This is a genomic window from Apilactobacillus kunkeei (assembly GCF_001308195.1).
GTDB classification, from domain to species: Bacteria; Bacillota; Bacilli; order Lactobacillales; family Lactobacillaceae; genus Apilactobacillus; species Apilactobacillus kunkeei_C.
The window spans coordinates 1-57,671 of the sequence record NZ_JXDF01000014.1; the positions used below are offsets into that span (position 1 = coordinate 1).

Below are 57,671 nucleotides of genomic sequence, written 5' to 3' on the forward strand. Positions count from 1 at the left end.
AATAATCTTTAATGGCAGCTAATTTTAATTCTTTAGAAAACATAAAAGAACCCCTTAAGTTAGATTTCTCCAACTCAAGGGGTTCAGTTCAATCCGTCTTTTTGTTTATTAATATGATTCTGAAACGTCAATCTTTTCTTGAGCAGAGAAGTCATCGTTAGGGTAACGACGTTTCAACGCCTTGATTAAGATGTGTTTTGCGATGATGTTGTTTCTAGCTAGGATAGGACCGTGGAAGTAAGTGCAGTATACGTTTTTGAAGATTGCACCTTCAGCTTGATCGGTACCGTTATTACCGTAACCTTGTTCAACGTCACCCAATGGACGTTCGCCATTTCCAGTGTAAGTAACACCTTGATGGTTTTCGAAACCGTGGTAAACTTCACCGGTTTCCTTGTTCTTAATCTTGATGTCACCGATGAAACGGTTGTCATGTTGTTGTTCGGTGTAGTGATCTAATACGCCGATACCAGGAATCTTGTTTCCTTCAGCATCGATGTAGTACTTACCTAGAAGTTGGTAACCACCACAGATAGCTAACAAGCAACCATCTGAATCTATGAACTTTTTGATTTCGTCTTTTTTGGTTTGGAAGTCTTTTGAAACAATGCTTTGTTCAAAATCTTGGCCACCACCGAATACGGCGATGTCATAGTCATCAGACTTGAAGTCTTCGTCTAAACTAACGACTTGTGATTCAACGTTGATGCCCATTTTCTTTCCATAGTATTTAAGAACTAAGATATTTCCTAAATCACCGTAGGTATTCATCAAATCACCGTATAGATGGGCAATGTGTAATGTATATTCTTTGGTCATTATTCCATACCTCCCTTAATGTAACCTTTTTCTGCAAAGTCTTTTCTTAATTGAAGCATTGCAGTGTAGGTAGCTAGGATGTAAACCTTCTTAGTTGGTAGAGTAGGGATTTCTTCGACAACCTTTTCTAGGTTAGGTTGCACTTCATGGATGTTTTCATCCACACCAGCAACCTTAAATCTAAAGGTAATGTCTTTGTATCTTTCACCACCGGTGATGAACTTCTTGATTGGCATCTTAGTGAAACGTTCGAATTCACCATCCCAAATCCAACTAGTGTCAATTCCGTCAGCGTAGTTGGCGTTTAGTAGGCAGATTAGTGAGAAGTCATCTTTTTCCTTTGAGATGGTATCGATAACTTGGTTTAGACCAACAGGGTTCTTAACCAATACTAATGTAGTTTCCTTACCATCAATGTCGATTAATTCTTGGCGACCAAAGACACGTTCGTTGGCAGTGAATGCTTGAGCGATATCCTTTGAATCAACGTCTAAGAAACGACCAACTGAATAAGCAGCTAGGGCGTTGTAGATGTTGTATACTCCACCAATACCAATTGATAGGTCTTGGCCATCGACAGTGAAGTCAGATGAGTTAGGAGTTAGTGCACCTAGTTTAGTTAATTCATGAGTTAGTTCTGGACGTTTGAAACCACAGTGTTCACAGAAGTAGTTACCTAGGTTGGCGTAACTGATGTAGTGGTAGTGCAAGATGTTTTGACATACTGGACATAAGACGCCATCAGTATTTGGTTCAGCCTTGAAGTTATCTTCATCATCGTGATTTTTGAATCCGTAGTAAATCTTTGGATTTGGTAAATCAACGGAGTTAAAGATTGGTGCATCACCGTTAGCGATGATAGTAGCTTCTGGAGCTAGTTTGACACCATCAATAATCTTCTTGTAGGTAGTGTAGATTTCACCATATCTATCCATTTGATCACGGAAGATGTTAGTGAAGACAAAGGCGATTGGTTTAACATACTTAGTTAGTTTAATAACGTTTGCTTCATCGACTTCCAAGACAGCAAGTGGACGGTTGGTCTTAGGATTTTTAGCTTTTAGGAATGTAGTTACTAGACCTTGTTCCATGTTTGAACCAGATGGGTTAGTAACAACGTTTTGGTATTTTTGTTTTAGCACTTGAACAGTAAGTGCAGTGGTTAGGGTTTTTCCGTTAGTACCAGTAACCACAATAATGTCATAGTTTTGACCTAGATGTTTTAAAATCGCTGGATCAATTGCGGTGGTAATCTTTCCAGGAAGAGAACTTCCTCCGTTCATAAAGGTATGTAAAAACCAGTATGAAGACTTACCAGCAAAAGTCGCAAATTCGCTTCTTATAGACATTGCTTGTACTCCTTAATTAATTAATACACAAAATTTTATCATACTTTACTATTATAGACCGAATAATTGCATTATTTCAGTAAAATGATGTAAATTCTTTGGAACTGTCGAAATTAATTCGTAAATCAGCTATAATAATAAATGAAAAAATACAGAAAGCGAGTTTAATCATGGCACAACTATATTATCGCTACGGGGCAATGAACAGTGGAAAGTCCATTGAAATCATCAAAGTTGCTCATAATTATGAAGAACAAGGTAAATCAGTCGTAATCATGACAAGTGCATTGGACACAAGGGAAGAAAGAGGTACTGTTGCATCCCGAGTAGGATTAAGCAGAGGTGCACATGTGATTGAAGCGGATTCTGATTGCTTTGAAATGGTCAAAGAAATTGACCCAGATGCTAGTTGTATCTTAATTGACGAAGCCCAATTTTTAACTAAGGCTCACGTCTTACAATTAGCAAAAATTGTCGATGAACTATCGATTCCAGTAATCGCATTTGGTCTAAAGAATGACTTCCAAAACAAGTTATTTGAAGGATCTGAAGCGTTATTGTTATATGCTGACAAGATTGAAGAAATGAAGACAATTTGTTGGTTCTGTGGTCGCAAGGCTACAATGAACCTTCGTTTCCATGACAATCAACCAGTATATGAAGGTGAACAAATTCAAGTAGGTGGAAACGAATCATACTACCCAGTATGTCGTAAGCATTATTTCAACCCACCTTTGGACGAAATGGGAAAGTGAGGAATAATTAATGGATGAAATATTTGAAAAGCTGCAATCAGTAGTTGATCGATACGATGAACTAAACGAATTGATCAGTGACCCAGAAGTTATCGCAGATACAAAACGTTTCATGGAACTATCTAAAGAAGAAGGTAGTCTAAGAGAAGTTGTTGCTGCTTACAACAAGTACAAGGACGTTGTCTCACAACTAGAAGACGACAAGGCTATGCTTGCTGAAAAGCTAGACGATGACATGAATGAAATGGTTAAGAGTGAAATTAGTGAACTAGAACCACAAAAGGCTGAACTTGAAGAACAAATCAAGATTATGCTATTACCTAAGGACCCTAATGATGACAAGAACATCATCATGGAAATCCACGGTGCTGCTGGTGGGGATGAAGGTAGTCTATTTGCTGCTGACCTATACAACATGTACATCCGTTACGCTGAAAGCCAAGGCTGGAAGACGTCAATCATTGATGAAAGTGACACTGAAGTTGGTGGATTTAAGGAAATCGCCATCATGATTCAAGGTGATAACGTATATTCTAAGTTGAAGTTTGAAAACGGTGCTCACCGTGTTCAACGTGTTCCTTCAACTGAATCAGCTGGTCGTATTCACACTTCAACTGCTACTGTTGGTGTTATGCCAGAAGCAGAAGACGTGGACTTAGAAATCGATCCAAAAGACATCAAGACTGATGTTTACCGTGCATCTGGTGCCGGTGGACAACACGTTAACAAGACTTCTTCAGCGGTTAGAATGACCCACTTGCCTACAGGTATCGTTGTTGCTATGCAAGATGAACGTTCACAACAACAAAACCGTGCTAAGGCTATGCAAGTGTTGAAGTCACGTGTATACGATTATTACCAACAACAAGAAGAAGATAAGTATGACGCTGAAAGAAAATCAGCCGTGGGTACTGGTGATCGTTCAGAAAGAATTAGAACTTACAACTATCCTCAAAACCGTGTTACTGACCACCGTATTGGTTTGACAGTTAACAAGTTGGATAAGGTTATGAATGGTGACTTAGAAGATATAATTGATGCATTGATTCTATCTGACCAAACCGAAAAGTTGGAGCAACTAAAGAATGAATAATATGACTTATTTTGAAGCCCAGAAGAGGGCTTCTTTTCTTATCTCCGAAAAAAATCTAGATGAACAGACTGCCAAACTATTCTTAATGGAAATGTTTGGTTTCGATAATACCCACTTACTGTTGCATTATCGAGATGAAATGAAACAAGAAGACGTTAAAAGATACTTTGATTGGATTGATCAATATCTTAATGGCCAACCGGCTCAATATATCATCGGTGAGACTGAGTTTTATGGTAATCGTTTTAAAGTCGATGATAGAGTCCTAATTCCACGCCCCGAAACAGAGGAATTAGTAGAGTGGTTATTAACTGATTTTGCCGATCAAAAAGACCTTAAAGTGCTTGACATGGGAACCGGAAGTGGTGCAATTGCCATTTCAATTAGTAAGGAACATCCAGACTGGCAGGTAGATGCTGCTGACATCTCCGCAAAAGCCTTACAGGTAGCGGGTTTGAACAATGAAATGAACGAAACGAACGTTAGGTTCATCGAGAGTGACCTGTTTGGCGCAATAACCGAAGATTATGACGTTATTATTAGTAATCCTCCTTATATTTCCGAAGATGAAATTGAGTATATGGATGAAAGTGTCATAGAACACGAACCAAAAGAAGCATTATTTGCAAAAAATAATGGCTTATTTATGTATCAAAAAATCGCAGAATATATTAAAATAAAGAAGGACACTGTTCACGGCAGTTTATATCTAGAAATTGGGTTTAAACAAACGGATGCAGTAACCGAGATTTTTACCGAGTTAATTCCTGGATGCGAAGTCACTAGTCGTAAAGACTTCTTTGGTAATCCGAGAATGATTCGAGTTAAGTATTAGGGGGGATGTATTTATATATGGACACAAAGATATACACTGCAGATGATTTAGCTGCAGCCGCTAAAGATATCGTCGATGGAAAGTTAGTTTCTTTCCCAACTGAAACGGTATACGGTTTAGGGGCAGATGCAACTAATGAAGATGCGGTTAAGCAAGTTTACGCGGCTAAAGGACGTCCAAGTGACAATCCTTTAATCGTCCATGTTGACGGCCCAGAAATGGTTGAAAGATACGCACAACCATTGTCTGATGAGGCAAAGAAGCTAATTAATACATTTTGGCCTGGACCATTAACCATCATTTTTAATTTGAAAGACAATGTATTATCTAAAACCGTAACCGGTGGATTAGATACTGCAGCATTTAGAAATCCTAACAATGATGTAACGTTATCATTGATTAGGAAAGCAGGGGTGCCAATTGTGGGACCATCTGCTAACACATCTGGAAAACCCAGTCCTACCTTGGCCAAGCATGTTTACCATGATTTAAAAGGTAAGATTGCTGGAATTCTAGATGACGGTGAATGCCAATATGGTGTTGAATCCACTGTCTTAGATATGTCGACTGACCAACCTGCAATTTTAAGACCAGGTGCTATTTCAGCCGAACAAATCGAAGAAATTATCAATAAACCCGTGCTAGATGAACGAGTACATCTATCCGCTAGCCAAATTCCAAAGGCTCCTGGAATGAAGTACAAGCACTATGCACCATCAGCTCAAGTCTATATTGTCGATTCCACAAGCGACTTCAAGAAAGCAGCTAAGTGGGCATCACAACAAGATCATACTGTCGGAGTCATGGCAACTGATACTGTTTTAAACGATATTGATTGGCCTGATAATGTCGAAACATTTTCATTAGGAGATACCGTCTTATCAGCAAGTCATGCTTTATTTGCAGGACTAAGACATTTTGACAATGAAGAAGAAGTAAAATCAATCTTGACCCAAGGTTTTGCAAATCAAGGCATTGGTGAAGCATACATGAACAGATTGAACAAATCTGCTGGACAAAAACATTTTAATAAATAGTTACGTAAATTTTGAGGGGGCACTTCTATCATGAAATACGATTACCAAAATGAAGACAAAGAATTATGGGATGTAATTAAGAATGAACAAACTCGTCAAGAAAACACAATTGAGCTAATTGCGTCAGAAAACATTGCATCTAACGCTGTAATGGCTGCGCAAGGTTCTGTTTTAACTAACAAATACGCCGAAGGATATCCTGGTAAGAGATACTACGGTGGTTGTGAATTTGTAGATAAATCAGAAACATTAGCGATTGAACGTGCTAAGAAGTTATTTGGGGCTGAATATGTTAATGTTCAACCACACTCAGGTTCACAAGCTAACCAAGCTGTGTACTCAGCATTTTTGAAGCCTGGAGATAAGATTTTAGGGATGGACCTAAACGCCGGTGGTCACTTAACCCACGGTGCTAAGGTAAACTTCTCAGGTAAGATTTACCAATCATTCTCATACGGCTTAGATCCAAAGACTGAACGTCTTAACTACGATGATATCTTAGCAATTGCTAAAGAAGTTCAACCACAAATTATTGTTGCTGGGGCTTCTGCATACAGCCGTATCATCGACTGGAACAAGTTCAGAGAAATTGCCGACGAAGTTGGCGCATACTTAATGGTAGATATGGCCCACATCGCTGGACTAGTTGCTACCGGATTACATCCAAGTCCCATCGGAATTGCCGATGTCGTAACTACTACCACTCACAAGACTCTAAGAGGACCTCGTGGTGGAATGATTTTGTCTAACGAAAAATATGCTAAGAAGATCAATTCTGCAATGTTCCCAGGATCACAAGGTGGACCATTGGAACACGTGATTGCTGGTAAGGCTGCTTGTTTCTTTGAAGACTTGCAACCAGCATTTACAGAATACTCAAAACAAGTTATTAAAAATGCAGCTGCTATGGCTGATGAATTTAACAACAGCGATACTATCAAGGTGGTATCTGGTGGTACCGATAACCATTTGATGGTCTTAGACTTAACCAACACTGAATTAAATGGGAAAGAAGCACAAATCCTATTAGATTCACTTAAGATTACAACTAATAAGGAAGCAATTCCTGATGAGAAACTAAGTCCATTTGTTACAAGTGGATTAAGATTAGGAACTCCTGCGATTACTTCTAGAGGGTTCGATGAAAAAGATTCACGTAAAGTTGCAAAAATGATAACACGTGCAATTGAAAATCATGACGATGAAAATGTTCTAAACGAAGTAAGAGAAGAAGTATCCCAATTAACCCAATCACATCCAATTTTTGATTAAAGGAGATTAATCATGGGAAAATTTCAAGTAATGAATCATCCATTGATTCAACACAAGTTAACTATTATTAGAAATGAAAATTGTGGAACTAGAGAATTTCGTGAAGTTGTAAATGAAATTGCTTCATTGTTAGCTTTCGAAGTTTCTAGAGATATGCCACTAGAAGACGTTGATGTAAAAACTCCACAAGGTATCGCACATGCAAAGCAACTATCAGGTAAGAAGGTGGCTGTTGTGCCAATTCTTCGTGCTGGTATCGGGATGGTAGACGGTATTTTAGACCTAATCCCAGCCGCTAAGGTTGGACACATCGGTATGTATCGTGATGAAGAAACCCTAGAACCACACGAATACTTTGTGAAATTGCCAAGTGATATTGACAAACGTCAAATTTTTGTTGTTGATCCAATGCTTGCTACTGGTGGTTCTGCCATCATGGCAATCGATGCTTTAATTAAGCGTGGTGTCGACGAAAGTAATATTAAATTTGTGTGCTTGGTAGCTGCTCCCGAAGGTGTGGAAGCGCTTCAAAAAGCCCATGGTGACGTAGATATTTACACTGCTGCGTTAGATGATCATCTAGAAAACGGTTACATTGTACCTGGACTAGGTGATGCCGGAGATCGTCTATTCGGAACTAAATAAAATAAAAATCCGTCGTTTTTTTTGCGATGGATTTTTTATTTATGTATAACTTTATACTAAAAGTCTAAGATACATTTTTTACAATTTGTAAAGCACAAATTGTAATTTTGGTAAAAAAACTGTTAAATAGTTATTTTATTTTGAAATGAAGCCTGAATGGTGGTACTATCTTATTGTATTTTGAAAGAGAAATACATCATCTTAAGAGTTAAAACTATCGTTAATGTGAATTAATGTAACATTAATGTTTAGTATGCTTAGGTTGCGAAAAGGGGTGATAATCTGTGAATGATCCAATATCCACATTTAAGCTATTTGGGCTTACATTCAATATTGGAAACATGGTTTCCGTTACGGTTGCTGCAGTTTTCGTATTCTTATTTGTATTCATTTGTTCTAGAAAGCTACAAGTGATTCCATCAGGAAAACAAAACTTGCTTGAAATGATTGTTGATTTCACCAACGGAATTGTTAACACTTCTGTTGAAGGTGCTAAAGCCAAGGCTTACGGTCTATTTGCTTTTGTACTATTCGTATTCATCTTCATTTCTAACCAAATGGGACTACTTTTCCAAATTGATTACAATGGGGTTGCCTATGTTAAAAGTCCAACGTCAGATCCAATTGTCACTTTGACATTGGCCGCTATCACGTTGGCATGGGCTCATTTCGCAGGAGTTTCAAAGCTTGGATTCAAGGGTTACTTCTCAAGTACATACTTGAAGCCATTTAAGTTATGGTTGCCATTGAATGTCTTCGAAGAGTTAGCTAACTTCCTAACTCTTGGTTTGCGTCTATATGGTAATATTTTCGCAGGTGAACTACTTCTAGGATTGCTATCTAAATTAGCACTAGGTTACGGTGTATTGGGATACATCCCATCCGTACTTGTTGCAATGATTTGGGAAGCATTCTCAATCTTTATCGGAAGTGTTCAAGCATTCGTATTTGTAACCTTAACATTCGTATACATTTCTCAAAAGATTCAACCTGAGGAATAATTTTATTTATTATAAGGAGGATTTACCATGGGTGTATTAGCTGCTGGTATTGCTATGGCTGGTGCCGCTATTGGTGCGGGTATCGGTGATGGTATCGTTATTTCTAAATTTATTGAAGGAATGGCTAGACAACCAGAAATGACTGGTCAATTAAGAACTAACATGTTTATCGGTGTTGGTTTGGTCGAAGCTCTACCTATTATTTCTTTAGTTCTATCATTCGTATACATGGCTAAATAATAATATAAAGGTAAAGTAATTCTTCTATTCTCAATTAAGGAGGTGTCAATAGATGCTTTCACATTCATTATTGCCAACTGTCGCTGTGACTGATGGTGGTGGATTGTACTACGGTAACATGATTTTTACAGCTCTTGTTTTCATCATCTTGATGATTCTTATCATGAAATTTGCATGGAAGCCATTATCAGAAATGATGGAAAAACGTGCTAACAAGATTGCCGATGACATCAATTCTGCAGAAAAGTCACGTAAGGACGCTGAAGATTTAGCAAAGCAACGTGAAGACGCCTTAGCAAAATCTAGAGAAGATGCAACTGGCATTATTAACAACGCCAAGCAATCTGCTCAAGTACAAAGTGACCAAATTATCACAACTGCTAGAAACGATGCTCAAAGTATCAAGACTTCTGCTCAAAAAGATATTGAACAAGAACGTAAAGATGCTTTAGCAAACACCAAAAATGATGTGGCCAATTTATCTATTGAAATTGCTTCTAAGATCATTCAAAAAGAATTAAAAGCTGACGATCAAAAGGCATTGATTGATTCTTATATTGAAGGGTTGGGGAAGCAAGATGCTAGATAAAATCACATTCGCAAAACGCTATTCAAAAGCACTTTATGAAGTGCTTGAAGAACAAAATCAAGTTGAAGCCGGTTTGAGTGAATTATTATCTATCAAACAAGTTTTTGATGATAATTCATCATTAAGTCGAGTTTTAACTGATGTAAGCTTTCCAGAAGACAAAAAAGAAAGTTTAATCAAACCTTTGATTGACAATTCTGACGTCGAATTTGTTAAGAACCTTTTAAAAGTTTTATTAGGTGCTAACAAAATGGATGAATTTACTTTGATTGTGGAAGAATTTGAACGTTCTTACAATGAAAAGAATAAGATTGTTCATGCTGATGCACTATCTGTAGTTCCTCTATCCGACGAACAAAAGCAAAAACTTGCAGACGTCTTTAAGGCGCGTGTAGGTGCCAACGAAGTTATCCTAGATAACAAAGTTGATCAAAGTCTAATCGGTGGTGTAATTCTAAAATCATCGAACGTTATTTTTGATGGAAGTGTTAAGACAAAAATTAACAACATTAAAAAACTTCTATTGAGTTAATAACAATATCTATCAAAGAGGTGAAACTTTTATGAGCATTAATGCTGAAGAAATCAGTGCTCTAATCAAGCAACAATTATCCGGTTACAAGGATGACCTAGCTGTTGAAGAAACAGGGGTTGTTACCTACGTTGGTGACGGTGTTGCTCGTGCTCATGGTTTAGATAATGCGTTGTCTGGTGAGTTACTTGAATTCGAAAACGGAATCTATGGTATGGCTCAAAACCTTGAAAGTAACGATGTAGGTATTGTTGTTTTAGGTGACTGTACACATATTCGTGAAGGTGCAACTATTAAACGTACCGGTAAAATCATGGAAGTTCCTGTTGGAGAAGAAATGGTGGGTAGAACCATCAACTCATTAGGTCAACCAATTGATGGTAAGGGTGATATCAAGACTGAATCATCTCGTCCTATTGAAAAGAAAGCTCCAGGTATCATGGACAGACAAAGTGTTTCTGAACCATTACAAACTGGTATTAAATCAATCGATGCGTTAGTTCCAATTGGCCGTGGTCAACGTGAATTAATCATCGGTGATAGAAAAACAGGTAAGACTTCAATCGCTGTTGATACTATCTTGAACCAAAAGGATCAAGATATGATTTGTATCTACGTTGCGATTGGACAAAAGGACTCAACTGTCCGTTCACAAGTTGCTACTCTAGAAAAGTTTGGCGCAATGGATTACACAATCGTATTGTCAGCCGGTCCTTCTGAACCAGCTCCATTACTATACATTGCTCCTTACGCTGGTGCAGCTATTGGTGAATACTTTATGAACCAAGGTAAGCATGTTTTGATTGTCTACGATGATTTAACAAAACAAGCCAACGCTTACCGTGAACTATCACTTATTCTTCGTAGACCTCCTGGTCGTGAAGCATATCCTGGTGATATCTTCTATACCCACTCACGTTTACTAGAACGTGCTGCTAAGTTATCAGACAAGTTAGGTGGCGGTTCAATGACTGCTCTACCAATTGTTGAAACTCAAGCAGGGGACGTTTCAGCTTACATTCCAACCAACGTTATTTCAATTACTGATGGTCAAATCTTCTTGAACTCAGACATGTTCTATTCAGGAACTCGTCCAGCCATTGATGCTGGTACTTCAGTTTCTCGTGTTGGTGGGGACGCTCAAATTAAAGCAATGAAACAAGTAGCAGGTACTTTGAGACTTGACCTAGCTTCATATCATGAACTACAAGCCTTTGCTCAATTCGGTTCAGACTTGGATGATGCAACTCAAGCTAAGTTGAACCGTGGTGCTCGTACAGAAGAAGTTCTAAAACAACCTCTTCACGCTCCACTACCTGTCGAAAAACAAGTACTTATTCTATTTAGTTTGACACATGGTTACCTAGACAGCATTGCTGTTGACGATATCCATCGTTACCAAACTGAATTATTCAACTTCTTCGACGCTTCACACCGTGACTTATTAGATACAATTGTAAACACTGGTAAGTTACCAGAAGGTGATGCTTTAGCAAATGCAGTTGATGAATTTACTAAATCATTCACACCAAGTAAGCAAGAAGAAACACAAAATAACTAGCTTGAAGGATGGTGAGAACTAATGGCTGAATCTATTAATGATGTTAAACATCGTATTGCATCAACCAGAAATACACGTCAAATTACTACTGCTATGCAAATGGTTTCAACTGCAAAGTTAAATCGTATTCAAAAGCATACCAGTAATTATGAGGAATATGTTTCTCGTGTTAAGGCTGTTGTAATGCATTTAGCTCAGTCTCATTTGTTAGACAAAATTAATTCCTCAAGTAATGCGTCTGACCACAAATCTGGTAAGACAGCATACCTAGTTATTACATCTGATCGTGGAATGGTAGGAAGTTACAACAGTAATGTGATTAGAGAAACTAATAACTTTATTGAAGAACACACTCCAAATCCTGATGATTACATGATTTTAGCTGTAGGTGGAAATGGTGCTGACTTTTATAAGAACCGTAATGTAAACGTGGCTTATGAATATCGTGGCGTTTCTGACATTCCTACTTTCGCTGAAGTTAGAGAAATCGTTAAGACTGCAAACTCAATGTTTGAAGATGGTGTGTTTGACAAGTTATACGTTTGCTACACACACTTTGTTAACCGTATTTCTTCAACTTTTAGAGCTGAAAAAATGCTACCAATGGATAGCGAAGCATTTGAAGAAGAATCAAGCAAAGATATTAAGGCACATGATTTTAGTGCTGAATACGAAATTGAACCAGATGAATCAGCTGTGTTGAAGGTTGTATTACCCCAATACGCACAAAGCTTAGTATTTGGAGCAATCCTTGATGCTAAGACTTCAGAACATTCATCAAGTTCAACTGCTATGCAATCTGCTTCAGACAATGCATCAGATCTTATTTCTAGATTAGAACTACAATATAACCGTGCAAGACAAGCTGCTATTACTACCGAAATTACTGAAATTGTCGGTGGTCAAGAAGCTTTGAAGCACTAATATGACGGGAGGAATTAACGAAAATGAGTACTGGTAAGATTATTCAAGTTATTGGACCAGTCGTTGACGTTGAATTCCCAACGGACGTTGAATTACCTGACATCAACACCGCTCTTCGTGTACACAAAGACGATAACGAAACTTTAGTTACAGAAGTTACCCTTGAATTAGGTGACGGTGTTGTTAGAACTATCGCCATGGACGGAACTGACGGTTTACGCCGTGGAATGGAAGTTGAAAATACTAAAGCTCCTATTTCAGTTCCTGTTGGTGAAAACACTCTAGGTCGTGTATTTAACGTTCTTGGTGAACCAATTGATGGTGGTCCTGAATTTGGCGACGATACAGAACGTTGGCCAATTCACAGACAAGCTCCAAGTTACGATCAATTAAATCCATCTGCAGAAATTCTAGAAACCGGTATCAAAGTTATCGATTTACTAGCACCATACATTCGTGGTGGTAAGGTTGGATTGTTCGGTGGTGCCGGAGTTGGTAAAACTGTTTTAATTCAAGAATTAATTCATAATATTGCTCAAGGACATAACGGTATCTCAGTATTCACCGGTGTTGGTGAACGTACTCGTGAAGGTAACGATATGTACTTTGAAATGAAAGGTTCAGGTGTCTTGGACAAGACAGCCATGGTATATGGTCAAATGAACGAGCCACCTGGAGCACGTATGCGTGTTGCTTTAACTGGTTTGACTATTGCGGAATACTTCCGTGATGAAGTTGGTACCGATGTTCTATTATTCATCGATAACATCTTTAGATTTACTCAAGCTGGTACTGAAGTTTCCGCATTATTAGGTCGTATTCCATCAGCCGTAGGTTACCAACCTACATTGGCTACTGAAATGGGTCAATTGCAAGAACGTATCACTTCAACTAAGAATGGTGCGATTACTTCAATTCAAGCCGTTTACGTTCCTGCCGATGATTACACCGACCCTGCTCCTGCAACTACTTTTGCTCACTTGGATGCAACAACTAACTTGGAACGTTCATTAACTCAACAAGGTATCTATCCAGCCGTTGATCCATTGGCATCAACATCTGCTGCACTAGATCCATCAATTGTTGGTGAAGAACACTACAAAGTTGCAACTGAAGTGCAACAAGTATTGCAAAGATACCATGAACTTCAAGATATCATTTCTATCTTAGGTATGGATGAATTATCTGACGAAGAAAAGACTATTGTTGGTCGTGCACGTCGTATTCAATTCTTCCTATCACAAAGCTTTAGTGTTGCTGAAACATTTACTGGTTTACCAGGTAGATATGTTCCAGTTGCCAAGACTGTTGAAAGTTTCAAAGCTATCCTAGATGGTAAATATGATGATCTTCCTGAAGACGCATTTAGAAACTGTGGACCTATTGAAGACGTAGTTGAAAATGCTAAAAAAATGAAGCAAAACAACTAAGGAGGGTTCTAATTGGCTGATAACAACTCAGTATTAACCGTTAGTATCGTTACTCCTGATGGTAAGGTATATGAACGTGAAGATGCTCGCTTGGTTATTGTTAGAACCAAGAGTGGTCAATTAGGAATTATGCCTAATCATGTTCCCGTAATAGCTTCATTGGAAGTTGACGAAGTAAAAGTAAAATCCGGTTCAGATGTAGATGAAATTGCTGTTAACGGTGGTTTCGTTGAATTCTCAAACAATAACTTAACTGTTATTGCTGATAGTGCCGAAAAGCAAGGGGATATCGACGTTGATCGTGCCGCTGCTGCGAGAGACCGTGCTCAAAAGGCATTGGAAATCGCTAGACAAAAGCATGATAACCAAGAAATCCTAAGAAACCAAGTTGCTTTGAGAAGAGCTATTAACCGAATTCATGTTGCTAAACATTAAGAAAGAGGTCTGCATTTTTTATGCAGACTTTTTTTATACATAAATAAAAAACAAATTAATAAATACTTAGTAAAGATTAGAAAGACAAAAAGCTTTTTTTATGTTATAGTTGCTATAAAGAATGGAGATATTATGGAATCATCAAATATTAATTCTTTCTTAGATTTAGCTGTCCAATTATTTTTTATTGGATTAGCTTTTTGGAGTTTAAATGATATTCATCTAGAAAGATATGTCAAAATGCACATTAATCAGTACCGAATTTTAATAATTCTATTATCTATCTGTATTGGATATGTGTCGGGATCTTTCTTTATATGGATAATAAACATTACAATAAATCATTAAAATTGAAATTACTGGAGGGTTACCAGTGGATAAAATCGTGATTAAGGGAGGCCAACGCCTTACCGGTAACGTCCACATTGAAGGTGCAAAAAATGCTGTCCTACCAATAATGGCTGCTACTATTTTAGCCAGTGAAGGAAAAGCAGTTTTAAACAACGTACCACTATTATCAGACGTATATACAATGGAAGAAGTTTTACGCTTCTTGAACTTAAAAGTTGACTTTAATACTAATGAGAATCAAATGAGTTTTGATGCTACCAACCAAATCTCATACGAAGCTCCATTAGAATATGTTTCAAAGATGAGAGCATCAATCGTAGTAATGGGACCACTATTGGCCAGATTAGGTCATGCTAAGGTTGCATTGCCAGGTGGATGTGCAATTGGTTCTCGTCCAATTGATATTCACTTGAAAGGTTTTGAAGCACTAGGTGCCAAAATCCAACAACACGATGGATACGTTGAAGCTTTTGCTGAAGACGGTTTAAAGGGTGCCGAAATTTACATGGACTTTCCAAGTGTTGGTGCTACTCAAAACATTATGATGGCTGCCACATTAGCAGAAGGCCAAACCATCATCGAAAATGTTGCTCAAGAACCTGAAATCGTTGACTTAGCTAACATCTTAAATGCGATGGGTGCTAATGTTATGGGAGCAGGTACAAGCAAAATTAAGATTAAGGGTGTAAGTAAGTTACACGGTGTAGATTACAGTGTACTACAAGACCGTATTGAAGCAGGTACTTTTATGGTAGCTGCGGCTTTGACACGCGGTAACATTTTGATCGAAGATGCAGAAGCATCATACAATCAACCATTAATCGCTAAAATGCAAGAAATGGGTGTTACTGTTAAGGAAGAACCTAATGGAATTCGTGTTATTGGTCCGGACGAATTAAAACCGGTTGACGTAAAGACACTCCCATATCCAGGTTTTCCAACAGATATGCAACCTCAAATGACTGTTTTACAATTAGCTGCTCAAGGTAGTAGTTTATTGACTGAAACAGTGTTTGAAAATCGTTTTATGCACTTGGATGAATTAGCTAGAATGAACGCCAAGTTTAGAATTAACGGTAAGAGTGTGGTCTTAAACGGACCAACTAAATTTAGCGGAGCGGAAGTAGCTGCAACTGATTTGAGAGCTGCTGCAGCACTCGTTCTTGCTGGATTAGTTGCTGACGGTATTACAATCGTTAGAAACCTAAAATATTTAGATCGAGGATATTACGATTTTCATGTTAAGTTAGCTAAATTGGGTGCTGACATTAAGAGAGTTAACATGAAAGATGATGAAGAAATTTTCATTAGTAAAACTTCGCAAGAATAAAATGAATTATAGAGCGATATGATATAATATTTAATACATGAGTTAACTCAGGAGGAAGAGAGAAATGGTAAAAGATATCGGCATTGACTTAGGTACTGCTAATGTTTTGATTTACGTAACTGGGAAAGGAATCGTGCTAAACGAACCATCAGTAGTTGCGGTAGATATTAAAACAAACAAGTTGTTAGCAGTTGGTTCTGAAGCATACAGAATGGTTGGTAGAACACCAAGTAACATTCGTGCAATCAGACCACTAAAAGAAGGAGTTATTTCAGATTTTGATGTAACTGAAAAGATGCTTACATACTTTATCAATAAGTTAAGTGTTAAGGGCTTTATGTCAAAGCCTAAGACCATGATTTGTGCTCCAACAAACATTACTAACATCGAAAGAAAAGCAATTATTCAAGCTGCTGAAAAATCTGGTGGTGGTAAAGTTTATATCGAAGAAGAACCTAAAGTTGCTGCAATTGGTGCCGGAATGAATATTTTCCAACCAAAAGGAAACATGGTAATTGATATGGGTGGTGGAACATCTGACATTGCCGTGTTATCATTAGGTGATATCGTTGCAAGTAAGTCAATTCGTGTAGCTGGTGATGTAATGAACACAGATATTGTTTCTTACATAAAGGATAAACACGGATTGGTTATTGGAGAACATACTGCTGAAAAGATTAAGATTACCATCGGTACTGCAGACCCTAATGAAACTGATGTTAAGGAAATGGAAGTACGTGGTAGAGATGTTCTTGGTGGAATGCCAAGGTCTATTACTCTAAACAGTTTAGAAGTACAAAAGGCTGTTGAAGATACTGTTAACCAAATTATTGACGCTGCTAAGGATGTCTTAGAAGTAGTTCCTCCTGAATTAGCTTCTGATATTGTAGACAGAGGAATTATTTTAACAGGTGGTGGTGCCTTATTAAGAGGTATCGACCACGCAATTTCAAAAGAATTAACTGTGCCAGTGTTAATTTCTGAAAGTCCTCTAGATAATGTTGCTAAGGGTGCCGGTGCATTACTTGAACATATCAACAAACAAGAAAGCAAAAAATAAAGATTAATATAAGAAAGTGATAACTGATGAGAAAGTTACTGATAAAGATGGTGATGGGATACAAACGATTTATTTCACCACTATTACCGGCCTCTTGTCGTTATTATCCGACATGTTCTACTTATATGATCGATGCTGTCAGAAAGCACGGAGCATTATTAGGTTTTGTAATGGGGTGTGCACGGATTTTACGTTGTCATCCTTTTGTCAAAGGTGGTTATGATCCGGTTTCTGATCATTTTACTATTTTTAGAAATAAGAGGGCGTCGAAAGATTATCGACGTTCTATGAATTTAAAGTAGTCGATCAAATATTTGAATCGACTACTTTTATTTTTAGGAGGACAAAATGTCAAAGGGAAAGAAAAATATTGAAGTTACTTTAGATACACAAAACGTAAACGGTGAAGAACGTGAAGTTCTTTTCGTTGGTAAGCAAGAAGTTGGCTTTATCCGTCAAGTGGATGAAGAAAAATTCGAAGCTGTCTTTGATGAAGACAATGTATTTAAAGCCAAATCCTTAGACGAAGGAATTGAATTATTAATTAGCCAATACAACTTACACAAGGGCTAAAATGATTTAGAGGTGATTTGCAGTGTTTAATAGTGACAATGATAGCAATTCTTCTCGATTAGATTGGACAATCATAATTTGTGTGGCCCTTTTAGCATTGATTGGTATTGGTGCAATTTATGTTGCCGTAAATCATGATTCTTATTCCGGAACAATCGTGAAGCAAATGATTACGCAGTTGGTATGGTATACAATCGGAACTGTATTAATCATAATCATCATGCAATTTGATTCTGAACAATTATGGAAAGTTGCACCAATTATTTACTGGGGAGCTTTAACGTTACTGGCATCGTTACTTGTTTTGTACAGTAGATATTATTTTATTCAAACAGGGGCCAAAAGTTGGTTCCAATTAGGTCCGTTGACTTTCCAACCGGCCGAAATTATGAAACCAGCGTTTGTGGTTATGCTGGCAAGAGTGATTGTTGAACATAACAGAAACTACGCTGTTCACACATTAAAAACAGATGCACTTTTATTGGGCAAGATGATCCTATGGACATTACCAATCTGTGTGTTATTAAAGATTGAAAATGATTTCGGTACAATGCTTGTTTTCTTCGCCATGCTTGGTGGATTAGTGATTGTATCTGGAATTACGTGGAGAATCATTGTTCCTGGAGTTGCTGCATTCGCAACAATTGGTGGGACTGCTTTAATTTTAGTTATAACTAGCGGTGGTAGAAAGATTTTGGAAGCATTAGGTTTTCAATCTTACCAATTTGATCGTGTTAATGATTGGTTGGACCCATCAAATCCTGAAAATCTAGCTGGATCGGGTTATCAACTATGGCAAAGTATCAAAGCCGTTGGTTCCGGTGGATTTAGTGGAACTGGTTTTAACGTATCTCACGTTTATGTTCCAGTTCGAGAATCCGATATGATTTTCTCAGTTATCGGTGAAAACTTTGGTTTCATCGGTGGTTTAGTTTTAATTGGAATCTACTTCGTTTTGATTTATCGAATGATTAAGGTTACTTTTGAAACTAAGAACGTTTACTACGCATACATTTCAACTGGAATTATCATGATGATTTTATTCCACGTATTTGAAAATATTGGTATGAGTATTGGACTATTACCATTGACTGGTATTCCATTGCCATTCGTAAGTCAGGGTGGTTCTGCCTTGATTGGTAACATGATAGGGATTGGATTAGTCATGTCAATGCAGTATCATAATTATGGGTACATGTTCAGTGCTAGCCGTGACTTCTCATAGCTAATGAATTGACAAGTACATTAAATAATTGTATACTTTATTAAAATTTGATTATAAGATGAGTAAGTAATTAATGAATATCACAGAGAACTCGGTTGGTGAAAAAGAGTTATTTGTAGTTACCGAATATGGTCTTAGTAAATAATCAGTTAGCGAAATTTGGGATAAACTAACATCGTCTGGCAAACGTTATATTGCTGAAGTATTAAAGATACTTATGAGGCTATTGTCGTGAGGCAATGGTGAATAAAAGGTGGTAACACGAGCTTTTCGTCCTTTACTGTTAAATCAGTAGGTGCGAAAGGCTTTTTTATTTGAAAGTGAGGAGAAACAGTTTGATTAGATTTAAGAATGTTAACAAGAAATACAAACTTGATAAAAGCATCCTAACAGCTGTTAAAGACGTTAACCTAGAAATTAACGACGGTGAAATCTTTGGTATTATCGGTTACTCTGGTGCCGGTAAATCAACACTTGTTAGAATGTTAGATGGTCTAGAAGCCCCAACTTCTGGTTCTATCGAAATTAATGGTAAGGATATTGCGAAATTAAGTAACAAGGAATTAAGATCACAACGTAAGAAGGTTGGTATGATTTTCCAACACTTTAACTTACTATGGTCTAGAACTATCCAACAAAACATTGAATTACCACTAGAAATTGCTGGTGTTGATAAAGAAAAACGTCATCAAAAGGCTGAAAAGCTTATCGAATTAGTTGGTTTAAAGGGTCGTGAAAACGACTATCCTTCAGAACTATCTGGTGGACAAAAACAACGTGTTGGAATTGCCAGAGCATTGGCTAATGACCCAGAAATTCTTATTTCTGATGAAGCAACTAGTGCGCTAGATCCACAAACAACCGATGAAATTTTGGACCTATTACTAGAAATAAACAAGAAGTTAAACCTAACTATTCTTTTGATTACTCACGAAATGCATGCCATTAGAAAGACAGCTTCAAAAGTTGCTGTTATGCAAGATGGTCAAGTTGTTGAAACTGGTAATGTTTACGACATTTTCCAAAACCCTCAACAAGACATCACTAAACGTTTCGTTAACGAAGATGACAATCCGAATGCTAAGGACTTGAGCATGACCGTAGACGAAATCATTAAGAACTATCCAAATGGTATGGTGATTAAGTTAACCTTCAAGGGTACTCAATCACAACAACCAGTTGTATCCCAAATGATTCGCGAATTTGATTCATTAGAATTAAACATCGTTGAAGGAAGTATTCATCAAACACAAGGTGGTTCAATCGGTTCATTAGTTCTACAACTACTAGGAACTCCTGAAGACCAAAATAAGGCTGTTGAATACTTGAAATCAGTAAACGTGGAAGCAGAGGTGATTAACCGTGGCTAATCAAGGAATTCAATCATACTTCCAATTCAATAACGTTAATTGGAGTGCAATGAGACAAGCAACATGGGAAACAGTTTGGATGACTGCTTTATCAATGATTATTGTTGCTGTATTAGGAATTATTTTAGGACTATTATTATTCGAAAGTCGTAACAAGTCTGGTTTTGGTTGGAAGATTATTAACTGGGTAGTATCATTCTTAGTTAACGTATTTAGATCAATTCCTTTTATTATCTTAATCGTATTACTATTACCATTCACAAAGGACCTTGTAGGTACCATTATTGGGCCTAAGGCCGCTATTCCATCACTAGTTATTTCAGCTGCTCCATTCTACGCAAGAATGGTTGAAGCTAACTTTAGAGAAGTTGATGATGGTGTAATTGAAGCCGTTAAATCAATGGGTGGTACTAACTGGGACGTTATCTTTAAAGTATTACTTCCAGAAAGTACACCAGCATTGATTGCCGGTGCAACTGTTACTGCCATTTCATTGATTTCATACACTGCAATGGCCGGTGCTATTGGTTCTGGTGGTCTAGGTTACCTAGCATACTTGGATGGTTTCCAATCAAATAACAACACTGTTACTTTAGTGGCAACCGTTATTATTTTAATTATTGTTCTAATTGTTCAAACAGTTGGAGACTTACTAGTTAAGAAAATCGACAAACGTACACTATAAGGGGGATATTAAAATGAAAAAGCTTTTATCCTTTGGTGGAATCGTTGTTTTATTCATCGTTTTACTATTACTAGGTCCTGGTAACTACAAGGCAAAGAACACAATTCGTATTGGGGCATCTAACATTCCTCATGCACAAATTCTTCGTCATATCGAACCAGAACTTAAGAAAAAGGGCATTAAGTTAGATATCGTTACTTTCCAAGACTACGTGCTACCTAACCGTGCACTAGCAGGAAAGCAACTAGATGCTAACTATTTCCAAACTCCAGCGTTCTTAGATCAATGGAATAAGGAATATGATGGCCATTTAGTAAACGTAGGGGCCGTTCACTTGGAACCAATTGGTATTTACTCCAAGAAGTACAAAAAGCTCTCAGACCTTAAAAATGGTGCTCACATCTTAGTAAGTAGTAATGCACCTGATTACGGTCGTATTCTTCAATTATTCCAACAAAACGGTTTAATTAAGATTAAGAAGGGTGTCAATATTACTCAAGCTAACTTCAGTGATATTGCTTATAATCCAAAACACTTGGTATTCCAAACTGGATACGAACCAAAGATTATGCCATTGATTTACAACAATGGTGAAGGTGATGCTGTGGCAATTAACTCTAATTACGCAGTTCAAGGTGGTTTACAACCAGATAAGCAAGCAATTGCCTTGCAAAAACCTGAAAAGAACTCACCATACTTCAACATTGTTGCTGTTAGAAATGGTGATCAAAACAGAAAAGACATCAAGGAATTGGTTAAGGTTTTACAATCTAAATCAACTCAAGAATGGATTAAAAAACATTACAAAGGTTCTGTGCTACCAGCTAAGAACTACTAATAAAAAAGCGTCTAAGACGCTTTTTTTTATTGACTTTTTTTATGTTAGACTTTATAGTTAGTTACATAAGTAATTAACCAAAGATAGGCGGTGAAAAAGATGCAATTTGACTTTAATAGTCCAGAGCCAATTTTTATTCAGGTTGCCACTCAATTAGAGGATGCGATCTTTACCGGCGCTTTCCAAGAAGGTGCGCAAGTACCATCTACGACAGAAATTTCAAAGCAATTTAAGATTAATCCAGCAACAGTTCTTAAGGGGATGAACATGTTGGTTAATAATGATTTGTTAGAAAAACGTCGAGGCCGTGGTACTTTTGTGAAGCAAGGGGCTCAAGAGATAATTATTAAACGAAGACAGGAACATTTCTACAATGATTACATTTTGAATTTAATCAATGAATCAAAGAAATTGCATCTATCTGAAGACGATATTTTGACACTAGTGAAGAGAGGGTACGACAATGAGCAAGATCGAAGTTAAACATTTAGCTAAACGTTTCAAGTTTGCAAAGCAACCTCTATTAAATGAAGTTAATTTCAATTTAGAAGAAAACGAAATTTATGGATTGTTCGGTGAAAACGGAGCAGGGAAATCAACACTAATGAGTATGATTGCTGATTACAATCGTCCATCAGCAGGACAAATCCTTTTTGATGGACAAGAAGTTCATGAAAATGACGAAGTACTAAGTGAAATTTACTTCATGAACCAGGATGATATGTACACTAGAAAGGATAAGGTTGCTCAAATCTTTTCTTTTGTAGAATCAATGTATCAAGATTATGACGTGGAACTACAAGAAAAGCTAGTTAAGGAATTTAAGTTAGATGTTAACCAAAAGCTTAACAAGTTATCTACCGGTTACCAATCAATCGTTAAAATTATCATCTCACTATGTGTGCCTTGTAAGTTTATTATGTTGGATGAACCCACACTAGGTTTAGATGCCAGAAACCGCGAAATATTCCAAAGTAACTTGATTGAAACATACAGTGAAAATCCAAGAACATTTGTGATTTCCACTCACATTATCGATGAAATTGATCGTATCATCAGTCAAGTGCTATTACTTCAAGACGGAGTAATTAAGATGAACGGAAGCATCGATGAAGTATCATCTAGATCATACAGTGTCTCTGGACCAGCTGAAGATGTTAACAGTTATATTGATGGCGTTAAGGTCTTGGATGAAGAACAACTGGGTCGTTACAAGACAGTTCACTTTATGGATCAACTTCCTGATAGAGAAGTTCCAGCATCCGTTGATATTGAAAAAATGAAACTACAAAAACTACTAGTATACATTATGGATAGGGGGGAACTATAGTGAAGACAAAGGCACTTGCAAAGCAATACTGTCATGATTTTATTCCATACATTTGGTATGGATTAGTCGTTTCTGTTGTTTATATCCTATTCGGTCTTTTATCAGTAGATGGTGCACCATCCGTTGGATATCAATTAAAAGCCAGTTTTTTCATGGCTCCTTATATTATTACGGTTGTCACAATGATTGGCATTAGTTTCAACTACAGACGCTTCAAATTGGCAATGCAAAGTGGAGTTTCACGCAAGACATTTTGGAAAGCTAAGATGCTTTTTATCGCTAAGGCAGCATTAATCGTAAATGTAATTAACGTGATTATTAGCTTCATAAACATGAAGCTGGGACCTAGTGAAACTTACTTGTATTACCAGGCCTATGGTAAAGCTTTTAGTAATGTATTTGCGCAATCAATTTCAATGTTTATTACAGACTATGTGGTATTGCTATTCATATTCGTTGCTATGAACACTTTTGGAACGATGACATCTTTAATGAACAAGATTGGTAAATCAATCTTCTACTCCATTGGGGTTGTTTGCTACATGTTCTTTACTAACTTATTAACTCAATATAGCTCACAAAGATTAATCAGCAGATTTTATGCTCACATCAATGGGGATGCAATTTTTAACTTTATTTTTTCTATTGATGCTAAAGTTCCTAGACCATATCCATTGATTGGATTCATGATCATTCTAGCTATTATTGCAGCATTATTTAATTTGTTATTCACCAAATTAGAACAGGTAAAAAGATAAAAAAGAATTCTTTAATCTATAAAACCATGTTATAATGTAGTTTCAAAGAATTATTGATAGGACGGTATAAAATGATGAAAAAGACTCATTTAGCATTACTTTTCGGTGGAGATTCATCAGAACATGATGTTTCAAAACGTTCAGCTCATAACATTTATGATGCGATGGATAAAGATAAGTACGATATTAGCTTATTCTTAATTACTAAGACAGGAATTATCTTAGATAATGAATCATCACACCGTGTGTTTGATGGTGAACCTGAAGATGCTGTGGTTGAAGAAGCTGTTAAGAACTTAGACTTCTCAGATCCATTGGCCCCAATTAAAAACTTATCAAAGACTAAGGATATTGACGTATTCTTCCCAATCGTTCACGGTAACTTGGGTGAAGATGGTACTATCCAAGGTCTTCTAAGATTACTACATAAGCCATACGTTGGTAGTGGTATTTTGGAATCAGCAATGGGCTTTGATAAAGACATTACTAAGAAGATGTTAAACTTATCAGGAGTTAGAAACACTAACTACCACTTGATTACTCCTGACAACAAAGACCAATTCACTTACGCTAAACTACAAGCTGAATTCGGTGACGTAATCTTCTTGAAGCCAGCTAACCAAGGTTCATCAGTTGGTATTCACAAGGTAACAAACGAACAAGAATTTGAAGACGGCCTAAAGGATGCATTCAGATATGACTACAAGATCTTAGCTGAACAAGCAATCAACGGTCCAGAAGAACTAGAAATCTCAATCTTAGGTAACGAAAAACCAATTGCTTCTCAAGTTGGTGCAATTCGTGTTCCTAAGGAAGACAAGTTCTACACTTACGACAACAAGTTCGTTGATGCTAGCCAAGTTAAGTTTGATATTCCAGTTGATATTCCAGAATCACTATCAGACGAAATCACTGACTTAGCATTACGCGGATACAAAGCATTAGGTCTAAAGGGACTAGCTCGTATTGACTTCTTAGTATCTAAGGAAGGTGTTCCTTACCTAGGAGAAGTTAACACATTACCTGGTTTCACAAACATTAGTCTATACCCACAACTATGGGAAGCTTCAGGTATCAGTTACACTGAACTAATCGATAGATTAATCGACCTAGCTTACAAAGAATTTGATCGTCGAAACAACATCATTCACGATTTCAAACCATTATCATAATAATAAAAAAGAGGTAATCATTTGGATTATCTCTTTTTTTGTTAGAAAATTGTTTAAGAAAGTATTAAATTGACCGAAAAAATTTGTGTTTTTATACGTATGTAATAGAGTAAAAATCACCGAAAGGAATTATGAAATATGAAAAGATGTGTATGGGCTAGCGATAGCGCAGAAATGTTAGTTTATCACGATAAGGAATGGGGAGTTCCAAAGAAAAAAGTATCTGAATTATTTGAATGTTTAACACTAGAAATTTTTCAATCTGGTTTATCATGGTCGACTGTCTTGCGTAAGAGGGATGCGTTTAGAAATGATTTCTCTGATTTTGACGTTGAAAAAATTAGCCAGTTTAAAGATGAAGACATTGAAAGATTGATGAACGATGAGGCGATTATTCGAAATCGTGCCAAGATAATTGCCACAATTCAAAATGCCAAAGCTTGTATGAATAATGATTTAGTTCAATTAACATGGAAACCATTTGATTTTACACAAATGGATGGACTAAATGATAACAATAAGGATGACATTAAAGAGTTCATCAAACCTTACGTTAAACGATTTAAAAATTACGGATTTAAACGTGTCGGACCAACAACACTATATTCATATTTTCAATCAGTAGGGGTGATTAATGATCATGAAATAGATTGTTTCAGACATAAGGAAATAAATGATAATTTTATATAATGATTCAAAGAAAGGATTTTAGAATGAATATTAACGGCACTTTGATCAAGAAGCGACGTAAAAGTTTAAACATAACTCAATGTCAATTAGCGAAGCAAGTTGCTTGTACGCAACCTGTGATTTGTCAGATTGAAAACGGTAGCTATGATCACCAAATTAGTTTATATGTAATCAAAAACATTTGTAAGATATTGTTGCTAGATATTGATAAGGTGATTGAAAACGAGAAGAAAGTAGCCAGTTACGAAATTAATAGCATTCCATTTTGTGCAGCACTATGTATTCCAGAAGAGATACAGGAAAAGCTAGATAAGTATGAAGATGACTTAGAAGATAAAGAAGACATCAAGTACTTCCAAATCATACATGCAGCAGTTCAGCTTAGTAAGCAAGATTACAGTGCGTCGGTTGATGAGCTCCAAAGGCTGAACTACGACTTCTACGACAAAAATGAGATTAGCATGCAAAAGATGGTGATTATGGGGATGCTTGCGATTGACTACTTTGCGATGAATAAATTCTCCATTGCTTATCAATATGTGGTCGAGACAATTGAATTAACCAAACAAATGAGTAGATTAGATATTGAGGATATGCAGTTCTTGATTTTATACCGTGAACTAGATGCAATTTGTACAACACTGGACTTAAAGAGTGATTCTAGTTATTTAAAGGAGATATCATGCCGTGCCTTTTACCGAAGTATTGTCGGTATTGAAAGTAAGGGGATTGATATCAAATTTGATAAGCTAGAACAACCCAACGGTGTTTTTGAATACTGGAAACAGTTTTTAAGTGAAAATAATCCATTGTCGGTCAATGACGATTGGACGGTGGAATAAAAGAAGACCTGGATATTAATCCAGGCCTTTTTTGTTTATTTTTGTACTTTATTGTCTAAGTCAGATTTTACGATTAAGACATCACATTCTGCTACACGAGTTACATATGAAGCAACTGAACCGATTAATAAACGTTCAGCAGCACTTTGTCCGTTGGCACCGATGATGATTAAATCAGTATCGAAACGATCAACTAAATCTCTTGAGATAATTGACTTAGGAGCACCATATTCAATTGTGTAATCAACATTCTTAATTCCAGCATCTTGGGCTTTCTTTAAGTATTTTTCTAGTGAGCTTTTAACACGGCTAGTAACGTCATCTAACATTGATGAGTCGAAATTAGCTAGGTTAGTGAATGATCGCGTATCGATTACGTGCACGATGTGTAGGTCAGCATCATTGTGCTTGGCAACTTCAATTGACTTGTTGAATGCTAACTTTGAGTTTTTTGAACCATCGATTGGAATCATAATTTGACTGTAATCTTGTAACATATTCTTTCACCTCAAACTATTTACTTGGTAAGGAAGGTAAGTAACATTAACTCCATCACCAATAACATTATACAACTTATTACCATGATAGTTGTAACGAAAAAGATATTTGGAATAAAAATTGCGATTGCTGAAAAGACAGCTAAAACGCAAAAGACAATCCCAAAGAACTTAACGATTTTACCCAATGCTTGATTGTTTTCAGGATGTAGCATCATGAAGGGCTTATCTGTATGGGTTAAAAGGAAACGACCAATTGTGAATAATACAACTGTCGCTAATAATACTAGAATTCTAATTAACATTGCAGACTCCTATTTATCACGTTGTGCGTGAAGTAGTTTTTCGTATTGTTGTTTAAACGTACTTTCAATCTTACCATTTGTTTTTGGTTCATAGTAAGTATCGTTTTTAATCTTAGTAGGTAAGTACTGTTGTTTAACCCAATCATTTGGATAGTCATGGGCATATTTGTAATTAACACCATGGCCTAACTTCTTAGCACCTGAGTAGTGACTATCCTTTAGGTGATCAGGGATGTCACCGTAGTTACCAGTGCGAATCTTAGCAATCGCTGCATCAATCGCACGCATTGCGGTGTTTGATTTTGGTGATAGGCATAATTCGATGATGGCGTTGGCTAGGGGAATTCTTGCTTCGGGGAAACCAACCTTGTTGGCAGCTTCGATGGCAGAAACCGTTCTAGCACAAGCGGCTGGATTAGCTAATCCCACATCTTCATATGCGATAACCATCAAACGACGACTAATTGAATTTAAGTCACCGGATTCAATCAAACGACCAGCATAGTGAAGGGCGGCATTAACATCTGATCCACGAATTGATTTTTGAAAAGCGGAAACAACGTCATAGTGAGCATCACCATTTTTATCCTGTGTTAAAGCTTTTCTTTGTAGACATGATTCCACGTCTTCTAACGAGATATGAATGATACTGTCGTCATCAGGGGAAGTGGATTTAGCTGCAAGTTCTAGTGCATTTAATGCACTTCTTAGGTCACCATTGGTGCTGGTTGATAGGAAGTGTAATGCATTTTCGGCTAAATCGATGTTCATATTACCCAATCCGTTGTCTTTATCGGTTAAAGCACGTTTGACGGCTGATTTAATATCATCTTCATTAAGAGGGTGCACCTCAAAGATTTGGGTTCTACTTCTAATGGCGGGATTGATATTAATATATGGGTTTTCGGTAGTAGCACCGATTAGGATAATATTACCGCTTTCAAGTAGTGGTAATAAGAAGTCTTGTTTGGTCTTATCTAAACGGTGAATTTCATCTAGTAATAAGACTACCGTTCCAGACATCTTGGCTTCTTCAGCGACAATCTGTAGGTCTTTCTTCGTATCGGTTGCTGCATTTAATTGACGAAATGCATACTTAGTTGAACCAGCAATCGCACTGGCGATACTGGTTTTTCCTGTTCCAGGAGGTCCATATAGAATCATTGATGATAAAATTTTTGCTTTTACCATTCGATCGATGATTTTACCAGGACCGACTAAGTCTTGTTGTCCGACAACGTCCTCGATTTTCTTTGGACGCATACGGTATGCTAATGGATGCAATTTATCATCACCTTTATTTGAATATATTTTTTAACTTACCAAAAAATGATTGATTGGTTTGGTTGTCATCAGAATTATTTGATGAATCTGTGGTTGTATCTTGTTGATTGTACTTTTCTTCGAAATCAACAGGGTTAACGTTAATTGATTGACTGTTAGCGTAGACTACACCGTAATTATCGGGTGCGGTACGGTAGAATGAGTCAGTCTTAATAACGAACTTGATGTTATTTTGTGATGCTAGTCTGATAAAAGGGGAGACAACATCATGATCCAAGTTACCATTAATGATTAGTTGGTAGCTGTTATTATTATCAAATTCCTTTTGAAGGGCATTGACAGCGTTTGGATTTGATAGATCCTTGATTTGGATTGCTATAGAAACTCGTTCTCTAAAAGTACCTAGGTATCTACGTTGTTCATCCGGGTTAACCTTTGGAGTTCCACCCATGGATGATTGTTCTAAACGACTGCTTACATCATCTTCACTCATATTAATTGCTCCTTTTCATTTATGTCTTAGTACTATTTTATCATTAATTAAAAGAGGGTAGAAAAAAAGCGTTTTGCAAATGCAAAGCGCTTTTTTGGAGCAACAAGTATAACCAGAAATTATAGCTTGTTGTAGTATTCAACGATTAGTGATGCATCAATATCAGCATTCATTTCGTCACGTTGAGGTAATCTAGTTAGAGAACCTTCTAGTTTGTCAGCATCGAATGAAACGTATTGTGGACGACCAACAACAGCTTCAACGGCTTCCTTGATGATTTGTAGGTCTTTTGATTTTTCACGAACTGAAATAACTTGACCAACTTTTACTTCGTATGAAGGAATGTCAACACGTTTGCCATCAACAGTGATGTGACCGTGGTTAACTAATTGACGAGCTTGACGACGAGTAGTTGCTAAACCTAAACGGTAAACAACGTTGTCTAGTCTACGTTCTAGTAATACCATGAAGTTATCACCGTGACGACCTTCTCTAATCTTACCCGCACGAACGAATAGTTTTGAGAATTGACGTTCAGTTAAACCGTACATGAAACGTAGCTTTTGCTTTTCCTTCAATTGAGTACCGTATTCTGATAGCTTACCGCGACGACCTTGACCGTGGTCACCTGGTGCGTATGGGCGACGAGCTAATTCTTTACCAGTACCTGAAAGTGAAATACCAAGACGACGAGAAATTCTCCAACTTGGACCTGTATATCTAGACATAAAAATATCCTCCAATAAAAATTATTATTTGGAGTAAAATAATCACTGTACACTTAGTATTCGTGCATATTGCTCTGCAATGTTCACCCCAGCAGCCGTGGGGGTACTAATTGAACCATTAAGGCATCAATATGTTGACGAGCTTACCGTGTACTGCTGCATTATTTTACACAAAAGTTATTGTATGATTATTACCACTAATTGTCAATGGTTATGTGGCTTTCAAAGACTTTTACAAATTCTTCTAGCATTTCTTGATCTTCTTTAGAGAAACGATCAAAGATAGGGGCGTCAATATCTAAGACACCAAATCTGATTCCATCCTTTGCAATTGGGATGACAATTTCTGATTTACTGTTTGAATCACAGGCAATGTGACCAGGGAAATCATTTACATTTTCTACGCGGATAGTTTCGTTCTTATCAAATGCAGTACCACAAACACCGCTACCGTTTTTAATGTGGACACAAGCGACTTTACCTTGGAAGGGACCTAAGATTAATTCGTTTTTATCATCTACATAGGTGTAAAAACCGGTCCAGCTAACATCTGGAAGTTCTTGCATTAGTAGTGCAGAGGCATTTGCCATGTTGGCAACGTTGTTGTGTTCATCGGTTAACAACGCGTCTAACTGTTGTGCTAACATTGAATTGATTTTCATAATTGAAAACTCCCTTGTATATATTGATAATTAGGTATTTTAATAATTATCTCGTATGATATAATTGAATATAGTTAATTAGTTTATTATTAAAATATTAAAAATACAAATGTTTAATGCTAAAAAAGATTAGATTAAAATAAAAAGTTGTAAGGGGACAGATGTCAAAATGATTGATTTGGTTATTTTCATAATAGTAGTGCTTGTAATACTACTATTAGCGACATTCTTTTATCGAAAGAATCTATTTAAACGACTTGACGGTCTGGAAAAGCAAAAGGCTAATCTAAAGGACGTAATGGTCGGCGACGAGTTGGAAGCAACTGGTAAAATTAAATTAAATGGTGAATCTTTCGACAAATTTAATGAATACAAAGAACAATATGAAAAAATTACCAATTCAGACTTAACAAGTATCAGAAGTGATATGAGTGATGCAGAAGATTTCCTTAATAGTTACAAGCTATTATCAGCCAGCGTTACTATTGGTGACCTGGGGGATGCAATTGAAGTTGTTGATGGCAAGTTAAATGACATTCATGATGGTCTAAGTGAACTTCAAGAAGTTGACAGTTTACACCGCAAGGCAATCGAAGATGTTGATAATACCATCAGAGAAATTAACCAACAACTGCTATCACAAAACTACTCATTTGGTCCAAGCAGCGATAAGCTTGAAGATAAGCTAAGCACTATTAAGGGTGTTTACGAAGAATTCGTTGCTGAAACTGAAAATGGTGATCAAAACAAAGCCGAAGAATTACTTGGCAAGATTAACAACTTGATCAATGAAATGAATGAATTAATGAAGATTATTCCTGATACATATGTTTCATTATCAAAGGAATTCCCAAGACAATTGGATGAAATTGAACGTGGTCATCGTACTATGATTCAAACTGATTACAACTTTGTTGAAGATGATATTGATGACACTATCAACGCTCTAAAGGAATCATGCCAAGAAGGATTGAAGTCACTAGCTGAACTAGATATCCCTGAAACCAAGAAGACATGCACATATATTGAAGAAACAATTGATTCAATGTATGCCATCATGGAAAAAGAAATCGTTGCTAAGCGTAAGGTTAAGAAAAACATCAGCTTGGTATATGACTTCATCTTCCATGCTAAGAACCAAAACCGCATTCTAAGTGATGAACTTGAAGGTTTAAGCAAGAACTACAACTTAGAACACGATGAAATTGAAACCACTGCTGAATTAGCTGATAAAATCAGTAAGATTGAAACAATTTACAATAATGATTACGATGCAATCAACGGTAATAAGGCAGTATATTCTGTCATTCAAAAACATCAACAAGATGCAAAACAAGAACTAAGCTCAATTGAAAAACAACAAAAAGACATCAATGATTCTGTTGCTGAACTAAGCAAGGAAGAAAGAGTTGCCAGAGACAGCCTTCAAAAGTTTGATTTACAACTATTAAACATCAGAAGACGAATTGACAACCTAAACCTTCCTGGATTAACCGAAGACTTCTTAGAACGTTATGATTACGTATACAACGAAGTTTCAAATCTATCAGCATCAATCAACCAAGTGAAGATTAGTATGGATGAAATTAACCAAAAATTGGCTAACATTTCAGACACAATGGATCACTTGCTATCCGATACAGAAAACATTGTTGATAGTGCAATGCTATCAGAACGTTTGATGCAATTCGCCAACCGTTATAAGAATGCCAATGAAGATTTAAACGCTGCCTGTGCACAAGCAAAGGACTACTTTGATAATCGTTACCAATACGAAAAGAGTCTAGCTACTATGGCTGCTGCAATCGAAAAGGTTAATCCAGGTGCATACAAGCAAATGGAAACTGAATACTATAACGAAAAGAAAACAACTAAATAAAATAAAGAAGTAACTTTGATGTCATTCAAACGTTACTTCTTTTTTTCTGTTATAATGTCAAATATAGTTGAGTCGGACAAATCCAAAAATGAAGAAGGGTAATAATGATATACTTTGACAATAGTGCCACAACAAAACCTGACGATTCTGTTGTAGCAACTTACGATAAAGTAAGCAAAGAATTTTGGGGAAACCCATCTAGTTTACATCAATTTGGTGAACAATCATTCAATTTGTTGGAACAATCTAGAGCACAAATTGCTAAATTACTAGGTGTTTTACCAAGTGAAATATTATTTACCAGTGGTGGAACAGAAGGTGACAACTGGGCAATCAAGGGAACTGCCTTTGAAAAGCGTGCCTACGGAAATCACATTATCGTAAGTTCTGTTGAACATCCTGCAGTAAAGAACTCCGTTGAACAATTAACACAATTGGGCTTCGAAGTTACTTACTTACCAGTAAATGATGAAGGACGTATCTCTGTCGATGATTTAAAGAAGGCAATTAGACCAAGTACAATTTTGGTTTCAATCATGGCTGTAAATAATGAAATCGGTGCAGTTCAACCAATTAAAGAAGTCGGGGACCTTTTAAAGGATTATCCTAACATCAGTTACCACATTGATTCCGTTCAAGGAATTGGTAAGGGTATCCAAGATTTGATTTTCAATGATCGTGTTGACTTTGCCACTTTCTCAGGTCATAAATTCCACGCACCAAGAGGTGTCGGTTTTATGTACAAACGAAGTGGTAAGAAGATTGCTCCATTAATTACTGGTGGGGGCCAAGAACGTAACCTAAGAAGTAGTACAGAAAACCTACCTGCCATTACCGCAATGGCACGCGCTTTACGTCTATTATTAGATGATGAAGATAAAAAGGTTGCAAAACAACGTAAAATCAAGCAAAATATTTTAGGACATATTTCTAAATTTGATAAAGTAAAGGTCTTCTCAAAGGATAACGAACACTTTGCACCACATATTTTATGTTTTGCAATTCTAGGTGTTCGTGGTGAAACAATCGTCCATGCTTTTGAAAGTCATGGAATCTTTATTTCAACTACAAGTGCATGTTCTTCTAAACGTCACGTTGCCTCAGGTACTTTATCTGCCATGAAGGTTGATGAAGACGAAGCAACTAGTGCTGTGCGTGTTTCATTAGATGAACATAACACAATGGAAGAAGCAGATCGTTTTAACGAAGTCTTTGACGAACTTTATGAAAGATTTAAAAAGATTAACTCATAGAAAGGAAATTCGTGAATGCAATATACTGAAATAATGGTCAGATACGGTGAATTATCCACAAAGGGTAAGAACCGTAAAGACTTCATTAAGCAACTAGGCAAGAACGTTGACAGAGTGTTGCATGATTTCGAAAACCTAAAGGTAAGTGCTAAGCGAGATCGTTTGCACGTTACTTTGAACGGTGATGACTCAGATAAAGTTATCGAACGTTTAAAGGATGTTTTTGGAATTGAAAACTTTTCTCCTTCAATCAAGGTAGAAAAGGACATCGATAAGGTTAAAGAAACCGCCGTTGAAATGGTTAAAGCCCAATTCAAAGACGGTATGACCTTTAAGATTGACACTCGTCGACAAGACAAGCATTTCCCAATGGACACTCACGACATTAACGATGCTCTAGGTGGATACATCTTGAGCAACGTTGATGGTATCAAGGTTCAAATGAAGAACCCTGACATCAAGTTAAGAGTTGAAGTTCGTATGAACGGTATCTTCTTATCAAGTGAAACCATTGACGGTGCCGGTGGATTACCTGTTGGTACTGGTGGACGTGCTACTATGATGCTTTCTGGTGGAATTGATTCACCGGTTGCAGCATACATGGGAATGAAACGTGGAGTGAAGTTAGATATGGTTCACTTCTACAGTCCTCCATACACAAGTGAACAAGCATTAGCTAAGGCAAAAGAATTAGCTGCTAAGTTAACTCGTTTTGGTGGTAACATTCAATTCATTCAAGTTCCATTTACCGAAATTCAAGAAGAAATTAAGGAAAAGGTTCCTGAAGGATACTTAATGACTATTCAACGTCGTATGATGTTAAGATTGGCCGCTAAGTTGACATTAGACAGACACTGTAAGGGTGTCTTCACTGGTGAATCACTAGGTCAAGTTGCATCACAAACTCTTGAAAGTATGATGGCAATCAATGACGTAACTACTGTTCCGGTATTGAAACCATTACTTTCAATGGATAAGACAGAAATCATTAAGATTGCTGAAAGAATTGATACTTACGATCTATCAATTATGCCATTTGAAGACTGTTGTACAGTCTTTACTCCTCCTGCACCAAAGACTAAGCCTGATCTAGAAAAGACTAGAGCATGTGAAAAGTTAATTGATGTTGAAGGATTAATGCAACGTTCATTAGACAAAGTTAAGATTATCGACATTAAACCAGGGGAAGAATTCTTGAATGCTCAAGAAGATGTTTTCGCTGAATTACTATAATCTATAAAAAAGAGATCATCTTTATTGATGGTCTCTTTTCTTTTTGCTTGCAAATCAATCGTGTAAGTTGTATTTTAAATAACTAGCAACTACCAATTAAGGAGATTTATAACATGAAATTAAAATTTTTAGACAAACCAGTAGAAACAATTAAAGAACCAATGGATAAGGGACAAGCTCTACCAGATTTCAAAGTCCTAGATGCTAACAACAACGAATTCACTAACAAGGATTTAATCGGTAAGCCAGCATTGATTTTAACTGTTCCAGACGTTAACTCAAGAGTATGTAGTCTAGAAGCTAAGAAGTTCAACAGAAACGCTGACAAGTATGAAAATGTTGAATTCTACACGATTTCAAAGAACTCAGTTGAAGAACAAAAAGATTGGTGTGCAGCTAAGGGTGTTGAAAGCATGCATTTATTATCAGATGCTGACACAGACTTTGGTAACCAATCAGGTACTTACGTTAAGGAAATTGACGCATTAGCACGTATGGTTTTTGCCATCGATGCAAATGGTGAAATTGTTTACCGTCAAGTCGTAGAAGAAATTGGTTCACAACCAGATTTCAAAGAAGCTCTAGCAGTTGTTGAAAAATTAAACAAATAGAGTTGACGATTTTCCAAAAATTGTCTAATATAATCAATATAGATTACAAATGCGAAGATCAAGAGAGTAGTTTTGGTGATGAGTATCAGAGAAAAGATGATTAGGTGAGACATCTTTCCGTTATCAAAACGAAGGTAGCTTGTGAGCATTCATATTGATATTGATAATTTAGATATGAACGGGCCATCGTTAATTGGATTAAGAGAAAGTATTTTTTTAATGCTTTAAATTAGGTGGTACCGCGAGCACTTCGTCCTATTGGATGGAGTGCTCTTTTTATTTACTGGAGGGATGGACTATGGCAAAAGAAACTGAAATGTCTACAAAGTATGACCATGACGCCGTTGAATCAGGTCGTTATGAAAAATGGCTAGAACAAGACGTTTTCAAACCAAGTGGTGACAAGAAGGCAAAACCTTATTCAATCGTTTTACCACCACCAAATGTTACTGGTAAGCTTCACTTAGGACATGCATGGGATACAACCTTACAAGACATGTTAATCAGACAAAAGAGAATGTTAGGATACGATACCCTATGGGTTCCTGGTATGGACCATGCTGGTATCGCTACTCAAGCTAAGGTTGAAGCTAAGTTAAGAGACCAAGGCGTTTCTCGTTACGATCTAGGTCGTGAAAAGTTTGTTGACAAAGTTTGGGAATGGAAAGATGAATACGCAGCAACTATCAAGAAACAATGGGCTAAGATGGGACTTTCACTTGATTACTCACGTGAACGTTTCACTTTAGACGATGGTTTATCAGAAGCTGTTCGTAAAGTCTTCGTTGATTTATACAACCAAGGTTTAATTTACCGTGGTGAATACATTATCAACTGGGATCCACAAGCACAAACTGCTTTGTCAGATATCGAAGTTATTCATAAAGATGATAAAGGTGCCTTCTACCATGTTAAGTACCCATTTGTAGACGGGACTACTTTTGATGGTAAAGATTACATTGAAATTGCCACTACACGTCCTGAAACTATGTTTGGGGATGTTGCCGTAGCTGTTAACCCAAGTGATGAAAGATACAAAGACATCGTTGGTAAGAAGATTATGGTTCCTCTAGTACAAAGAGAAATCCCAATCATTGCTGACCAATATGTAGACCCTGAATTCGGTACTGGTATGGTTAAGATTACTCCAGCCCATGACCCTAATGACTTCAAGGTTGGTAACAGACATGACTTAAAACGTATTAACACTATGAATGGTGACGCAACTATGAACGAAAATGCCGGTAAGTACGTTGGTATGGATCGTTTTGATGCTAGAAAAGCAATGGTTGCTGATCTAGAAGACCAAGGTTACATGCTAAAGATTGACCCAATTGTTCACTCAGTTGGTCACTCAGAAAGAACCGGTGTTCAAGTTGAATCAAGACTTTCAACTCAATGGTTCGTTAAGATGCAACCACTAGCTGACCGCGCAGTTAAGAACCAATCAACTGATGATAAGGTTAACTTCGTGCCAGAACGTTTTGAAAACACATTTACTCAATGGATGGATAACATTCACGACTGGGTTATTTCAAGACAATTATGGTGGGGTCACAGAATTCCAGCATGGTACAACAAGCAAACAGGCGAAATGTACGTTGGAATGGAAGCTCCTAAGGATGCTGAAAACTGGGAACAAGATCCTGACGTTCTAGATACTTGGTTCTCATCTGCGTTATGGCCATTCTCAACTCTAGGTTGGCCTGATGAAAACTCAGAAGACTTCAAACGTTACTTCCCAACTAATACTTTAGTTACTGGTTACGACATTATCTTCTTCTGGGTATCAAGAATGATTTTCCAAAGTCTAACATTTACAGACCGTCGTCCATTCAAGGATGTTTTACTTCACGGACTAATGCGTGATGCGCAAGGCCGTAAGATGAGTAAATCACTTGGTAATGGTATTGATCCAATGGATGTTATCGATAAGTACGGGGTTGACGCATTGCGTTGGTTCTTAGCTACTGGTAATACAGCTGGACAAGACGTTCGTTTCAGTTACGAAAAGATTGAAGCTGCATGGAACTTCATTAACAAGCTATGGAACGCTAGTCGTTACGTAATCATGAACCTAGGCGACATGGAAAAACCAGAATTACCTGATTCATCTGAATGGAACTTAGCAGACAAGTGGATTCTAAGTAAGTTAAACAGCGTGGTAAACCAAGTTACTGATCACTTTGAAAAGTACAACTTTGGTGAAGCTGGACGTGCATTATACGACTTCATTTGGAATGACTTCTGTGACTGGTACATCGAAATGAGTAAAGAAACTCTAACTGGTGACGATGAAAAGGCTAAGAACAACACTAGAAATATCCTAGCTTACACATTAGACAAGATTTTGAAACTAATGCACCCAATGATGCCATTTGTTACTGAAAAGATTTGGTTAACAATGCCTCATGAAGGTGAATCAATCGTGGTTGCTCCATACCCAGTTAACCATGACGAATTCAAGGATGCTAAGGCAGAAAAAGACATGGCTGCATTAATCGAATTGATTAAGGTAGTTAGAAATATCAGATCACAAGCTAATGCTCCAATGTCATCATCAATCGACCTATTGATTAAGACTGATAATGATGACTTGAAGAACATCTTCGAAGAAAACAAGCATTACATCGATCGTTTCTGTCATCCAAAGGAATTATCAATTGGTTCAGATGTTGTAGCTCCTAAGTTAGCTATGACTGGAATCATGACTGATGCAGAAATTAGTATTCCTTTAGCCGAACTAGTTGATTTAGACGAAGAAATCGCTAGAATCGAAAAAGAAATTGAAAACTACACATTTGAGGTACAACGTGCCGAAAAGAAACTTGCTAACAAGAAGTTCGTTGACAATGCTCCAGAACAAGTTGTTAACGCTGAAAAAGAAAAGCAAGCTGATAACCAATCTAAGTTAGATGCTGCAAAGCAACGACTAGAAGAAATTAAGAGTCAAAAGTAATTTAGATTAATTAAAGAGTCGGGCGATATTGTCCCGGCTCTTTTTTGAAGGGATGACAAAGATGGATTATGAAACAGCGCTTAGCTTTATCCATGGTAGATATAAATTTAAAAAGCATCCAAGCTTAGACATTATCAAGGACCTTTTGAACCGTTTAGGTAACCCACAAAAAGACATTAATGCTATTCATGTCGCTGGAACCAACGGGAAGGGGTCTACGGTAGCCTACCTTAGAAATATCTTCCAAGCAGACCATAAAACTGTTGGAACGTTTACATCACCATTTTTAATTAAGTTCAACGAACGCATTAGTGTGGATGGCAATCCAATTTCAGATGCTGAGTTGGTTGAATTAGTGGAAAAGATTAAACCAATTGCTGAAGAAATGGATGAGACTATTGAAGGCGGTGGTCCAACTGAGTTTGAAATCATCACCGCTATGATGTTTTTATACTTTGCCAAGCATCCAGTTGATGTTGTGATTGTGGAAGTCGGAATTGGCGGTATTTTGGACTCTACCAACGTGTTTGAACCAACTGTCTCAGTGATTACAACAATTGGGATGGATCACATGAAGTTGTTAGGTGATACGATTCCAAAGATTGCCAGTCAAAAAGCGGGAATTATTAAAGAAAACCGTCCGGTTGTAATTGGTAAGGTCGATGACGACGCGATGGAAGTGTTCAAAAATAAGGCTTCAGAACTTGATGCACCATTATATGCTTACGGCAGTGAATTTAATACTTCTAAACCAGTCATGAGCAACAAATGGCAACAATCATTTGATTATGAAGATGATGATAACTTGGTCCGAAACATCAAGACCAGCTTGTTAGGCTTTTACCAACCACACAACGCGGCATGTGCGATTAAGGCATATGTTTTACATCAACAAGATAAAGGTAAAGAAGTAAATAGTTCAGCAATTATTAGTGGAATTGCTAAGACAACCTGGCCAGGTCGTTTTGAAAGAGTTAATGATCAACCACTAGTCGTCCTAGATGGTGCCCACAATATCGATGCCGTTAACGAAATCAAGAAATTATTAATCAAGGACTTTGCTTTAAACGAAATTTACATCATTATCGGTATCTTAGCCGATAAAGATTACATGGATATGTTGAATATTTTAGGTAGTATTAAGAATGTTCATTTAGTATTAACTAAGTTTGAGGCTTACGGTTCAAGACAAAGTGTCGATGTAGATGAGATAAGCGGTCAGATTAAGGCTAAAAATCCAGTGTCTGTTATTGATGATTGGAAGCAAGCAATTGCTCAAACTGCTGGTGAAATGTCAGAAGATGACATGATTTTAATCACTGGATCGCTATATTTCATCTCAGATGTGCGAAAATTATTCAAATTAGAATAAAAAATTGTTAAATTTTAAATTCTTTAATGATAAATGTTGCAAAATCGTATACACTAGAGAGTGTTATTAAAAATAAAAAAATAACTATGGTATACTAAGAAAGTATGCAAAAAAAGGTGAAATTAAAAATAGCCAGCCAAATGTAATTATGAAGGGATGAAAAACTGTGTTTGGATTTGGAACTAAAAATATTGGAATTGATTTAGGAACTGCCAACACAATTGTTTACGTTGATGGTAAAGAAATTGTGTTAAGAGAACCTTCAGTTGTTGCTAAGAATACAAAAACTGGAGAAATCGTTGCAGTTGGACAAGAAGCAAGAGATATGATTGGTCGTACTCCTGCTAGTATTTCTGCAATTAGACCTATGAAAGATGGGGTAATTGCTGACTACGAAACTACTGTTACAATGCTAAAATACTACATTAACAAGACTGTAGGACATGCTTCAGGTAAGCCTTACGTTATGGTCTGTGTACCAAGTGGTATTACTGCTGTTGAAAAGAGAGCCGTAATCGATGCAACTCGTGTTGCTGGTGCAAAGGATGCTTACGTAATTGAAGAACCTTTTGCAGCTGCCATTGGTGCAGGTCTACCAATCATGGACCCAACTGGTAGCATGGTTGTTGATATTGGTGGTGGTACTACTGATGTTGCTACTATCTCATTAGGTGGTATCGTATCAAGTAGATCACTTCGTGTAGCCGGTGACCGTCTAAACGACGCAATTGCCGCTTACATCAGAAAGAAGTACAACCTACTAATCGGTGAAAGAACTGCTGAAAAGCTAAAATGGGATATCGGTTCAGCTTCAATTGAAGGTGCTAAAGATATCGAAAACGTTACTATTCGTGGTAGATACCTACTAACTGGTTTACCAAAGAGTGTGGAAATTACTGCTGAAGACGTAGCAAACGCTATTTCAGAACCAATTCAAGAAATCATTGGAACTGTTAAGGAAACCCTTGAAGAAACATCTCCAGAAATCTCTGCCGATGTTATCGATCATGGTATTGTCTTAACTGGTGGTGGTGCTTTATTGAAGAACTTGCCACAAGTTATTTCAGAAGCTACTAAGGTTCCAGTTTCAATCGCTAAGAACCCGCTAGATTGTGTTGCAATCGGAACTGGTGAATCATTAAAGAGCATTGATATTATGAAGAGAAAATAGATTAAATAAGCGGGGAGGTTATCTTCCCGCTTATTTACTAGTTCGGAGGATTGAAAAATGCGTAAGTTTTTCTCCAATCGAAAGTGGTTAACTGCCATTTTGATTTTTATTATTTGTTTAGGTTTCATTTCCGTTTCTGTTTCAACCAGAAATAACAAATCAATGCCACCGTTTATCCAACGTTTTGGAAATGACGTGGTTGGAATTGCTAGTTGGACTGTTGCTGTTCCTGCAAACTCAGTTAGACATGCTGGAGAAACTGTAAACAATCTAATTAACACATACAAAGAAAATCAAAAGCTAAAAGCACAAGTAGAAACAATTACAGCAACCAAGGTTAGAGACCAAGCTATTCAAAGCGAAAATGATCAACTAAAACGTGAACTTAAAATTAAAAGTGGTTTAGCTGATTACAATCCAATTGTTGCTGAAGCTTTAGTTAGAACTCCATCAGCATGGAACGACCAATTTGTTATTAACAAGGGTTCATCTGCTGGGGTTAAGAAGAATATGTCCGTTCTTGGCGCTAAAGGATTAATCGGACGTGTCATCGAAGTTAATAACAGTAACAGTAAAGTAGAATTAATTTCTAACACTGTTGATTCTGACAATAAGTTCCCGGTTGAAGCTACCAATTCAAATGGTGAAACTGTTAACGGAATTATTAACGGTTATGACAGAAAGACTGGTCAATTAATCGTTGGTCATTTAAATACCAAGGTAAAGATTAAGGTAAATGACAAAGTATCTACAAATGGTCTTGGTGGAATTACACCAAAGGGTATTTACGTAGGTAAAGTTGCAAAGGTAACAACTGATGATTATGGAACTGCTACTAAGTTGTACATTCAAACTCCAGCAAACATGAATGATCTAGAGGTTGTTACAGTTGTAGATAAAACATCATAGGGGTGATTAGGATGAGAGAACACCAACCAATTAGATATGTTTTCATAATTGGATTGTTCATTTCTTTGTTCTTGGATGGATCAATTTCATTAATTTTTAGTCACCTTCTATATGGAAAATATATGCTAGTCCCAAGCATTACATTTGCATGGTTATTCTTTGGTATGTACTTCATTAATCGAACAAACGAACACTTTGAAATATGGGCAGCAATTGCCGGATTATTGTTTGATTTGTTCTATACCGGTATATTAGGGGTGTACGTAATTGTCTTTCCACTAGCAATCATCATCGGTAGAAAGCTATATCGTTTCTTACCAATGAACATTGTGACCGGGTTATTTTCATTTGCGTTTAACATTGCACTAATAAATGTTTTGGCTTATGGATTAAATCGTTTAATGAATGCTACTAACATGGCAGCTGGGTACTTTTTAATTCATGCAGTGATTCCGACTGTATTGTTTAACTCAGTGTTATTCTTAATTTTGTACGTGCCAATCGGGGTATTATTTGATCGAATTGAGTAGAGTAATAAAAGAGATAAGAGGGAGTATCTATAAATGCAATCTGTAGTACTTAAAGGAACCAAAGACGGATATGAGTTAATCCTAAAAGAAACAGCTAGTGTGAGAGAAATTCTAGTTGATTTGAAACAACTACTAGAAGGCCTTGGCGAAGAAAGTGAAAAAGGCAAAGACCAATTACATTTGAATGTTCAGATGGGTAACAGATTGATGTCAGAAGAAGATAAAAATGATATCATTAAGTTAGTTGATGACTACGAAAATCTAGTTATCGATAACTTTTTATCCAACGTTATTACCAAGGAAGAATCTGCTAAAATCATGGCACAAAACAATGTTGAAGTGATGAGCAGAGTGATTAGAAATGGTCAGGAAGTAAACGTCGATGGTGATGTTTTATTCTTTGGTAAGATTCATGAAGGTGGAAAGTTAATTGCCACTGGTAATGTGTTTAATATGGGAGTTATCGAAGGAATTGTTCAAGCAGGTTTTCCTGATGACGAAAGTAAGTTAATCATCGGTAATTTACATACAGCACAACAAGTTCGTGTAGGAGAACAATACGATATTGTAGCGGATCGTCCAATTGAGGATTCTGAAAAGACAGTAGTATATGTAAACGACCTACACGTGCTAAGTTATGGTAAAATAAAGAATCTAAAAGAGATTAATCCGAAGTTCTTTAATCGAATTGGAGGTATTGAATAATGGGAAAAGCCATTGTAATTACATCAGGTAAAGGTGGAGTTGGAAAGACAACTTCAAGTGCTAATATTGGAATTGCGTTAGCAATGATGGGAAAAAGAGTGTGTTTGATTGACTTAGATATTGGTCTAAGAAACCTAGATGTTGTTATGGGTCTAGATAATCGTGTTATGTACGATATCGTAGATGTTGCAACTGGTAGAGTAAAGCTAGTTCAAGCAATGGTGAAAGATAAGCGTTTTGATGACTTATTATATCTATTACCTGCAGCCCAAAATACTGATAAGACAGCTCTAAACGAAGAACAAGTAAAGAGCATTGTTGATGAATTAAAACCAGATTTTGACTATGTCTTTATTGACTGTCCAGCCGGAATCGAACAAGGTTTCATTAACGCCGTTTCTGGTGCTGATGGTGCAATCGTTGTTACCACTCCAGAAATTTCAGCCGTTCGTGATGCCGATCGAGTAATTGGTTTATTAGAACAACATCCACTTCAAGAAACACCAAAATTAATCATTAATCGTATCAGAAAATCATTGATGCAAGATGACAACTATATGGATGTTGATGAAATCACTACCCATTTAGGAATTGATTTATTAGGTATCATCTTAGATGATGACAAGGTTATTAGTACCTCAAATAACGGTGAATCAATTGTTATGAACCCAGACAACCCAACAGCCCAAGGTTACAGAAACGTAGCTAGAAGACTTGAAGGTGAAACAGTTCCATTGATGAAGATTGATGTCAAAAAGGAAAGTGCATGGGATAAGTTTAAGCATTTATTTAAACGTAACTAAACTTTATTATTGACTTACGATTGAAATTAAGTTATTTTATTAATTATTAAAAGACTTTGAGCAGAAATGCATTTGTATGTAATTCACAGAGATCCTAGTAACAGGTGAAAGCTAGGTAATTACAGCAGGTGTTCACATCTGTGAGTTGTTATTCTGAACGTAATTAGGAATAAACCGGTGCAGCCGTTATCTGCGAGTCAATAGACTCACTGAGCTATTTTGCGCGAGCAGAATAGGAAATTAGGTGGCACCACGTTTTCAACGTCCTTTTAGCATATTGCTAAAAGGGCGTTTTTTTTATAAAAGGAGGAATAATTAATGCAATATATTTTAGAAATATTACCTTCACTATTTTCTGGGGTAGTAACCACATTAGAGATTTTCGCATTAACAATCGTTTTATCAATCCCATTAGGAATTTTAGTTTCCCTAGCATTAACCGGAAAAAATATTATCAAAGCAATCTTTGAATTTTATGTCTGGATCATGCGTGGAACTCCGCTATTATTACAATTGATTTTTATCTTTTATGGTTTACCAATTATCGGAATTGTATTCCCAAGATTTGAAGCAGCTGTTATCGCCTTTGTTTTAAATTATGCAGCTTACTTTGCTGAAATCTTTAGAGGTGGTTTTCAATCCATTCCAAAGAACCAATTCGAAAGTGCTAAGATGCTACGCTTAACTCGTTGGCAAACTCTTCGTAAGATTGTCATTCCGCAAGTTTTCAAAATTGTGTTACCTTCAATCGGAAACGAAGTAATTAACCTAGTTAAGGATTCATCATTAGTATACGTAATTGGTATTGGTGACTTATTACAAGCTGGAAATATTGCAACAGCACGTGACGTTACATTAGTTCCATTAATTTTAGTTGCTGTATTCTACTTAGTACTAACAGCGGTATTAACATTGGTACTAAGAAAAATCGAACAACGTTTTGATTACTGGAGATAGGAGGGATTAACATGTTTCAAGTAAAAAGTTTAAATAAGAGTTTTCAAGGTAAAACCATCATCAAGGACATGAACCTATATGTTGCTGATAACGAAATCCTAAGTATTGTTGGTCCTTCCGGTGCTGGTAAGACAACACTATTAAGATGTATCACTGGTTTGGAAAAAGCCGATTCAGGTAAGTTCTTCTTGGATGGCGAAGAAATTGATCCAACTGATGATTCAAAATCAGTTATTGGGGTAGTATTCCAAGACTTTGGGTTATTCCCAAACTTGACTGTCATTGAAAACATCATCTTGGCACCACAATTAGTGTTAAAAAAGTCAAAAGAAGAAGCATTAAAAGAAGCACAAGAATTAATCGACAAGCTAGATTTAACTGGTAAGGAATCACTTTACCCATACCAATTATCTGGTGGACAAAAACAACGTGTGGCAATTGTTAGAACTTTGGCAATGCACCCAAAGATTATTTGCTACGATGAACCAACATCTGCATTGGATCCTAAGTTAAGTGAAGAAGTTGGAAAGATTATTTTAGATTTAAAGAAACAAAATATCACACAACTTGTGGTTACCCACGATGTGGCATTTGCAAAACAAGTTGCTGACAAGGTAAAGGAAGTTAGACCATTTAAAGAGGAGGGGTAGTCTATGAAGACCAAAGTTTTAAAAATGGTTGGAATTATTAGTGTTTGTTTGATGGCCGTTATCATGCTATCTGGTTGTGAATCTGTTACACAAAAAGCAGATCATCAAGATACATGGAGCCGCATTGAAAAGAACAAGCAAGTTACCATTGGTCTAGATGTTACCTTCGTTCCGATGGGGTTTGAAAACCAAAGCGGTAAAATCGTCGGCTTTGATGTCGACTTAGCCAAGGCTGTGTTTAAACAATATGGTATTAAGCCAGTCTTTCAACCTATCGATTGGTCAATGAACGTAACCGAGTTGAGAAATACCACCATTGATTTAATTTGGAATGGTTTCACAATTACTCCCGAACGACAAGCTGTTGTTAACTTCAGTAAGCCTTACTTGGCAAATGACCAAGAACTAGTTACTTTGAAATCATCTCACATTAATAAATTTAGTGATATGAAGGGCAAGTATTTAGGTGCCCAAAATGGTTCAGCTGGTCTAAATGATATTGACGATCAACCAAAATTATTGAAACAATATATTAAAAACCAATCACCAATTCTATACAATTCATTTACTAATGCATTTATTGACTTGAATCATGGTAGAATTAGTGGATTGTTAATTGATAGCACATATGCAAACTATTACATTGCACACCAACCTAACCCTGACATGTACAAGGTCGTTAGAGGTAAATTCCCACCAGAAGAATTTGGTGTCGGAATCCGCAAAGGTGATAAGACAATGCAAGCTAAGATTAATGCTGCATTCAAGAAGCTAGCAAAGAATGGTGAATTAGAAAAGATTTATAAGAAGTGGTTCGGTAAGAACTACAACTCACCATTAATGAAATTAACAAATAATACGAAATAAGAACTAGAGGTGGGGTTTTGTTGCATAAGAAATTAGCTAATGGAGTAGACTTAAATGTTATTTTAGAAGATAAATTCAAAACAATTTCATTTACTTTTGATCTAGTTAGCGAGGCTATTCCAGAAAATTTTGCTAAACGAGCAGTACTTGCAGAATTGATGGAAATTAGTAATCAAGATTATCCAACGCAATCCAAATTAGCAAGATACTTATCATCAATGTATGGAGCCAGTTTTGGAACCAACGTTTTGAGATATGGTAATTTGTCAGTTCTAAGAATTAACTTGAGTATCCCAAATCCAAAATTTGTGGATGCAAAAGATGATTTATTACAACAGGCTGTTAGTTTTATTTATAGTGTAGTATTCAAGCCATTGGCTACTGATGGCCAATTTGATAAAGACACGTTTACCTTGCAAAGAAACAACATGAAAAAGTATGTTGAATCAGTGGCAGATGACAAACAGTACTATGCTTCAATTCAATTGAAGAAATTATTTTACAAGGACTACCTAAACCGTGGTTCTTTTATATTTGGAACACCAAATGACTATGACATAATAGATAGTCAAAATGAATATGAATACTATTCAAACGTTTTAAATAACGATAATATCAAGATTTCTGTTATCGGGGATGTTGATGAAGAAAGAATTTATAACTTGTTTGATCAATTTAAATTGTTAAATCGAAGTGTAGAATATGAATTAGCACCACTAACTTCATTTAAGATGAATGATGATGTTGAAATGGTCGATAAGAAGATTCAATCATCACAAAGTTGTTTGAATTTAGGTTACCGTTTGCCAATTTTCTACAATAATAAAGAAGCGATGGCAGCGGTATTGTTCAATGCTATTTTTGGTGGGACACCACAATCTAAACTATTCAAAAATGTTAGAGAAAAGAACAGTTTGGCATACAGTGCAAGTAGTTCATACAATTCTATCAATGGGTTTGTAATGGTAAGCACTGGTATCAATTACAGCAATAAGGATAAGGTCTTAGCGATTGTTAAGGAACAATTAAACGATATCGCTAATGGAAATGTCGACATCGATGTTTTAAACAGTATTAAGGCTGAAATGATTAACGCCAAAAAAGCTGTTTTGGACAGTCCTCGTCAAAACATGGAACAACAATTCGTTAATGGATTGTTGAACCGAGCTCTATCATTTGATGAATGGAAACAACGGGTTAATGATGTGACAATCGACCAAATTGCTGAGGTTGCTAAAAAGGTCGAATTGAATTCAATTTTCTTCTTAGATGGGAGGATTGATGATGCAAATTAAAGAGTATCGTAAGTTTAATGAAAAAGTATATATCGAAAAGATGGATAATGGGTTGTCTGTGGTAGTTGTTCCCAAGAAGGGCTACCAAAAGACTTATGCTACACTTTCCGTACGATATGGATCTATCGATACCAACATTAATGGAAAGACTTATCCAGCAGGAATTGCCCATTTTCTAGAACATAAGATGTTCGATAAAAAAGATTATGATGCTATGGATGTTTTCTCTAAATATGGTGCAGGCTCTAATGCATTTACTAGTTTTAATAAAACAAGTTACCTATTTTCAACCACTGATAATGTTCATGAAAACCTAACTGAGTTATTGGATTTCGTGCAAGAACCTTACTTTAGTGACGCAAAGGTAGAAAAAGAAAAGGGCATCATTGGCCAAGAAATTAGTATGTATGATGATGAACCAGGAGCTGTTTTATTCTTCAAGACAGTTCAAAACATGTTCCCAGATACGCCATTGAATGTTGATATTGCCGGCACAGAGGATTCAATCTATAAGATTACCAAGCAAGACTTGTATGACTCTTATAATTACTTCTATCAACCTCAAAACATGCAACTTACAGTTGTTGGAAACGTTGTTCCTGAAGATATCTTTAAGTGGGTTAGCGATAACCAAAGTAAAAAGAGTTTTAACGAACCTAAAGATGTCAAAAGAACGACAATTCAATCTTCTGAAATTGTGAGGGAAACCACCCATTATATGGATGTAAACCGTCCTAAAGTGGCTTTAGGAATTAAAGGTGATTCTAAATACAATGGTGATATTAAATATGAACTATCCATTTCACTATTGCTACAACTTCTGTTATCAGAAGGTTCTGAGATTTATGAAAAGATGTATAACGATGGAATTATCGATGACTCATTTGGTTTTGACTTCGATTGCGAAGATCAGTTTAACTTTGCGGTATTAGCGGGTGAAACTGAAAAGATTGATGAGTTCATTGATAGAATTTCAGATGTATTGGTTAACTTTGCCGACTATATTTCAGATAAATCTGATGAGTTTGAATTAATTAAAAAAGAAGAAATTGGTCAACATGTTTCAATGATGAATTCCATTGAAGCAATTGCAAATAACATGTCAGATGAAGATCATGATTTTGAAAATATCTATGATGAAATTGAAATGATTAAACAATTAGAATTAGATGATTTAATTCGTTATGGAAAATTATTTTTAAAACCTGACATGATAGTGAAAAACAAGATTTTTCCTAAAAATTAATTAGTTTAGATGTCTAGATAATATAGCTAATTATGATATACTGTAGATGTAAAATAATAAATAAGTGGAGTAATACCTATGCAAAATAACAATGGAAAACAAGTAGAAATTGGTAAATCACTACACGAAGCACGTGTCGCCAAGGGAATGTCCATTGACGATATTCAAAAGATTACCAAAATCCAAAAACATTACCTTGAAGCAATCGAACAGGGGAACTTTGCTGAACTTCCTGGTGATTTTTACGTTCGCGCGTTTATTAAGCAATTCGCTGACACTGTTGGCGTTAACGGTATTGAACTATTGAATGAACATGACGATAGTCTACCTGATACTCAAAGCGAAGAATACGCTGATGAAGTATCAAAGGATGACGTTAATAGCCGTGTAGCTAGTCGTAGTCGTGAACAAAGAAAAGACTCATTCCGTAAGGTTATTCCAACCATCGGAATTATCGTTGCAATTCTAGTAGTTGTTTGCGGTATTTGGGCAGTCGTTGTACATACTAATAGTTCTTCTCAAACTAGCATTAGTAGCAGTTCTGTTTCAGTTACTGGTTCTTCAGAATCAAGTTCATCAAGCAGCAAAGCTGATGACAAGAAGAAAGAAGATAAGAAGTCCACTGACACTAAGACTACCATTAAGGAAGTTAGCGCTACTAAGTATAATGTAACTGGTCAAAAAGAAAACACTGTTACTTTAAAGGCTACTGGTAGAGCATGGTCATCAATCATGGCTGATAACAAGACTCTATTCCAAGGTTCACAAAACAGTGGTGATAAGAAGGATGTTAAGCTTCCAGCTGACACTAAGAGTGTTAACATTTCACTAGGTAACACCCAAGGTGCTAAGATCTTGGTTAATGGTACTGAATTGAAATACGACAAGAGCACACCTTTAACTACACAAATTACATTAGAATTTAGTAAATAAAAAAGAGGGCTTTGTTAAAGCCCTTTTTTATTTCTATGGAGGAAATTATGAATTTACCAAACAAACTTACATTAATTAGAATAATAATGATTCCATTATTCATTATCTTGCTTTCATGTGACATTAACATGGGAACAGTTATCTGGTTAGGTACAAGTATCCAAGTAACCAGAATCGTTGCAGCAATCGTTTTTGCTGCTGCATGTATTACAGACTTCTTAGATGGACAAATTGCCAGAAGACAACATTTAGTTACTAATTTCGGTAAATTTGCTGATCCATTAGCAGACAAAATGATTGTTATGTCAGCATTCATTATCCTAGTTTCATTTGGCTTTGTTCCAGCATGGGTTGCAGCTGTAATCGTATGTCGTGAACTAGCCGTTACTGGTCTAAGATTAATCGTTGTTGAAAACGATGGCCAAGTAATTGCAGCTGCATGGCCTGGTAAGATTAAGACATTCAGTCAAATGATTGCCATTATCTTATTACTATTGAATGATTTCTTATTCATTCCATTTACAACCATTGGTTTTGGTACATTATTACTTTACATCTGCTTATTCTTTACTGTTTACTCAGGTGTTGAATACTTCTGGAAGAGTCGTTTTATTTTTGCAGATTCTTTCAAGTAAATCGATTTAATTATCGTATATATATAAGAAAGGTCGGATTATGTATGCAAATTGATACATCTATTGTTAACAAGCTTATTGACGATAAAATCACCATAACCGGAGCAGAAAGTTTAACGGCAGGGATGTTTCAATCCACTATTGGTGGAGTCCCCGGTGTTTCTGCTATCTTCTATGGTGGATTTGTTACTTATTCAAATGAAGCAAAGGCCAAGCTATTATCAATTCCAATGGAAGTAATTGATGAATATGGTGTTGTTTCTGAACAAGTGGCGATTTGGATGGCTAAGCAATCCAAGCAAATCATGAATGTAGACGTAGGGGTATCATTTACCGGTGTTGCTGGTCCTGATAGTTTGGAAGGACAACCAGCGGGAACTGTATTTATCGGATTAGATTACAAGGAAAATCAATTTGCAAAAGAATTTCATTTTAGTGGATCACGTCAAGAAGTGCGTGAACAGTCAGTACAAGCTGCATTGAAAATGATTGAAAATGAGTATTCTAAATAATGCGAACTTTTGTTCTGTTTTTACTTGCTTTTTTAATGAGAGATTAGTATAGTATAAATATCGAATAGTTATCAAAGGGAGGTCAAATTAATGGCTGATGAACGAAAAGCGGCTCTAGATGGTGCCTTAAAACGAATTGAAAAAGAATTCGGTAAGGGTTCAATCATGAGAATGGGAGACCGTGGAGATACTAGAATTTCCACTGTACCAACAGGTTCCTTAGCACTTGATAATGCATTAGGTGTTGGAGGATTCCCACGAGGAAGAATTGTTGAAATTTATGGACCTGAAAGTTCAGGTAAGACTACCATCGCGCTACAAGCTGTCGCAGAAGTACAAAAACAAGGTGGAACAGCGGCATACATCGATGCTGAAAATGCTTTGGATCCAGTATATGCTACCAACCTAGGGGTAAACATTGATGATTTACTTCTATCACAACCTGATACTGGTGAACAAGGTTTACAAATTTGTGACGCCCTTGTATCAAGTGGTGCCATTGATATCGTAGTTGTCGATTCAGTTGCGGCTTTAGTACCTAGAGCTGAAATTGAAGGTGAAATGGGTGATGCTCACGTTGGTTTGCAAGCTCGTTTAATGTCACAAGCACTACGTAAGTTATCTGGATCAATTAACAAGACTAAGACTATAGCTCTATTTATTAACCAAATTAGAGAAAAAGTTGGTGTTATGTTTGGTAACCCAGAAACTACACCTGGGGGACGTGCTCTTAAGTTCTATTCAACTATCAGACTAGAAATCAGAAGAGCTGAACAAATTAAAGATGGTACTGACATTATTGGTAACAGAACTAAGATCAAAGTTGCCAAGAATAAGGTAGCTCCTCCATTCAAGCGTGCCGAAGTTGATATCATGTACGGTCAAGGTATTTCACAAACTGGTGAATTAGTTGATATGGCCGTTGAACAAGATATCATTGGTAAGTCTGGTTCATGGTACTCATACGGTGAAGAAAGAATTGGTCAAGGTCGTGAAAACGCAAAACAATTCTTACAAGATAATCCGGACAAAATGGAAGAAATTAACAAAAAAGTTCGTGCTGCATATGGCATGGGCGAAGATGATTCTGAATCAGGTGAAGCTGAACAAACAAGTTTGGACACTGGTGAAGAATAACGATAAAGAAGCCGAAAGGCTTTTTTATTTTGCAAAAGAAAATAACATGTGTTGACACTTTCACAACTAAAATTTAAAATATAGTAATGTACATTGAACTATTTATTTAGTTCGCAAAATGACTAATAAATCATTCAATGCGCAGTTATCAAAAACTTAATTAAATTAGATGATGTGGAGGTGCAATAAGCCTATGACTTATTTTTTACCTATGATCCTCGCAATCATCGCTGCTTTTGTAGTTGGTATCTCTGTGGGAATGTTTTCTAACAAGAAAATTGTTGATAAGAAATTAACAAAGGCCCACATGAGTGCACAAGATATTTTGGAAGATGCTAAACGACAAGCTCAAACCTCAGCTAAGGAAGCAATTCTTGAAGCTAGAGAAAAGAGTAACCATTATCGTTCAAACATCGAAAAAGAAATTAAGCAAAGACGAATTGAAGTTCAACGACAAGAAAATCGTCTAATTCAACGTGAAGATTCTTTAGATCGTAAAGATGATGCTTTTGATAAGCGTGAAGATTCATTGAATAAGCGTGAAGAAAAGCTTAATTCAAACCAAAAGAAACTTGAACAAAAGCAACAGCAAGCTGATATGCTAGTTAAACAACGTCAAGATGAGTTAGAACGTATCTCTTCACTTTCTCAAGAAGAAGCACAAGAGCTAATTATTAACGAAACAAAGAAAGAATTAGCTGACGAACGTGCCAAAATGGTTAAAGATAGTTATAACCTAGCTCGTAAGGAATCTTCTGAGAATGCCAAGAATCTAGTTATTGAAGCGATTCAACAAAGTGCTGCTGATATCGTATCTGAAACCACAGTTTCAGTTGTTAACCTACCTAACGATGATATGAAAGGTCGTATCATCGGACGCGAAGGTAGAAACATCAGAACCTTTGAAACCCTAACAGGAATTGATTTGGTTATTGATGATACTCCAGAAGCAGTTGTGCTAAGTGGATTTGATCCAATTAGAAGAGAAGTTGCCAAGATGGCACTTGAAAGCCTAATTAAGGATGGTCGTATCCACCCAGCTCGAATCGAAGAAATGGTAGATAAGAGTCGTCGAGAACTTGATGAAAAGATTCAAGAAATTGGTGAAGAAACAGTATTTGATTTAGGAATTCATTCATTGAGTCCTGAAATGATTATGATGATTGGTAAATTGAAGTTCAAGATTTACCATGGTCGTAATGTTTTGAGCCATTCTATTGAAGTTGCGAAGTTGTCAGGTGTCTTAGCCGCAGAATTAGGCGAAGACGTCGTATTAGCAAAACGCGCAGGATTGTTGCACGAAATTGGTCGCTCTGCAGATAATGAAACAGAAGGTTCTCACATTGACCTTGGTGTTGACTTAGCCAAGAAGTTCAAAGAAAGTCCAGTTGTTATTGACTCAATTGCAGCCGATAATGAAGACAGTGAACCTAAGTACATCATTTCTGAATTAGTTAATATCGCAAACAAGATTGCGATTGCTAGACCAGGTGCAAAGAGTAAATCTCTTGAAAGCTTTGTTCATCGTCTAGAAAGTTTGGAAACAATTAGTGATAGCTTCGAAGAAGTAAACAAGAGCTACGCAATTCAAGCCGGACGTGAAATTAGAGTGATTGTAAAACCAGAAAAAGTTTCTGATACTCAAGCAGTTGTTTTAGCTAGAGATATTAAAAATAAGATTGAAGAGGATATGGAATATCCTGGTCATATCAAGGTTACAATTATTAGAGAAGTAAGATCAATCGAATATGCAAAATAAAAAAAGGGCTTTTGCCCTTTTTTATTTTATGTAAAACGATGTAAAATAGTATATATATAATAATGAATTGAGGACGAAAATGAGAATACTATTTTTAGGTGACGTAGTAGGTAACTTGGGGGTAGAGATGGTAAGCAAGTATCTACCAATTCTAAAAAGAGACTACAAGCCACAGGTAACGATTGTAAATGGTGAAAATTCAACATCATTTGGTCGCGGAATTAATAAAAAAGTATATAAACAAATTATGAGTGCAGGGACTGACGTAATTACATTAGGAAACCATGCATGGAATAACGAAGAAATCTTCGATTTTATCGATGATACCAAAAAATTAGTACGTCCTCTTAATTATCCTGGTAAGGATGTACCGGGTAGTGGATATACAATTATTAACGTTAATAATAAGAAATTAGCGGTTGTTAATTTACAAGGAAGAATCTTTATTGATCCAATCGATGATCCTTTCCAAAAGATTGACGAACTTATCAGTGAAATTAAAAAAGAAGCGGATGCAATTTTTGTTGATTTTCACGCTGAAACAACCAGTGAGAAGAAAGCAATGGGGATGTATCTAGATGGTCAAATTTCTGCGATCGTGGGAACTCATACACATGTGCAGACCAATGATGACCAAATTCTAAAAAACGGCACAGCGTTCATTTCTGACGTTGGAATGTGTGGACCATTTGATAGTGTCTTAGGAATGAAGTATGAAAATATCATTCATCGTTTCATTACCCAACGTCCAACTAGATTTGAAGTTGAAGAAAAGGGACGTGGAATCGTCTCCGGATGTGTTATCGATTTAAGAGATGATGGCACTGCCAGATCTATTGAAAAAATATTAATTGATCCAAATCACCCATATAAGGGTTAGTAGCAAAGGAGGATATTGTTTTAATGGCTAGTAAAACTAAACAAACACCAATGATGGAACAATATCAGAAAGTAAAAGATCAATACCCAGATGCTTTTGTTTTTTATCGTCTTGGTGACTTTTATGAAATGTTCAATGAAGACGCGGTAAAGGGTGCCCAAATTCTTGAACTAACATTAACTTCTAGAAGTAAGAATGCCGACAATCCAATTCCAATGTGTGGAGTGCCACACAAAGCGGTTGAATCATACATCGATACCTTAATCGATAAGGGGTACAAAGTCGCAATTGTAGAACAAATGGAAGACCCTAAATTGGCAAAGGGAATGGTTAAAAGAGCCGTTACCCAATTAGTTACTCCAGGTACCAGAACTACAATGGGTGCCGAAAATGCTAAGGATAATAACTACTTAACAGCAATTGAATATTCAGATGCTGGTTATGGTTTTGCATACGCTGAACTATCTACCGGTGAATTAAAGACCACTGTTTTAAGTAATATGAACAGTGTTTTAAACGAGTTGATGACTCTACAAACTAAGGAAGTAATCGTTAACCGTGAAATTCCTGAAAAAGATGTCGCACTAATTAATAAAGTTGGAATCTTGGTTTCATATCAAGATGACATTAAAGAATTAGATGATATGAGATATCTTTCAGAAGGCTTAAGACAAGACCTAGAAAAGAAGGTCGTAAATCGTCTAACTACTTACATTGTGGACACTCAAAAACGTAGCCTTTCTCACATGAAGGCAGCCGTTGCATACAAGCCAGCTGAATTTTTGAAGATGGATCATAATTCACAATACAACCTTGAATTAACCAAGAACCTTAGAACCAACAAAAAGTCAGGTAGTTTACTATGGTTATTGGATGAAACCAAGACAGCGATGGGTGGTAGAAAATTACGTGAATGGATTGACCATCCACTAATTGATAAATCATCCATCGAAAATCGTCAAAACCAAGTCGATGATTTATTAAACCATTACTATGAACGTAGTGAAATCACTGACATGTTAGTGAAGGTCTACGATTTGGAAAGACTTGCCGGTAAGGTTTCCTTTGGTTCAGTTAACGGTCGTGACTTAGTTCAATTAAAGACATCATTACAACAAATTCCAAAGATTAAATATATCTTGGATGAAATGGATACAAAATCATTTGATGAAATTAACAATGATTTAGACCCAGTTGATGAAGTGTCAGAACTGATTGAAAAGGCAATTACTGAAGAACCACCAATCTCAGTCACTGATGGTGGAGTTATTAAAGATGGCTACAACGAAATGTTGGATCAATACAGGGATGCAATGAACAACGGAAAACAATGGATTGCTGAACTAGAAAGCAAAGAACGTGAGCTTACCGGTATCAATAACCTAAAGATTGGTTACAATCACGTTTTCGGTTACTACATCGAAGTATCAAAGGCCAACCTAAGCAAGTTGCCAGAAGATAGATATGAAAGAAAGCAAACTCTTACCAATGCTGAAAGATTTTCTACTCCTGAATTAAAGGAAAAAGAAAAGTTAATCATTGAAGCACAAGAAAAATCCAAGACCTTAGAATATGAATTATTCAGTGAAGTCCGCGATGTTGTTAAGAGTGCAATTCAAAGACTACAAAAACTAGCCAATGCGGTATCCAGTTTGGATGTAATGCAAAGCTTTGCATCTATTTCAGATGAATACAGATTGGTTCGTCCAACTTTAAATGAAGAACACAAGCTAGAAATCATTGATGGTAGACATCCGGTGGTTGAAAAGGTTATGGGTCATCAATCATACGTACCAAACGATGTGATTATGGATCCAGGAACAAACGTCTTGTTAATTACAGGTCCTAATATGTCTGGTAAGAGTACCTACATGCGTCAATTGGCATTAACAGTCATCATGGCCCAAATTGGTTGTTTTGTTCCTGCTAAGTCTGCCGAAATGCCAATTTTTGACCAAATATTTACCAGAATTGGTGCTGCTGATGATTTGATTTCTGGACAAAGTACTTTCATGGTGGAAATGAAGGAATCAAACGAAGCGATTCAAAATGCTACCGATAACAGTTTGATCTTATTCGATGAAATTGGTAGAGGGACAGCCACATACGATGGAATGGCGTTAGCTCAATCAATCATTGAATATGTTCACAATCACATCCATGCTAAGACACTATTTTCTACTCACTACCATGAATTGACTGAACTAGCCGACTCATTGGATGAACTACAAAACGTTCATGTTGGTGCGGTTGAAAAAAACGGTGAACTAGTCTTTCTACACAAGGTGAAGAAGGGTGCTGCCGATAAATCATATGGTATTCACGTTGCAAAATTAGCTGGTTTACCAAATGAATTATTATCCAGAGCAGACGTCATCTTAAGTGACTTGGAAAACAACAATGAAAAGACTAATACCGACAATGTTGTCATGGCAGAAAAATCAAGTCCAGTCGTTGAAGATGAAATTGATGAACCAGAACAACAACTTTCATTGTTTGGGGATGTCAAAGAACCCCAAAAGAAAAAAGGTAAGAGTGGCGAAGATAAGATTCTAAAAGCTCTTAAGGACTTAGACTTGATGTCTAAGACACCAATGGATATTATGAATGAAGTATATAAATGGAAACGCGAAATTGATAAATAAATGAGGTGATTAATCTTGCA

The 57,671-nt window shown here is 36.5% G+C and carries 61 protein-coding genes and 1 other annotated feature (1 of these 62 running past the window's edge); of the genes, 53 read left to right on the plus strand and 8 right to left on the minus strand.

All coding sequences use genetic code 11. The features are described from left to right. Positions 1-108 precede the first annotated feature (108 nt). Positions 109-819, minus strand: a complete 711-nt coding sequence (locus RZ78_RS02470) for a type 1 glutamine amidotransferase (RefSeq protein ID WP_034532051.1) — start codon at positions 817-819, stop codon at positions 109-111. Further along, positions 819-2,168 (minus strand): Mur ligase family protein, encoded by a 1,350-nt coding sequence (locus RZ78_RS02475; RefSeq protein WP_054608031.1) that lies wholly within the window; start codon positions 2,166-2,168, stop codon positions 819-821. The genes RZ78_RS02470 and RZ78_RS02475 overlap by 1 nt, the downstream gene beginning before the upstream one ends. A gap of 170 nt (positions 2,169-2,338) precedes the next feature. Between RZ78_RS02475 and RZ78_RS02480 the strand changes: the two genes are divergently transcribed. The 29 genes from RZ78_RS02480 (at position 2,339) to RZ78_RS02610 (ending at position 26,741) form a co-directional block, all read left to right on the plus strand. Beyond that, a complete protein-coding gene (locus tag RZ78_RS02480; protein WP_034534743.1) occupies positions 2,339-2,923 on the plus strand; it encodes a thymidine kinase in 585 nt (194 codons plus the stop codon). 10 nt (positions 2,924-2,933) lie between these two features. Further along, positions 2,934-4,016, plus strand: a complete 1,083-nt coding sequence (prfA, locus tag RZ78_RS02485; RefSeq protein ID WP_034534741.1) for a peptide chain release factor 1 — start codon at positions 2,934-2,936, stop codon at positions 4,014-4,016. After that, complete coding sequence (prmC, locus tag RZ78_RS02490) at positions 4,009-4,851, plus strand: peptide chain release factor N(5)-glutamine methyltransferase (protein WP_054608032.1); 843 nt, start codon at positions 4,009-4,011, stop codon at positions 4,849-4,851. Before prfA ends, prmC begins: the two co-directional genes overlap by 8 nt. Before the next feature lie 17 nt (positions 4,852-4,868). Next, on the plus strand, positions 4,869-5,888 hold the full coding sequence (locus tag RZ78_RS02495) for an L-threonylcarbamoyladenylate synthase (RefSeq protein ID WP_054608033.1): 1,020 nt from the start codon (positions 4,869-4,871) through the stop codon (positions 5,886-5,888). Positions 5,889-5,918: 30 nt separating this feature from the next. Further along, a complete protein-coding gene (gene glyA, locus RZ78_RS02500) occupies positions 5,919-7,160 on the plus strand; it encodes a serine hydroxymethyltransferase (RefSeq protein ID WP_054608034.1) in 1,242 nt (413 codons plus the stop codon). Positions 7,161-7,172: 12 nt separating this feature from the next. Then, positions 7,173-7,805, plus strand: a complete 633-nt coding sequence (gene upp, locus RZ78_RS02505; protein ID WP_034534733.1) for a uracil phosphoribosyltransferase — start codon at positions 7,173-7,175, stop codon at positions 7,803-7,805. Positions 7,806-8,146: 341 nt separating this feature from the next. Further along, on the plus strand, positions 8,147-8,806 hold the full coding sequence (gene atpB / locus RZ78_RS02510; protein WP_052471506.1) for a F0F1 ATP synthase subunit A: 660 nt from the start codon (positions 8,147-8,149) through the stop codon (positions 8,804-8,806). Between the two features lie 27 nt (positions 8,807-8,833). Further along, the gene (gene atpE, locus RZ78_RS02515; RefSeq protein WP_041152751.1) at positions 8,834-9,046 is read left to right on the plus strand and encodes a F0F1 ATP synthase subunit C; all 213 of its coding nucleotides are present in this window, start codon (positions 8,834-8,836) and stop codon (positions 9,044-9,046) included. A gap of 52 nt (positions 9,047-9,098) precedes the next feature. After that, on the plus strand, positions 9,099-9,635 hold the full coding sequence (gene atpF, locus RZ78_RS02520; RefSeq protein WP_041152750.1) for a F0F1 ATP synthase subunit B: 537 nt from the start codon (positions 9,099-9,101) through the stop codon (positions 9,633-9,635). Further along, on the plus strand, positions 9,625-10,167 hold the full coding sequence (gene atpH, locus RZ78_RS02525) for an ATP synthase F1 subunit delta (protein WP_054608035.1): 543 nt from the start codon (positions 9,625-9,627) through the stop codon (positions 10,165-10,167). The genes atpF and atpH overlap by 11 nt, the downstream gene beginning before the upstream one ends. 31 nt (positions 10,168-10,198) lie before the next feature. Further along, the gene (gene atpA / locus RZ78_RS02530) at positions 10,199-11,728 is read left to right on the plus strand and encodes a F0F1 ATP synthase subunit alpha (RefSeq protein WP_034532072.1); all 1,530 of its coding nucleotides are present in this window, start codon (positions 10,199-10,201) and stop codon (positions 11,726-11,728) included. Between the two features lie 21 nt (positions 11,729-11,749). Further along, positions 11,750-12,652, plus strand: coding sequence for a F0F1 ATP synthase subunit gamma (locus RZ78_RS02535; RefSeq protein WP_034532074.1), 903 nt, complete (start codon positions 11,750-11,752; stop codon positions 12,650-12,652). Between the two features lie 23 nt (positions 12,653-12,675). Further along, the gene (atpD, locus tag RZ78_RS02540) at positions 12,676-14,082 is read left to right on the plus strand and encodes a F0F1 ATP synthase subunit beta (protein WP_034532076.1); all 1,407 of its coding nucleotides are present in this window, start codon (positions 12,676-12,678) and stop codon (positions 14,080-14,082) included. A gap of 12 nt (positions 14,083-14,094) precedes the next feature. Next, entirely contained in the window at positions 14,095-14,517 is a 423-nt protein-coding gene (locus tag RZ78_RS02545) for a F0F1 ATP synthase subunit epsilon (RefSeq protein ID WP_034532079.1), read from the plus strand. Positions 14,518-14,649: 132 nt separating this feature from the next. Next, complete coding sequence (locus RZ78_RS07425; protein ID WP_034532207.1) at positions 14,650-14,865, plus strand: DUF1146 family protein; 216 nt, start codon at positions 14,650-14,652, stop codon at positions 14,863-14,865. Positions 14,866-14,890: 25 nt separating this feature from the next. Further along, positions 14,891-16,198, plus strand: a complete 1,308-nt coding sequence (murA, locus tag RZ78_RS02550) for a UDP-N-acetylglucosamine 1-carboxyvinyltransferase (RefSeq protein WP_054608036.1) — start codon at positions 14,891-14,893, stop codon at positions 16,196-16,198. A gap of 64 nt (positions 16,199-16,262) precedes the next feature. Next, positions 16,263-17,258, plus strand: a complete 996-nt coding sequence (locus RZ78_RS02555; RefSeq protein ID WP_041152744.1) for a rod shape-determining protein — start codon at positions 16,263-16,265, stop codon at positions 17,256-17,258. 26 nt (positions 17,259-17,284) lie between these two features. Continuing rightward, complete coding sequence (gene yidD, locus RZ78_RS07430) at positions 17,285-17,560, plus strand: membrane protein insertion efficiency factor YidD (protein WP_080997686.1); 276 nt, start codon at positions 17,285-17,287, stop codon at positions 17,558-17,560. Positions 17,561-17,606: 46 nt separating this feature from the next. Next, the gene (locus tag RZ78_RS02560) at positions 17,607-17,831 is read left to right on the plus strand and encodes a DUF2969 domain-containing protein (RefSeq protein WP_054608037.1); all 225 of its coding nucleotides are present in this window, start codon (positions 17,607-17,609) and stop codon (positions 17,829-17,831) included. 22 nt (positions 17,832-17,853) lie between these two features. Continuing rightward, positions 17,854-19,056, plus strand: a complete 1,203-nt coding sequence (locus RZ78_RS02565) for an FtsW/RodA/SpoVE family cell cycle protein (protein WP_054608038.1) — start codon at positions 17,854-17,856, stop codon at positions 19,054-19,056. Between the two features lie 335 nt (positions 19,057-19,391). Next, positions 19,392-20,426: a methionine ABC transporter ATP-binding protein gene (locus RZ78_RS02570; protein ID WP_054608039.1), complete on the plus strand. Its 1,035-nt coding sequence runs from the start codon at positions 19,392-19,394 to the stop codon at positions 20,424-20,426. A gap of 49 nt (positions 20,427-20,475) precedes the next feature. Further along, the gene (locus RZ78_RS02575; RefSeq protein WP_155368161.1) at positions 20,476-21,111 is read left to right on the plus strand and encodes a methionine ABC transporter permease; all 636 of its coding nucleotides are present in this window, start codon (positions 20,476-20,478) and stop codon (positions 21,109-21,111) included. A 13-nt stretch (positions 21,112-21,124) separates the two neighbouring features. Beyond that, positions 21,125-21,949: a MetQ/NlpA family ABC transporter substrate-binding protein gene (locus RZ78_RS02580; RefSeq protein ID WP_054608040.1), complete on the plus strand. Its 825-nt coding sequence runs from the start codon at positions 21,125-21,127 to the stop codon at positions 21,947-21,949. Positions 21,950-22,048: 99 nt separating this feature from the next. After that, a complete protein-coding gene (locus RZ78_RS02585; RefSeq protein WP_053791636.1) occupies positions 22,049-22,432 on the plus strand; it encodes a GntR family transcriptional regulator in 384 nt (127 codons plus the stop codon). Then, the gene (locus RZ78_RS02590) at positions 22,413-23,279 is read left to right on the plus strand and encodes an ABC transporter ATP-binding protein (RefSeq protein WP_054608041.1); all 867 of its coding nucleotides are present in this window, start codon (positions 22,413-22,415) and stop codon (positions 23,277-23,279) included. The genes RZ78_RS02585 and RZ78_RS02590 overlap by 20 nt, the downstream gene beginning before the upstream one ends. Next, the gene (locus RZ78_RS02595) at positions 23,279-24,037 is read left to right on the plus strand and encodes a hypothetical protein (RefSeq protein WP_054608042.1); all 759 of its coding nucleotides are present in this window, start codon (positions 23,279-23,281) and stop codon (positions 24,035-24,037) included. The genes RZ78_RS02590 and RZ78_RS02595 overlap by 1 nt, the downstream gene beginning before the upstream one ends. 71 nt (positions 24,038-24,108) lie before the next feature. Further along, positions 24,109-25,209, plus strand: a complete 1,101-nt coding sequence (locus RZ78_RS02600) for a D-alanine--D-alanine ligase family protein (protein ID WP_054608043.1) — start codon at positions 24,109-24,111, stop codon at positions 25,207-25,209. 138 nt (positions 25,210-25,347) lie between these two features. Next, entirely contained in the window at positions 25,348-25,899 is a 552-nt protein-coding gene (locus tag RZ78_RS02605) for a DNA-3-methyladenine glycosylase I (protein WP_054608044.1), read from the plus strand. Next, positions 25,899-26,741: a helix-turn-helix transcriptional regulator gene (locus RZ78_RS02610; RefSeq protein ID WP_054608045.1), complete on the plus strand. Its 843-nt coding sequence runs from the start codon at positions 25,899-25,901 to the stop codon at positions 26,739-26,741. The genes RZ78_RS02605 and RZ78_RS02610 overlap by 1 nt, the downstream gene beginning before the upstream one ends. 35 nt (positions 26,742-26,776) lie before the next feature. On the opposite strand, the gene RZ78_RS02615 is transcribed toward RZ78_RS02610, so the two are convergent. The 6 genes from RZ78_RS02615 to RZ78_RS02640 all read right to left on the minus strand — a co-directional run bounded on the left by RZ78_RS02615 (position 26,777) and on the right by RZ78_RS02640 (position 30,710). Further along, positions 26,777-27,238, minus strand: a complete 462-nt coding sequence (locus RZ78_RS02615; protein ID WP_053791641.1) for a universal stress protein — start codon at positions 27,236-27,238, stop codon at positions 26,777-26,779. Between the two features lie 20 nt (positions 27,239-27,258). After that, on the minus strand, positions 27,259-27,543 hold the full coding sequence (locus tag RZ78_RS02620; RefSeq protein ID WP_054608046.1) for a hypothetical protein: 285 nt from the start codon (positions 27,541-27,543) through the stop codon (positions 27,259-27,261). Between the two features lie 9 nt (positions 27,544-27,552). Beyond that, entirely contained in the window at positions 27,553-28,806 is a 1,254-nt protein-coding gene (locus RZ78_RS02625; RefSeq protein ID WP_054608077.1) for a replication-associated recombination protein A, read from the minus strand. Positions 28,807-28,840: 34 nt separating this feature from the next. Next, positions 28,841-29,320 carry a YueI family protein gene (locus RZ78_RS02630; RefSeq protein WP_054608047.1) on the minus strand — a complete coding sequence of 160 codons (480 nt, stop codon included), beginning with the start codon at positions 29,318-29,320 and terminating at the stop codon, positions 28,841-28,843. A 119-nt stretch (positions 29,321-29,439) separates the two neighbouring features. Further along, positions 29,440-30,048, minus strand: a complete 609-nt coding sequence (gene rpsD, locus RZ78_RS02635) for a 30S ribosomal protein S4 (protein WP_034534348.1) — start codon at positions 30,046-30,048, stop codon at positions 29,440-29,442. A 197-nt stretch (positions 30,049-30,245) separates the two neighbouring features. Continuing rightward, a complete protein-coding gene (locus RZ78_RS02640; protein ID WP_054608048.1) occupies positions 30,246-30,710 on the minus strand; it encodes a GAF domain-containing protein in 465 nt (154 codons plus the stop codon). Positions 30,711-30,879: 169 nt separating this feature from the next. Here RZ78_RS02640 and RZ78_RS02645 point away from each other — a divergent pair, with 169 nt between their 5' ends. The 24 genes from RZ78_RS02645 to mutL form a co-directional block, all read left to right on the plus strand. Beyond that, positions 30,880-32,589, plus strand: a complete 1,710-nt coding sequence (locus RZ78_RS02645) for a septation ring formation regulator EzrA (RefSeq protein WP_054608049.1) — start codon at positions 30,880-30,882, stop codon at positions 32,587-32,589. Between the two features lie 104 nt (positions 32,590-32,693). Beyond that, positions 32,694-33,842 (plus strand): cysteine desulfurase family protein, encoded by a 1,149-nt coding sequence (locus tag RZ78_RS02650; protein WP_054608050.1) that lies wholly within the window; start codon positions 32,694-32,696, stop codon positions 33,840-33,842. Between the two features lie 15 nt (positions 33,843-33,857). Further along, a complete protein-coding gene (gene thiI, locus RZ78_RS02655; protein WP_034532110.1) occupies positions 33,858-35,075 on the plus strand; it encodes a tRNA uracil 4-sulfurtransferase ThiI in 1,218 nt (405 codons plus the stop codon). Positions 35,076-35,188: 113 nt separating this feature from the next. Further along, complete coding sequence (locus tag RZ78_RS02660; RefSeq protein ID WP_054608051.1) at positions 35,189-35,686, plus strand: thiol peroxidase; 498 nt, start codon at positions 35,189-35,191, stop codon at positions 35,684-35,686. Positions 35,687-35,731: 45 nt separating this feature from the next. Beyond that, positions 35,732-35,947, plus strand: a binding site (T-box leader). Between the two features lie 37 nt (positions 35,948-35,984). Beyond that, complete coding sequence (locus RZ78_RS02665) at positions 35,985-38,645, plus strand: valine--tRNA ligase (protein WP_053791648.1); 2,661 nt, start codon at positions 35,985-35,987, stop codon at positions 38,643-38,645. Positions 38,646-38,697: 52 nt separating this feature from the next. Then, entirely contained in the window at positions 38,698-40,017 is a 1,320-nt protein-coding gene (locus tag RZ78_RS02670; RefSeq protein WP_081006879.1) for a bifunctional folylpolyglutamate synthase/dihydrofolate synthase, read from the plus strand. Positions 40,018-40,183: 166 nt separating this feature from the next. Next, positions 40,184-41,188: a rod shape-determining protein gene (locus RZ78_RS02675; protein WP_034532118.1), complete on the plus strand. Its 1,005-nt coding sequence runs from the start codon at positions 40,184-40,186 to the stop codon at positions 41,186-41,188. A gap of 57 nt (positions 41,189-41,245) precedes the next feature. Beyond that, on the plus strand, positions 41,246-42,097 hold the full coding sequence (gene mreC / locus RZ78_RS02680; RefSeq protein ID WP_054608053.1) for a rod shape-determining protein MreC: 852 nt from the start codon (positions 41,246-41,248) through the stop codon (positions 42,095-42,097). Between the two features lie 11 nt (positions 42,098-42,108). Continuing rightward, entirely contained in the window at positions 42,109-42,627 is a 519-nt protein-coding gene (mreD, locus tag RZ78_RS02685) for a rod shape-determining protein MreD (RefSeq protein ID WP_054608054.1), read from the plus strand. 33 nt (positions 42,628-42,660) lie between these two features. Beyond that, complete coding sequence (locus RZ78_RS02690) at positions 42,661-43,332, plus strand: septum site-determining protein MinC (protein WP_034534333.1); 672 nt, start codon at positions 42,661-42,663, stop codon at positions 43,330-43,332. Further along, complete coding sequence (gene minD, locus RZ78_RS02695) at positions 43,332-44,135, plus strand: septum site-determining protein MinD (protein ID WP_034534331.1); 804 nt, start codon at positions 43,332-43,334, stop codon at positions 44,133-44,135. The genes RZ78_RS02690 and minD overlap by 1 nt, the downstream gene beginning before the upstream one ends. Before the next feature lie 318 nt (positions 44,136-44,453). After that, positions 44,454-45,092, plus strand: a complete 639-nt coding sequence (locus RZ78_RS02700) for an amino acid ABC transporter permease (protein WP_034534329.1) — start codon at positions 44,454-44,456, stop codon at positions 45,090-45,092. A gap of 11 nt (positions 45,093-45,103) precedes the next feature. Beyond that, on the plus strand, positions 45,104-45,742 hold the full coding sequence (locus tag RZ78_RS02705; RefSeq protein ID WP_054608055.1) for an amino acid ABC transporter ATP-binding protein: 639 nt from the start codon (positions 45,104-45,106) through the stop codon (positions 45,740-45,742). Positions 45,743-45,745: 3 nt separating this feature from the next. Continuing rightward, the gene (locus tag RZ78_RS02710; protein ID WP_054608056.1) at positions 45,746-46,609 is read left to right on the plus strand and encodes an amino acid ABC transporter substrate-binding protein; all 864 of its coding nucleotides are present in this window, start codon (positions 45,746-45,748) and stop codon (positions 46,607-46,609) included. A 20-nt stretch (positions 46,610-46,629) separates the two neighbouring features. Beyond that, positions 46,630-47,904, plus strand: coding sequence for an EF-P 5-aminopentanol modification-associated protein YfmF (gene yfmF / locus RZ78_RS02715; RefSeq protein WP_054608057.1), 1,275 nt, complete (start codon positions 46,630-46,632; stop codon positions 47,902-47,904). After that, positions 47,894-49,150: an EF-P 5-aminopentanol modification-associated protein YfmH gene (gene yfmH, locus RZ78_RS02720; protein WP_054608058.1), complete on the plus strand. Its 1,257-nt coding sequence runs from the start codon at positions 47,894-47,896 to the stop codon at positions 49,148-49,150. The genes yfmF and yfmH overlap by 11 nt, the downstream gene beginning before the upstream one ends. 78 nt (positions 49,151-49,228) lie before the next feature. Further along, the gene (locus RZ78_RS02725; protein ID WP_054608059.1) at positions 49,229-50,083 is read left to right on the plus strand and encodes a helix-turn-helix domain-containing protein; all 855 of its coding nucleotides are present in this window, start codon (positions 49,229-49,231) and stop codon (positions 50,081-50,083) included. Positions 50,084-50,130: 47 nt separating this feature from the next. Then, positions 50,131-50,718: a CDP-diacylglycerol--glycerol-3-phosphate 3-phosphatidyltransferase gene (pgsA, locus tag RZ78_RS02730; RefSeq protein WP_034532136.1), complete on the plus strand. Its 588-nt coding sequence runs from the start codon at positions 50,131-50,133 to the stop codon at positions 50,716-50,718. A 44-nt stretch (positions 50,719-50,762) separates the two neighbouring features. Further along, positions 50,763-51,230 carry a CinA family protein gene (locus RZ78_RS02735; RefSeq protein ID WP_054608060.1) on the plus strand — a complete coding sequence of 156 codons (468 nt, stop codon included), beginning with the start codon at positions 50,763-50,765 and terminating at the stop codon, positions 51,228-51,230. Between the two features lie 90 nt (positions 51,231-51,320). Continuing rightward, complete coding sequence (gene recA / locus RZ78_RS02740; RefSeq protein ID WP_034532137.1) at positions 51,321-52,367, plus strand: recombinase RecA; 1,047 nt, start codon at positions 51,321-51,323, stop codon at positions 52,365-52,367. Positions 52,368-52,560: 193 nt separating this feature from the next. Beyond that, the gene (gene rny / locus RZ78_RS02745; protein ID WP_034532139.1) at positions 52,561-54,126 is read left to right on the plus strand and encodes a ribonuclease Y; all 1,566 of its coding nucleotides are present in this window, start codon (positions 52,561-52,563) and stop codon (positions 54,124-54,126) included. A gap of 79 nt (positions 54,127-54,205) precedes the next feature. Beyond that, complete coding sequence (locus tag RZ78_RS02750) at positions 54,206-55,006, plus strand: TIGR00282 family metallophosphoesterase (RefSeq protein WP_041152719.1); 801 nt, start codon at positions 54,206-54,208, stop codon at positions 55,004-55,006. A gap of 23 nt (positions 55,007-55,029) precedes the next feature. After that, positions 55,030-57,651 carry a DNA mismatch repair protein MutS gene (mutS, locus tag RZ78_RS02755; RefSeq protein ID WP_054608061.1) on the plus strand — a complete coding sequence of 874 codons (2,622 nt, stop codon included), beginning with the start codon at positions 55,030-55,032 and terminating at the stop codon, positions 57,649-57,651. 15 nt (positions 57,652-57,666) lie between these two features. Further along, positions 57,667-57,671: the start of a DNA mismatch repair endonuclease MutL gene (mutL, locus tag RZ78_RS02760; protein WP_054608062.1), read on the plus strand. It continues 1,936 nt past the right edge of the window; 5 of the gene's 1,941 nt are visible here — the first part of the coding sequence; it begins with the start codon at positions 57,667-57,669; its stop codon lies off the right edge, out of view.

Coding starts and splice junctions, on each gene's coding strand:
- RZ78_RS02470 (WP_034532051.1), bottom strand. CDS start 819: ATGACCAAAGAATATACATTACACATTGCCCATCTATACGGTGATTTG.
- RZ78_RS02475 (WP_054608031.1), bottom strand. CDS start 2,168: ATGTCTATAAGAAGCGAATTTGCGACTTTTGCTGGTAAGTCTTCATAC.
- RZ78_RS02480 (WP_034534743.1), top strand. CDS start 2,339: ATGGCACAACTATATTATCGCTACGGGGCAATGAACAGTGGAAAGTCC.
- prfA (WP_034534741.1), top strand. CDS start 2,934: ATGGATGAAATATTTGAAAAGCTGCAATCAGTAGTTGATCGATACGAT.
- prmC (WP_054608032.1), top strand. CDS start 4,009: ATGAATAATATGACTTATTTTGAAGCCCAGAAGAGGGCTTCTTTTCTT.
- RZ78_RS02495 (WP_054608033.1), top strand. CDS start 4,869: ATGGACACAAAGATATACACTGCAGATGATTTAGCTGCAGCCGCTAAA.
- glyA (WP_054608034.1), top strand. CDS start 5,919: ATGAAATACGATTACCAAAATGAAGACAAAGAATTATGGGATGTAATT.
- upp (WP_034534733.1), top strand. CDS start 7,173: ATGGGAAAATTTCAAGTAATGAATCATCCATTGATTCAACACAAGTTA.
- atpB (WP_052471506.1), top strand. CDS start 8,147: ATGGTTTCCGTTACGGTTGCTGCAGTTTTCGTATTCTTATTTGTATTC.
- atpE (WP_041152751.1), top strand. CDS start 8,834: ATGGGTGTATTAGCTGCTGGTATTGCTATGGCTGGTGCCGCTATTGGT.
- atpF (WP_041152750.1), top strand. CDS start 9,099: ATGCTTTCACATTCATTATTGCCAACTGTCGCTGTGACTGATGGTGGT.
- atpH (WP_054608035.1), top strand. CDS start 9,625: ATGCTAGATAAAATCACATTCGCAAAACGCTATTCAAAAGCACTTTAT.
- atpA (WP_034532072.1), top strand. CDS start 10,199: ATGAGCATTAATGCTGAAGAAATCAGTGCTCTAATCAAGCAACAATTA.
- RZ78_RS02535 (WP_034532074.1), top strand. CDS start 11,750: ATGGCTGAATCTATTAATGATGTTAAACATCGTATTGCATCAACCAGA.
- atpD (WP_034532076.1), top strand. CDS start 12,676: ATGAGTACTGGTAAGATTATTCAAGTTATTGGACCAGTCGTTGACGTT.
- RZ78_RS07425 (WP_034532207.1), top strand. CDS start 14,650: ATGGAATCATCAAATATTAATTCTTTCTTAGATTTAGCTGTCCAATTA.
- RZ78_RS02555 (WP_041152744.1), top strand. CDS start 16,263: ATGGTAAAAGATATCGGCATTGACTTAGGTACTGCTAATGTTTTGATT.
- yidD (WP_080997686.1), top strand. CDS start 17,285: ATGAGAAAGTTACTGATAAAGATGGTGATGGGATACAAACGATTTATT.
- RZ78_RS02560 (WP_054608037.1), top strand. CDS start 17,607: ATGTCAAAGGGAAAGAAAAATATTGAAGTTACTTTAGATACACAAAAC.
- RZ78_RS02575 (WP_155368161.1), top strand. CDS start 20,476: ATGAGACAAGCAACATGGGAAACAGTTTGGATGACTGCTTTATCAATG.
- RZ78_RS02580 (WP_054608040.1), top strand. CDS start 21,125: ATGAAAAAGCTTTTATCCTTTGGTGGAATCGTTGTTTTATTCATCGTT.
- RZ78_RS02585 (WP_053791636.1), top strand. CDS start 22,049: ATGCAATTTGACTTTAATAGTCCAGAGCCAATTTTTATTCAGGTTGCC.
- RZ78_RS02590 (WP_054608041.1), top strand. CDS start 22,413: ATGAGCAAGATCGAAGTTAAACATTTAGCTAAACGTTTCAAGTTTGCA.
- RZ78_RS02600 (WP_054608043.1), top strand. CDS start 24,109: ATGATGAAAAAGACTCATTTAGCATTACTTTTCGGTGGAGATTCATCA.
- RZ78_RS02605 (WP_054608044.1), top strand. CDS start 25,348: ATGAAAAGATGTGTATGGGCTAGCGATAGCGCAGAAATGTTAGTTTAT.
- RZ78_RS02610 (WP_054608045.1), top strand. CDS start 25,899: ATGATTCAAAGAAAGGATTTTAGAATGAATATTAACGGCACTTTGATC.
- RZ78_RS02615 (WP_053791641.1), bottom strand. CDS start 27,238: ATGTTACAAGATTACAGTCAAATTATGATTCCAATCGATGGTTCAAAA.
- RZ78_RS02620 (WP_054608046.1), bottom strand. CDS start 27,543: ATGTTAATTAGAATTCTAGTATTATTAGCGACAGTTGTATTATTCACA.
- RZ78_RS02625 (WP_054608077.1), bottom strand. CDS start 28,806: ATGCGTCCAAAGAAAATCGAGGACGTTGTCGGACAACAAGACTTAGTC.
- RZ78_RS02630 (WP_054608047.1), bottom strand. CDS start 29,320: ATGAGTGAAGATGATGTAAGCAGTCGTTTAGAACAATCATCCATGGGT.
- rpsD (WP_034534348.1), bottom strand. CDS start 30,048: ATGTCTAGATATACAGGTCCAAGTTGGAGAATTTCTCGTCGTCTTGGT.
- RZ78_RS02640 (WP_054608048.1), bottom strand. CDS start 30,710: ATGAAAATCAATTCAATGTTAGCACAACAGTTAGACGCGTTGTTAACC.
- RZ78_RS02645 (WP_054608049.1), top strand. CDS start 30,880: ATGATTGATTTGGTTATTTTCATAATAGTAGTGCTTGTAATACTACTA.
- RZ78_RS02650 (WP_054608050.1), top strand. CDS start 32,694: ATGATATACTTTGACAATAGTGCCACAACAAAACCTGACGATTCTGTT.
- thiI (WP_034532110.1), top strand. CDS start 33,858: ATGCAATATACTGAAATAATGGTCAGATACGGTGAATTATCCACAAAG.
- RZ78_RS02660 (WP_054608051.1), top strand. CDS start 35,189: ATGAAATTAAAATTTTTAGACAAACCAGTAGAAACAATTAAAGAACCA.
- RZ78_RS02665 (WP_053791648.1), top strand. CDS start 35,985: ATGGCAAAAGAAACTGAAATGTCTACAAAGTATGACCATGACGCCGTT.
- RZ78_RS02670 (WP_081006879.1), top strand. CDS start 38,698: ATGACAAAGATGGATTATGAAACAGCGCTTAGCTTTATCCATGGTAGA.
- mreC (WP_054608053.1), top strand. CDS start 41,246: ATGCGTAAGTTTTTCTCCAATCGAAAGTGGTTAACTGCCATTTTGATT.
- mreD (WP_054608054.1), top strand. CDS start 42,109: ATGAGAGAACACCAACCAATTAGATATGTTTTCATAATTGGATTGTTC.
- RZ78_RS02690 (WP_034534333.1), top strand. CDS start 42,661: ATGCAATCTGTAGTACTTAAAGGAACCAAAGACGGATATGAGTTAATC.
- minD (WP_034534331.1), top strand. CDS start 43,332: ATGGGAAAAGCCATTGTAATTACATCAGGTAAAGGTGGAGTTGGAAAG.
- RZ78_RS02700 (WP_034534329.1), top strand. CDS start 44,454: ATGCAATATATTTTAGAAATATTACCTTCACTATTTTCTGGGGTAGTA.
- RZ78_RS02705 (WP_054608055.1), top strand. CDS start 45,104: ATGTTTCAAGTAAAAAGTTTAAATAAGAGTTTTCAAGGTAAAACCATC.
- RZ78_RS02710 (WP_054608056.1), top strand. CDS start 45,746: ATGAAGACCAAAGTTTTAAAAATGGTTGGAATTATTAGTGTTTGTTTG.
- yfmH (WP_054608058.1), top strand. CDS start 47,894: ATGCAAATTAAAGAGTATCGTAAGTTTAATGAAAAAGTATATATCGAA.
- RZ78_RS02725 (WP_054608059.1), top strand. CDS start 49,229: ATGCAAAATAACAATGGAAAACAAGTAGAAATTGGTAAATCACTACAC.
- pgsA (WP_034532136.1), top strand. CDS start 50,131: ATGAATTTACCAAACAAACTTACATTAATTAGAATAATAATGATTCCA.
- RZ78_RS02735 (WP_054608060.1), top strand. CDS start 50,763: ATGCAAATTGATACATCTATTGTTAACAAGCTTATTGACGATAAAATC.
- recA (WP_034532137.1), top strand. CDS start 51,321: ATGGCTGATGAACGAAAAGCGGCTCTAGATGGTGCCTTAAAACGAATT.
- rny (WP_034532139.1), top strand. CDS start 52,561: ATGACTTATTTTTTACCTATGATCCTCGCAATCATCGCTGCTTTTGTA.
- RZ78_RS02750 (WP_041152719.1), top strand. CDS start 54,206: ATGAGAATACTATTTTTAGGTGACGTAGTAGGTAACTTGGGGGTAGAG.
- mutS (WP_054608061.1), top strand. CDS start 55,030: ATGGCTAGTAAAACTAAACAAACACCAATGATGGAACAATATCAGAAA.